Genomic DNA, 42,185 nt, shown 5'->3' on the forward strand with positions numbered 1-42,185 from the left:
CCGGGGCCACCTCGCGCGGCCCCGTTTCGATCCGCTGAGATGCGAACGGGGGCGGTGCGTCGCGCACCGCCCCCGACATCTCCTGATCAAGCGGGTCAGCTGTACGGGTAGACGACGACCTTCTCACAAGGGCAGGGGCGAACCGGCCGGGTGCAGCACGGTCAGGCGCTGGGTGGCGCGGGTCAGCGCGACGTACAGGTCACTGTGGCCGCGCGGGGACTCGGTGACGATCCGGGTCGGGTCGACCACCACCACCGAGTCGAACTCCAGGCCCTTGGCCTGCCGTACCGTCAGCACCACCACCTGGTTCTCCAGATCGGCCTGGGCGCCCAGGGCCGCCTGTGGCAGGGCGCGCAGGACCGCCGCGCCGACCTCGTCCAGCATCCCGGCCGGGACCAGCACCCCGAGCCGCCCGTCGGCCAGCGTCGCGGGATCCGCCTCGGCCAGCGCGGTCCTGGCTGCTGAAGCGGCCAGGTCACCGTCAGCGACCGCGATCATCTCCGGCTCGGTGCCGGTGCTGCGTACCGAGCGGGGCGCCAGCAGCGCCGGATCGATCTCGGTCAGCACCTTCCCGGCCAGCGTCATGATCTCGGCCGGGGTGCGGTAGTTGACGGTCAGCTCCTCGTGCCGCCACCGCTGCCCGACGTACGGCTCCAGCGCCTGGCCCCAGGCCGAGATCCCGGACAGGTCCCCGGTCTGCGCGACGTCGCCGACCACGGTCATCGACCGGCTCGGACTGCGGCGCATCAGCAGCCGCCACGCCATCGGCGACAACTCCTGCGCCTCGTCGACGATGATGTGCCCGAAGGCCCAGTTGCGGTCGGCGGCGGCCCGCTCGGCGGCGGTGAGCAGGGCCTTTTCCTCGTGCCGCTCGCCCAGGATCCCGGCGTCGAGCAGGTCGACGGCGGTCAGGATCTCCGGGTCGATCTCGTCCTCCAGGTCGATCGACCGGGAGCCGTGCAGGATCTCCAGCGCGCCCTCGGCGTACGCCGACTGCTGCCGCCGTCGCCACCGAGCCAGCAGTTCCGCGTCGCGGTCGTCCTCGCCCAGCAACTCGGCCGCCTCGTCCAGCAGCGGTGCGTCGGCCGGCGTCCAGCCCGAGCCGCGCGGCCGCGCCAGCAGCGCCCGCTCGCTCTCCGACAGCATCGGCGCCGCCGCGGCGAGCCGATCGGCGCCGCGGTACAGGTCGGACAGCAGCGTCTGCGGGGTCAGCACCGGCCACAGCCAGTCCAGCGCGGTCTGCACGCCCGGCTCCATGGCCAGCTCGCGCCGGATCTCGGCCAGGTCGGCCTCCTCCAGCAGCTGCGCCTCGCCGGGGGCGTCGTCGCCGCCGAGCGGGTCGTCGGCGTACGGGTCGACACCGATGGCGTCGGCGTACTTCAGCGACAGAGCGTGGATGACCTCGGTGTCGAACAGGGACCGGGCCAGGTTGTGCGGCTTGCCGGTGCGGCGGGCGTTGGCTCGGGCATCCTCACAGGTCGCCCGGTCCAGCACCAGGTGGTCGCCGTTCTCGAGCACGATCTCCAGGTAGTCCTCCGGCGCCCGCTGCCGGTCGCGGACCGCCTGGGCCAGCACGTCGGCCATCACCGCCCGCCCCTTGACCTCGGCGGCGGTGTCGGACTCCGTGGCGTGCGCGCTCACCCCCGGGAACAGGTCGCCGACGGTGCGCAGCAGCACGCCCGTCTCGGCCAGTGACGGCAGCACCTGCGAGATGTACTTCAGGAACGTCTCGTTCGGGCCCAGCACCAGCACCGCCCGCGTCGACAGCTCCTGCCGGAACGTGTAGAGCAGGTACGCCGCCCGGTGCAGCGCCACGGCGGTCTTGCCGGTGCCCGGCCCGCCCTGGACCACCAGCACCCCGCTGAGGTCGGCGCGGATGATGCGGTCCTGCTCGGCCTGGATCGTCTGCACGATGTCGCGCATCCGGCCGGTGCGGCCCGCGCCCAGCGCCGCGAACAGGGCTGCCTCACTGGTCAGCCCGTCGTGGTGCGGCGCGGCCGCGGCCGTCTCCAGGTCCAGCACCTCGTCGTCGAGCTCGGTGACCTTGCGGCCGGAGGTGCGGATCTGGCGGCGGCGCCGTACGTCCAGCGGGGACGCGGCGGTGGCCAGGTAGAACGGGCGGGCCGACGGGGCGCGCCAGTCCAGCAGCAGCGGCTCGTACTCACCCTCCTCGTCGAAGATGCCGATCCGCCCGATGTAGTGGTGGTGGCCGTCGAGGAAGTCCAGGCGGCCGAAGCACAGCCCGTTCTCCACCGCCCCGAAGGTGGCCACCTGGTCGGTGTACCGGCCAATCAGCGAGTCGCGCTGGGACCGCTCCTGCAGTGTGCCGCCGCTCTGCAGCAGCGTCTGCGCGAGTTGGGCGGAGGCGCGTTCGCGCAGGCCGTCGAGGCGGCCGTAGAGCATGGAGACGTACTCCTGCTCGGCGGTGAGCTCGGCATCCCGGTCGGCGGCGGGGGAGCTTGACAAGCCCGTCTCCTTCGTGCTCTACTAGGCGACAGAACGGACGCGATAGCGCCGTTCTTTTTTGTTGGCCGTAATCAGCCAACCGCCAAATCTAGCGCACGATCCCCGCATCGACCCCCTCACCCTCCGTGTCGATCATGAACTTATGGGCGCGTTCGACGGTGTGTCCCGCCCACAACTTCATGATCAACGCGGAGGGGTGGTGCGGCGGGGTGGCGGGGGTCAGCGACAGTTGTGGATGCCCGTGGTCGCCGAGGCGACCACGAGGTCGGCGCTGACGCCCAGCAGCGGCGGCACGATCAGGTGCACCGCGTTCACGGTCAGCCCGCCCGGCCCCGGGACCTGCTCATTGACCACCAGCTTCGCGCCAGGCAGACCCGGTAGCGGCACCGTCGTGTTCGGGGCCGTGGCAGCATCGACCACCACCCCGCCGACCAGCACCCGGCCCAGCGTCACCGATCCCGACGGCCCGCCGCAGGTAGCCGTGGAAACGGCGCGCAGGTCGCGCAGTGAGATCGCGGGAAGGCCAGGCAGGCCCAGGTCAACCCCGTCGACGGTCGCGGTCGCGGTGGCCGTCCCCGGCGCGGTCGTCGTCACGACTTTCGCGCACAGGGCCGAGGCCTGCAACGCCACCAGTGACAACGACGCGGTACACGGGGTGCCCGTGCCGAACGGGGTCGCCACCCGGACCGGACCCGTGTCCGGCGTCGCGGCCACCTGCGTGGTGCCGACCAGCAGCTTCAGCTTGCCGGACAGGCCGAAGGCGCGGCCGGTCAGATACTGCAGGCCCACGGTCGCGGCGGCCTGGCTCGGCTCGTAGAAGACGCTGCCCGCGTACGCGGCAGACACCGGCAACCGCCCCGAGGCGTCCAGCGGCTGTGCCACCTTCGCGATCACGCACGCCGCGACCCCGTCCGCACCGGTGTCGGCGGTGCAAGACTGCCTGGTCGCGCCACTGCCCAGCACCAGCACCACCGGGGCGCCCACCACCGGCGTCCCGTCACCGGGCACCGGTGGCACCGAACCCTCGGTGAGCCGGGCCGCGAGCCGCGCGGACTCGTCGTTGGCGACATTCACATCGCCCTGGTACGACAGCAGCGTCTGCTCCCGCGTCACCGTGAAGTCGGCGCTCGCCCCCGACGGCAGGTGCACCGCGTCCCCGGCGTACGACGCCGTCACCGGGTACCCGCCCGGCTGCTCCTGCGGCACCACCTCGCACGCGGCCACCCCATCCGCGCCGGTGGTGGCGGTGCACGTCTCGGCACCATTCAGCGCCAACGCCACCGGCATTCCCGGCAGGGGCGCGCCCGTGTCGGTGAGGGTCAGCTTCGCGGCCAGTCGGGCCGGGTCGTGGTAGTCCCCGGTGACCGCCCCGGTCCACTTCAATGTGGTCGGCTTGCGGCGCACCTCGAACGTGCCCGAGTACGACGACGGCTCCCGGGTGGTGTCCCCGGCGTAGGTGATCGCCAAAGCCCGTACCCCCGCCGGAGCCTGCGGCGTCACCACGCAGCTCGCCTCGCCCGAGCCGTTCGTGACCGCGCCGCAGTCGGCGACCCCGGCCAGCGCGAACACCAGCGGCGCGCCCGCGACCGGGGCACCCGAGCCGGTGTAGGTCAGCTTCGCCCGCAGCGTCGCCGCGGCGCCGATCGGGCCGGAGCCCGCGCCGAGGAAGGCCAGCGTCGTGCCGTACACCTGGAAGCTGATCGTCACCGACGCCTCGGCGTCGGTCTCCTCGACCACGACGGCGCTGGTACCGGCCCCGGCGTAGCTGGACCCCGCGCCGCCGTCGCCGCCGTCGAACCCGGCCAGCAGCGGCGCCGGGGGAGCGCCCCCGGAAGACCCGCCGCCGCCCCCGAACCAGCCGCCGCCGCCCCCGCCACCGCCGCCGCCGGTCGACGCCGGCACGGCGAACGCCCCCGCCCCGCCCTGGCCCTGGCCGCCCGCGCTGCCCAGCAGGCCGCCCACACCGAACGGGATACCGCCGCCGCCCGGTGCGTCCACCGACGCGTCACCGCCGCTGCCCGAGGCGCCGCAGCCGATCGCGAAACAGCGCCCCGCGCCGCCGCCCCCACCGGCCGCCACCAGCAGCCGCGACCCGAGCGAGTCGCAAGGGCTGCCCAGCGAGCAGGTGCGCAGGTCGGACGCGCCACCACCGGCGCCCCCGCGGTACGGCGACCCGGACCCACCGCTGCCCCCGCCACCGAAACCGGGCTGGGCGCCGTCACCCGGCTGCCCCACCTCGACCCACAGCCGGGTCACGCCGGACGGGATGGCGAGATCGGCCGAGACACGCCGGCCGGGCCGACCCCCGTTGCCGCCGCCGGCGCCGTCGCCGCCACGGGCGCCGACCAGCTCGACGTGCACGCCGCTCACCCCAGCGGGCACGGGCCACGACTGCTCGCCGCCGGTGGCGGTGAACGTGGTCGAGACGCTGTGGTCGGCGAAGGCCGGTGCCTGTGTCGTGACCAGACCGGCCAGCGTGGCCGCGACCCCGATCAGCACTGCCAGGCCTGCCCTGGCCACTGTGTTGCGCACCGGTCCTCCTCGACGTACTTCGGTCGACCGGTTCAACGACCGCCGCGGTCCCGGCGAGCTGTCACCATGGCGACAGGTCCGCGGGCGACGCCGCGCCGGGTTCGCCCCGCAGCGCACGGGCCAGGTGGAGTCCTGATCACATGGGCGGCAAAGGACTGGACGCGACAATGCTCGGGCTTGTAGCTTGCACCTGACCGTGACACCGCCCGAGGAGGTGAGACCCATGAACGCTGGATCGATGTGGGTGCTCCCCCTTGCCGTCACGGCCGGGCGACTGACGTAGGTGTCGCCGGGAGCGCCTCGCCAACAAGGCCCTCCCGAAAGGCAACACCCATGCACTCTGCGCAGTTCACCGCCGAGCCGTCGTCGACCGATCCGGTCGAGCGCGACTCCACCCTGGTCGACGTTCCCGGATCCCCGTCACCGGTCTCCGGCACCGATCGCACGCCCCCCACGTTCGACGTGATCATCGCGGGTTGCGGGCCGACCGGTGCGATGCTGGCCGCCGAACTGCGGCTGCACGATGTGCGGGTACTCGTCCTGGAGAAGGAGACCGAGCCCGCGTCGTTCGTCCGCATAGTCGGTCTGCACATGCGCAGTCTCGAGCTGATGGCAATGCGCGGGCTACTGGAGCGCATGCTCGAACGCGGAAGACAGCGTCCGGCCGGCGGCTTCTTCGCCGCCATCAACAAACCCGCGCCCAAGGGCCTGGACTCCGCGTACGCCTACCTGCTGGGCATCCCGCAGCCGGTCATCGTTCACCTGCTCGAAGCACATGCGATCGAACTCGGTGCGCAGGTCCGGCACGGTTGTGCGGTGGCCGATTTCCAGCAGGACGACGACGGTGTGACCGTCGCGCTGGCCGACGGGGAACAGCTGCGTACGCGCTATCTCGTCGGCTGTGACGGCGGACGCAGTACGGTGCGCAAACTGCTCGGCGTCGGCTTCCCCGGCGAGCCCTCGCGGACCCACACGCTCATGGGCGAGATGGAAGTGGGTGTGTCGCAGGAAGAGATCGCCGCCAAGGTGGCCGAGATCGCCGAGACCGACAGGCGATTCGACCTGAGGTTCTTCGGAGGGGTCTATCGCGTCGTGGTCCCCATCGCGGGAGTCGTCGATCGTGCGGCACCGCCCACGCTCGAGGATTTCAAACAACAGCTGCGCGCCATCGCCGGAACCGATTTCGGCGTGCATTCCCCGCGCTGGATGTCCCGCTTCGGGGATGCCACCCGGCTGGCCGAACGTTACCGGGTCGGGCGGGTGCTGCTGGCCGGAGATGCGGCACACATCCATCCACCCATCGGCGGCCAGGGTCTCAACCTGGGCGTTCAGGACGCGTTCAACCTCGGCTGGAAACTGGCCGCACAGATCCGCGGCTGGGCGCCGGAGACCCTGCTGGACACCTACCAGGCCGAACGTCATCCGGTCGCCGAGGACGTGCTGGACAACACCCGCGCCCAGATGGAACTGCTGTCCGCCGAACCGGGCCCGCGAGCCGTGCGCAGGCTGCTCACCGAACTGATGGACTTCGACGAGGTGAACCGCCGTCTGCTCGAGAAGATCACCGCGATCGGCATCCGCTACGACTTCGGCGCCGGCCCCGACCTGCTCGGTCGCCGCCTGCGCGACCTCGACGTGAAACAGGGCCGCCTCTACGGTCTGCTGCATCGCGGGCGCGGCCTGCTGCTGGACCGCACCGAACGGCTGACCGTCGGCGGCTGGTCCGACCGGGTCGACCACCTCGCCGACCCGACCGCGGCACTGGATGTTCCGTGCGTCCTGCTACGCCCCGACGGTCACGTCGCGTGGATCGGCGACGAGCAGCACGACCTGGACGACCACCTCTCCCGCTGGTTCGGCAAGCCCACCAACTGATTTCGCCCGAGCAGTCGAAATGAAGGCGAACACGTGTGGGCCTCCCAGGCCGGCCCGGGTCGGTATGGTGTTCCGCCGTGACCCCGTTCTCGGCCTGGCGTACCGAACTACTGCTCGGTCTCGCCGTGAACCCGGCGACGCCACCCCGGCTGCTGATCCGATTGCTGGCTCGCGAGGCCGACGATTGCTGGCAGGCACTGTGCCAGCAGCGCCGGTTGCCGGTCTGGATCGTGGCCGCGATCCGACTGCACCCCGACCCGAGACCCCGGACTTACCTCACTGACAGCACACATCTTCGCCCTCGGCCGACGCGATCCGTGCCGGAGTCCTGGCGGGACGGGCGGCTCGCGCTGGCCGGTGAGGTTGTTCGGCTGCCGAATTTCCCACTGGGCGACCTGCTGATCGACGCGCTGCTCGCCGACGACGATTTCGACGCGGTCGGCGAGCTGTACTCCGGACCGAACGTCCGGTACGTGGCCGCCCGAGCGGCCGTGCACCCGTCGGCGAGTGCCAGGGCGGGGGCCTGCTGGACGGTGTACCGTACCAACCCGCGGTTGTGGCAGCAGCTGCGAAGCGACCCACATCCGGTGGTGCGGACCGAGGTTGACAAGATCGAGGAGTTCGACGCCGCGGTGTTCGACGTGGCGCAGGTCCGCGACTCCGGTCGGCACCTGCTGACGGACCTGGCCGTCCGGCGGTTGTCGGCGGCGGTCGTGGCCGAGGTGCTCGCCGAGGACGACGGGGCGATGGTGCGCTGCCTGGCCGCCAACCGCCACACGCCTGCGGAGATCGTCGAGCGCTTGCTGCGTGACGATCGGCCGGAGGTGCGAGCCGGGGCGGCGCGACGTCACGACCTCGGCCCGGACCAGCTCGCGGCGCTGGCGTGCGATTCTGATCCGCTGGTACGCCATGAGGTTTCGCAGCGTGCCGATCTCACGCCACGGCAGCGCATCGACCTGGGACTTGGCCTACCCGAGGTGGACCGCCCTCGACCGGTCGCCGAATGGGAGCCCGCGCTGCGCGATCCAGGCACCGCCCGAGCGGCCGCGGCCGACCGTGCCCTGGCCGTGGCGCGGATGGCGGACATCCTCGCTCACCTCGGCGTGCCCTGACCGCCCGGCACACCCGCGAGCGGGCCACCGCCGTGTGCGGCCCGTAGCAGGTGGCGAGTTGGCCGGGAACCTGATCCGTCGTTCCGAAGCGGGACCAGGCGTCGGTGGTGACGGCGTCGGTCATGTCGGCGGCGGCACGCAAGTCGCCGACGGTGAAGGACTCGTCCGCACCGGCCCGGTGACGTGCGGCCCGATCGGCGGGTTCCCGCCACCGCGGGAAGCGCTCGCCCAGGTACGCCGCCGACGCGGACTTGGCGACGATGTCACCGCTCGTCAGGGCGTCGTGCAGCACCGGGGGTGGGCGGCGCGGTCATGCGCCGAATCTACGTGATCTTGCCGCGTACGACCGCAGCGCCCGCAGGAAGTCGACCTCCCGGAACCCGGGCCAGTACACGTCGCAGAAGTACAGCTCCGAGTACGCCGCCTGCCAGAGCAGGAACCCGGACATGCGCCGCTCCCCGCTGGTGCGGATGACCAGGTCCGGATCGGGCTGCCCGTCGGTGTAGAGGTGCGCCGCGATCGCCTCGGCGGTCAGCGACTGCGCCACCTCGGCCAGGGTCGCCCCGGCGGCGGCCCGCTCGTCCAGCAGCGAACGCACCGCGTCGACGATCTCCTCGCGGCCGTCGTAGCCGATCGCCACGGTCAGGTGGAACCGCGCGTCGCGCGCGCGGGTGTCCTCGGCGGCGAGCTTCAGCGCGTTGCGGGTCGAGTCGGGCAGCAGGTCCAGGCGCCCGGCCAGGTGCAGCCGCCAGCGGTTGTCGGGCCGGGTGAGCCGGTGGGCGATGACGTCCTCCATCATCGCCATCAGGTTGTCGACCTCGTCGCTGCCGCGTTTGCGCATGTTGTCGACCGAGGCGACGAACACGGTCACGTGCTCGATGCCGACCTCGGCGCACCAGCCGAGCACGTGGTCGATGTGCTCGGCGCCGTACCGGTGGCCGGTCTGCGGGGTCAGGCCGCGTTCGCGGGCCCAGCGGCGGTTGCCGTCCATGACCATGGCGACGTGCCGGGGCAGGGCCGTGGTGGACAGGTGACGGCGCAGGCGGTGGGCGTACAGCCGGTACGCGGCGGCGCGGAGCAGCGGAAGCATGCTCGGGATCGAACCACTGTCCAGGGCCCGGGATGTGGTGATCTGGTGAAGACGGCGTGATCGGACCGTGGGTACAGTGCATGATCGTGGAGTATGTGAAACTGGGCCCGACCGGCCTGGACGTGTCCCGGCTGTGCCTGGGCTGCATGAGCTACGGCGAGCCCGACCGGGGTGCGCACACCTGGACCCTGCCCGAGGCGGAGAGCCGCGAGTTCATCCGCCGCGCGATCGAGCTGGGCGTCAACTTCTTCGACACCGCCAACGTGTACTCCGACGGCAGCAGCGAGGAGATCGTGGGCCGGGCGCTGCGTGACTTTTCCCGCCGCGACGAGGTCGTCATCGCCACGAAGGTGCACGGCGTGATGCGGCCCGGCCCGAACGGTTCCGGGCTGAGCCGCAAGGCGATCATGACCGAGATCGACAACAGTCTGCGGCGCCTGGGCACCGACTACGTCGACCTGTACCAGATCCACCGCTGGGATCCGAGCACGCCGATCGAGGAGACCCTCGAGGCGCTGCACGACGTCGTCAAGGCGGGCAAGGCCCGCTACATCGGCGCGTCCTCGATGTACGCCTGGCAGTTCGCCAAGGCGCTGTACACCGCTGACCTGCACGGCTGGACCAGGTTCGCCACCATGCAGAACCACTACAACCTGATCCACCGGGAGGAGGAGCGGGAGATGCTGCCGCTCTGCCTCGACCAGCGGATCGGCGTGCTGCCGTGGAGTCCGCTGGCGCGCGGCCGCCTCACCCGCGAGCCCGGCGCCACCAGCGACCGCCAGTCCACCGACGCCTACGGCAGCTCGCTGTACGACGCGACCGAGGACGCCGACCGGCGCGTCATCGACGCCGTGGGCGCGGTCGCCGCCGAGCGCGGCGTGCCCCGGGCGCAGATCGCGCTGGCCTGGGTGGCCCGGCATCCGGCGGTGACCGCCCCGATCGTCGGCGCCACCAAGCCGTACCAGCTCGAAGAGGCGGTGGCGGCGTTGGAGCTGCGCCTGACCGACGACGAGGTCGCCCGGCTGGAGGAGCACTACGCGCCGCACCCGGTGGTGGGCTTCCAGTAGGCGCTCAGCGGCGCGCTGGGCCCTCGTCGCGGCCCAGCGCGCCGCGCCACATCGTCCGCGTGCTCTCCCGGTTGTCCCAGGCCCGGTAGACGGCGATCAGGCCGCACAACGCGGCGGTGTACCAACCCAGCCAGGTGGCCAACCCGAACGTGGTGACCACCAGCACCGCCATGGTCGCCCCGGCGAGCAGCATTTCCATGGCCGACTCGACCAGCCGCGTCATCCGCAGCGGCACGGGGACGAACGCGAGGACGGCCAGCCGCAGCACCACCCACGCGCCGAACACGATCAGACCCAGGTACACGTAGACGAGCAGCCGCGAGCCGGGTTTGTAGGTGACGATCCACCCGTCGGCGGCCCTGATGCCCAGCACCTCGCCCTGCCACCGGACGATCTCGATGGAGGCGCCCACGTGGACCAGGTCGCGGCCGAAGTCGGTGAAGGATGGCTCCTCCTCCCCGTCGAGGTAGTACGCGTAGTACGACGCCATCGTGTCGCCGGTCTCGGCGATGCGGGTCACCTCGGCCCGCTCGACCGGCAGGCAGCCGGGCGGCCCGCCGGGCTCCTGGCAGGCCAGCACCTGCTGATAGGCGCGACGTTCGGCCAGGGCCGGGCTGATCGCCAGCACCCCGCCGACCACCATCGCCAGTCCCAGCAGGATGCCCACGATCAGCGACGGCTCGGCTTGCGGAAACCTGCGCACCGATCGATTATGGACGATCTACCTCGCGGTGTCCGCCCTCGGCGGCGCTGCGGCGCAGGACGTCCGCGATGAAAGGTGCCTTGGCCGCCCGGTACCGGGGGCGGTCCCGGGCGTCCTCGGCGGCCAGTTGGGCCTTGAGTTCGCCGTACGCTGCGGCGTCGGCGGGGTGGGTGCGCAGGTGGTCGCGGAAGGCCAGCCAGCTCGACCAGCCTGCCGAATCCGCCTGGACCACATGCAGGTGGTGGCTGCGGTGCGCGATGTCGGGAAAGCAGAACGACATTTTGCGGTCGGTCTCGTCGCCGGGTTCCGGGGCGTGGAACCAGCCGATACCGGCCATCGCCGCCGCGATCCGGGCGGCGTGGTCGTACCCGTCGACCCTGGCCAGCATGTCGATGATCGATTTGGCGGCCAGGCCCGGCACCGAGGTGCTGCCGATGTGCTCGACCGGCCCGACCAGCACCCCGGCCAGCGCCGCTTCGATCCGCACCCGCTGCGCCTCGAACGACGTCGGCCAGGCGGGGTCGTACGGCACGATCGTGATCGGATCGAGGCGGATGCTCATCGCACCAGGCTGGGGCAGCGCGGGCTGGCTCACAGGCGACCCGCTGCCAGCACGCGGTCGAGGAACTGCCGGGTACGCGGCTGCACCGGGTCGGTGAGCACCTGCTCCGGCGGCCCCTGCTCGACTACGCGGCCCTGGTCCAGGAAGCACACCCGGTCGGCCACCTCGCGGGCGAAACCCATCTCGTGGGTGGCGATGACCATCGTCATCCCGTCGGCGCGCAGCTCGCGGACGAGGCTCAGCACCTCGCCGACCAGTTCCGGGTCCAGTGCCGAGGTGACCTCGTCGAGCAGCATCAGCCGGGGCGCGCAGGCCAGCGACCGTACGATCGCGACCCGCTGCTGCTGCCCGCCGGACAGCCGGTCGGGGAATTCGCGCGCCTTGTCGGCCAGCCCGACGCGGTCCAGCAGCCGCAGCGCGTCCGCCTCGGCCTCGGCGCGGCCCCGGCCGTGCACCCGGCGCGGCGCCAGGGTCACGTTGTCGAGCACGCTCAGGTGCGGGAACAGGTTGTACGACTGGAACACCATGCCGATGCGCCGCCGCACCCGGTCGGGATCGGTGCGCGGGTCGGTGATGTGCTCGCCGTCGAGGTGGATGCTGCCGTCGTCCAGCGGCTCCAGCAGGTTGACGCACCGCAGCAGGGTCGACTTGCCCGACCCGGAGGCGCCGATGAGCACCACGACCTCGTGCTCGGTCACGTCCAGGTCGAGTTCGCGCAGCACCACGCCGCCCCGGAACACCTTGCGCACCCCCCGACAGGACAGCACCGGCGGCACGGCGGGGGCGTTCACGCGGCGGCCTCGGCGGACTGGCGGCGCGCCGCGCGCAGCGTCACCGCGTCGGTGACCGCGATCAGCGGGATCGCCATCAGCACGAACAGTGCCCCGGCGACCAGGTACGGCGTGTAGTTGTAGGTCTGCGCGGTCTGGATCTGCGCCATCCGGATGGCGTCGATGGGTCCGGCCAGTGAGATCAACCCGACGTCCTTCTGCAGCGCCACCAGGTCGTTGAGCAGGGGCGGGGCGACCCGCCGCAGCGCTTGGGGCAGCACCACGTGCCGCATCGTCTGGCGGTAGGTCAGTCCCAGCGACCGGGCGGCGGCCCGCTGCGACGGGTGCACCGACTCGATCCCGGCCCGGAACACCTCGGCCAGGTACGCCGCGTACACGATGGTCAGCGCGATCCCGCCGAGCACCAGCAGCGACGGGGTGCCCTGCAGCCGTAGCCCCGGCACGCCGAAGGTGAGCAGGTACAGCACGATCAGCAGTGGCGTGCCGCGGAACAGGTACGTGTACGACGCGGCCAGCGCCCGCAGCGGGAAGAACACCGCCGGTCGCAGCGTCCGCAGCACCGCGATGATCAGGCCCAGCAGCAGTGCCCCGACCGCGCAGAAGGCCAGCAGGCGGACGTTGAGCCACAGCCCGTCCAGGATCAGCGGCAGCGACTCGCGGGCCACCGTCGGGTCCAGGAACGACTGTTTGACCCGGTCCCAGCCGGGGGCACCGGTGACCGCCACCACGGCCAGCACGCCGACCACGGCGGTGGAGGCGGCCGCGACGACGACGGAGACGACGGTCTGCCGCCGTCGGTGCGCCACCCGGGCCCGCTGCAGCGGGCTGGGGCGGTAGCCGTCGTCGACTTCGGAGATGGCGGTCACCGGCGCACGCTATCCCAGCGTCGGGGCCCCGGCGACCCCGGCCAGCCACTGCTTCTGCAGCGCGTCGAGGGTTCCGTCGGTGCGCAGCGCGTCGACGGCCTGGCTCACGCACGAGGTCAGCGCCGAGCCCTTGTCGAGCACCAGTCCGAACTGCTCGGGTGTGCCCGAGGGCTGGGGGAGCTGGCCGACGATGACGCCGCCGTCGAGTTCGGCCGCGGTCATGTAGAACGCGGTCGGCAGGTCCACCACGATGCCGTCGACAGTGCCGTTCTGCAGCTGCTTCTTGGCGTCGTCGTTGTTGTTGAACACGGCGGGCGCGGCGTCCGGCTTGACGATCTCGGTGATCGCCCGGTAGCTGGTCGTGCCGACCTGGGCGCCGAGCTTGGCGTTCTTGAGGTCGGCCAGCGACTTCGCCCCGGCGATCTTCGAGCCCTTGACCGTGATGACAGTCTGCGTGACGTCGTAGTACGGCGCGGAGAAGTCGACCGCCTGCCTGCGCTCCGGCGTGATCGAGAATTCGTTGATGTCGAGGTCGAACGTCTTCGCACCCGGGGCGATCGCCGCGTTGAAGGTGACCCGGGTCCAGACGACCTGGTCCTTGGTGTAGCCGAGCTTCGTGGCGACCGCGTACGCGACCGCGGACTCGAAGCCCTGGCCGCTGTCGGGCTTGTTGTCGGCGAACCACGGCGGGTACGCCGGGTCGTCGGTGGCGATGGTGAGTTTGCCTGCGGCGAGCGTCTTGAGGCTGCTCGGCGCGCAGGCGGCGGGTGCGGCCGAGGCCGACGGATTCGTGCCGGGCTCGTCCTGGGGCGCGCAGGCGGCCAGTGCCAGCACGGCGAGCGCGGCAGAACCGGCCAGAGTGGATCTGAGGGGGGAACTCATGGCCCCAGGATAATCTACTGTACTGGTAGGGATTTGCCCGCGGTGGCCGCCGGGGCGCCGAGGGTGAGGTAGGTGGCCGCGATGATGAGCAGGGCCGCGGCACCGTGCCAGAGAGTGGGGCGCTGGCCGTACACGGCGTAGGCGACGGCGGCGCCGAACAGCGGCTCGGCCAGCAGCACCGTGGACGCGGTGATGGGGGACAGGCGTCGCATGGCGACCCAGTACAGCCAGCACGCCGGGGCGAACAGGACCAGTCCGATCAGGGCGAGTCCGCCGACGGCCCGGCCGTCGCCGGCGGCGAGCAGCGACGGGCTGAGCAGCAGGCCGGAGGCGAGCATCTGCGCACCGGCGGCCGACATCGGCGCCACGTCGTGCGCGGAGACCCGGACCATGCTGACGAACAGCGCCAGGCAGCCCGCGCTGGCCAGGCTCAGCAGCAGACCCAGAACCATCCGGGGGTACGGCGCACCGCTGTCGCCGCCGAACCCGAGGAACAGCAGCGCCAGTGCCGTGAGCCCGATCGCGGCAAACGTCCGGCGCACAGCGGTGACGGTGCCGCGCAGCAGCCCCGCCCCGGCCAGCAGCACCGGCGCGAGCAGGTGCACGGCCATGGCCGGACCGACGGGCGCCCACTGCAGGGCCAGGTAGTAGCAGGCGACGTTGACGGCTTCGATCGCGCCGAGCGCGGCGATCCGCCGTACCCCCAGGGCCGTGAAGACGTGCGATGGCCGCCGGCCGGCGACGGCGCCCAGGCCCAGCAGTGCCAGGCCCGTGGTCGTCTCGACCACCGCGGCGGCCGCGACCCCGGCGACGCCCAGGCCGGACACCACTCCGCCGACCGCGCCCCACAGCGCCGCCGCCCCGAGCATCGGCAGGCACAGCAGGAACAGGGCTCGACCAGACGGCGGTGCGGACATGCCCGGACAGTAGGCGACGCTCGCGCGCCGCGACACCACCGTCCGGCTGGCCACACCACGGCGATGGGCTCACCCGGGTGGGGTTGTGCGCACAACCCCCCGGGTGAGCCGGAAAGCGGCAGGCGGGAGACCGGGCAGGCGGCGGTCGCCGCCCTGCCGCCGGGTCGCGGTCGGTCAGGCCCAGGGCGCTGTCGGGTACCAGGGGATGATGCCGCGCCGCTCCAGGGCCCGGACGTCCCAGTACAGGAACGTGAACGCGCCCGCGATCAGGAACGCGACCGCGACGACCACGGTCATGCGGGCGGGCTTGGCCGCCAGCCACCGCTGCAAGCCGCCGCCGAACAGCAGCGTGATCAGCCCGAGGAGCACGGCCATGATGACGATGTTGCCCAGCGACTGCAGCACGAACGCGGCCGCGCCGTAGAGCGGGTTGCCGCTGTCGGCGGCGTCGCGGAACAGCATCCGGAACAGCCCGAACGGCCGTCCGATGAGGAACCCGCCGATCAGTACGCCCATGAACACCATCGGCACGTTCGGGTGCCGCCCGGCGATGCCCGCGAACGGGTCGGGCACCAGGCGCAGCGCGGCCAGACCCAGGTAGACCATGATCAGGCCGATCAGGCCGAACACGACCAGCGACTGGATGCTGCGCGGGGACAGCACACCGGGGGTGCTGGGCGCGGTGGAGAACTGCGGCATGCTGGTGCCGATCAGGCCGACCAGGGCGCCGTACAGCGCGGACACGCCGATCATGCCGAGCGACAACCAGCCCAGCGGGCGCAGCAGCTGGCGCACCCGGCTGCTGCGGCTGTCGTCGCCCAGCATCGGGCTCATCGCACCGAACACGGCGATGTTGCAGGCGGTGAAGGTGCCGGCGATGCCGCTGACGAAGGCGAACGCGATCCCGGCGGCGATGCCGGCGATCGGGGTGCCCTTGGCGTCGTGACCGAGCAGGGTGTTGGCGACGTTGTCGCCGATGGTGGAGTCGACGAACTCCGCCGACCAGACGATGGTCAGCACGAACCCGAGCAGCAGGCCGATGGTGACGACGAGGCCGCGCCGCCGGGGCACGTACCCGTTGACGAACATCGAGGTAGCGCGCGGCGGCTCGACCAGTGGGGGCCGGGTGGTGGTTTCGGACAGGGCCATGGCGGTCTCCTTCGTGCGGGAAAGGACGACCGCCATAGCCTGAGCCACGAGTTTTGCGAGCAGCTTCTTCGAAACTGCTTACTTCGACATTGCTGAATATTCTGGGATTACGTGAGGCGGGATCATGTGAGGTTGGGGCGCAGCCACTTCTCGGCCTCGGCGACGTCGACGCCCCGGCGGGCGGCGTAGTCGGCGAGCTGGTCGGAGCCGATGCGGCCGACGGTGAAGTAGCGCGAGTCCGGGTGGGCCAGGATCAGGCCGCTGACCGCGGCGGCGGGCGTCATCGCGAACGACTCGGTCAGGCCCAGGCCCACACTCTCGGCGCCGAGCAGGTCGAACAGCTCGCGCTTGAGGGTGTGGTCGGGCGTGGCCGGGTAGCCGAACGCGGGCCGGATGCCCCGGAAACGCTCGGCGTGCAGGTCCTCGATGGCCGGTTTGGCGTCGGGCTCGAACCAGTCGCGGCGCGCCTGCAGGTGGAGGTACTCGGCGAACGCCTCGGCGAGCCGGTCGGCCAGCGCCTTCACCATGATCGCCTTGTAGTCGTCGTGGTCGCGCTCGTGCTTGGCGGCCAGGTCCTCGGCGCCGAGGATGGCCACGCCGAAGCCACCGACGTAGTCGCCCTCGGGGGCCAGGTAGTCGGCCAGGCCGCGGTTGGGGCGGCCCTCGGGCTTGGTGGTCTGCTGACGCAGCATCGGCATGCGCAGCGGGCCGTCGACGGTGTCGACGATGATGTCGTCGCCGTCGCTGTGCGCGGGCCAGAAGCCGTAGACGCCGTGGGCGCGCAGCGAACCGTCGGCGATGATCTGGTCGAGCATCGCGTTGGCGTCGTCGTACAGCTCGCGGGCCTGGGGCAGGTCCAGGATCGCCGGGAACTTGCCCTTGAGCTCCCAGGCCAGGAACAGGAACTGCCAGTCGATCAGCTCACGCAGCTCGGCCAGGCTCGGCGTCACCTGCCGTACGCCGGTGAACGCGGGCACCGGCAGTTCGCCGAAGTCGACCCGCTCCCGGTTGGCACGGGCCTGCGCCAGCGTCAGCAGCGGCTGCCGGGTGCGGTTGGCGTGCTCCTCGCGCAGCCGCGCCTGCTCGGCCCGGTTGCGGACGGCCAGGTCCTCGGCGCGCTCGGCGTCGAGCAGGTCCGACACCACGCCCACGACACGGGAGGCGTCCAGCACGTGCAGCGTCGGCGACTCGTACGCCGGGGCGATGCGCACCGCCGTGTGCTGCCGCGACGTGGTGGCCCCGCCGATCAGCAGCGGCAGCTTCAGGCCGCGCCGGTTCATCTCCTGCGCCACGTTGACCATCTCGTCCAGCGACGGGGTGATCAGGCCGGACAGGCCGATGATGTCGGCGCCCTCGGCCACCGCGGTGTCCAGGATGGTCGCCGCGGGCACCATCACGCCCAGGTCGATGACCTCGTAGTTGTTGCAGCCCAGCACCACGCCGACGATGTTCTTGCCGATGTCGTGCACGTCGCCCTTGACCGTGGCGAGCACGACCTTGCCGTTGCCGCGCGTGGCCTCGGCCCGCCCGGCCAGGCGTGCCTGCTCCTTCTCCGCCTCCATGTACGGCTCCAGGTAGGCCACCGCCCGCTTCATCACGCGGGCGCTCTTGACCACCTGCGGCAGGAACATCTTGCCGGACCCGAACAGGTCGCCGACGACCTTCATGCCGTCCATCAGCGGGCCCTCGATCACCTCGAGCGGGCGGTCGACCTGCTGCCGCGCCTCCTCGGTGTCGGCCTCGATGAAGTCGACGATGCCGTGCACCAGCGCGTGCGACAGCCGCTGCGCCACCGGCGCCTCGCGCCAGGACAGGTCCAGCTCGCGCTTGGTGCCGCTGCCGCTGACCGTCCCCGCGAACGTGACCAGCCGGTCGGTGGCGTCGGGGCGCCGGTCGAACAGCACGTCCTCGACCAGCTCCAGCAACTCGGCCGGGATGTCCTGGTAGACGGCGAGCTGACCGGCGTTGACGATGCCCATGTCCAGCCCGGCCCGCACCGCGTGGAACAGGAACGCCGAGTGCATGGCCTCGCGCACCACGTCGTTGCCGCGGAACGCGAACGACAGGTTGGAGATGCCGCCGCTGGTACGCGCCCCGGGGCAGCGCTGCTTGATCAGCGGCAGCGCGTCGATGAATGCCTTGGCGTAGCCGTTGTGCTCGGCGATGCCGGTGGCCACCGCGAGCACGTTCGGGTCGAAGATGATGTCCTCGGGGGCGAACCCGATCCGCTGCGTCAGCAGGTCGTACGCCCGGCCGCAGATCTCGACCTTGCGCTCGGTCGTGTCGGCCTGGCCCTTCTCGTCGAAGGCCATCACCACCACGCCCGCGCCGTAGCTCTGGACGCGACGGGCCTGGTCGAGGAAGACCTCCTCGCCCTCCTTGAGGCTGATCGAGTTGACCACGCCCTTGCCCTGCACGCACTTGAGCCCGGCCTCCAGGACGCTCCACTTGGAGCTGTCCACCATGATCGGCACCCGGGCCACCTCGGGCTCGGTCGCGATCAGGTTGAGGAACGTGGTCATCGCCTGCTCGCTGTCGAGCAGGTCGGCGTCCATGTTGACGTCGAGCAGGTTCGCCCCGCCGCGCACCTGCTCCACCGCCACGGCGACGGCGCCCTGGTGGTCGTCGGCCTCGATCAGGCGGCGGAACTTCGCCGAACCGGTCACGTTGGTGCGCTCGCCGATCATCACGAACCCGGTGTCCGGGCCGATCGCGAACTGCTCCAGGCCGCTGAACCGGGTCGCGGGCGCCGGCGTCGGCACCTGGCGGGGGGCCATGCCCCGGACCGCCTCGGCCAGCTTGGCGATGTGCGGGGGAGTGGTGCCGCAGCAGCCGCCGATGATGTTGACCAGCCCGGACGCGGCGAACTCGCCGTGCAGGTCGGCGGTGTCCTGCGGCTGCTGGTCGTAGCCGCCGAAGGCGTTGGGCAGGCCCGCGTTGGGGTGGCTGGCCGTGTGGGTGCCCGCGATGCGCGACAGCTCCTCGACGTACGGCCGCATCTCGGTCGCGCCCAGCGAGCAGTTCACCCCGACCACCAGTGGGTGGGCGTGCTCGACCGAGCGCCAGAACGCCTCGACGGTCTGCCCGGACAGGGTGCGGCCGCTGAGGTCGACGATGGTCACCGAGATCCACAGCGGCAGGTGCGGAGCGACCTCCTGCGCGGCGGCGATCGCGGCCTTGCAGTTGAGCGTGTCGAAGATGGTCTCGATGAGCAGCAGGTCGACCCCGCCCTCGTCGAGCGCGGCGATCTGCTCGGCGTACGCGGCCTTGACCTGGTCGTAGCTCACGGCCCGATAGGAGGGGTCGTCGACCTTCGGTGACAGCGACAGGGTGACGTTGAGGGGGCCGACCGAACCGGCGACCCAGCGCCGGCCGAACTCGTCGGCGGCCTGGCGGGCCAGCTGCGCGCCGCGCACGTTCATCTCCCGCACGTACCCCTCCAGCCCGTAGTCGGCCTGGCCGACGCTGGTGGCGGTGAACGTGTTGGTCGAGGTGATGTCCGCTCCGGCGGCCAGGTACTGGCGGTGCACGTCCAAGATGACGTCGGGCCGGGTGAGGTTCAGCAGGTCGGGGTCGCCGTTGACCTCGCGCGGGAAGTCCTTCAGCAGCTCGCCGCGGTAGTCGGCGTCGGTCAGCCCGACCCGCTGCAGCATGGTGCCCCAGGCGCCGTCGAGAACCACGACCCGCTGGCCCAGCTGCTCGCGCAGGGCCTCGATCCGGGCGGACTGCTGCTCGCGAATGCTCAAGACGACACCTCCGTGTGATCGGAGGCGCCCTTGATCTGGTCTATCCGGTCGAGCGTGGCGGGCACGGGCCCGTCGCAGCGCCTCTCGACCTGAGTGGAAAGTGTACCCGCACGTGCCGCGTGCCGGTTCATCCCCGGCCGTACGTGTTCACTTCGTGGGATGCGGCGCCCGCCAGGTGGCGGCGCAGATCAGCGAGCACCGCCTGCGCGGCGCGACGGCCCGAGACCAGCGCGCCCTGGATCGAGCTGGTGTCGCGGTGGTCGCCGCAGACGTACCGGCGCTCGTCGAACCGGATCAGGCGGCGCAGCGGGTGCGGGGCGGGCATCGCGGGCAGCGCGTGCGGGATCCGGTACGCCGCCAGCAGCCGCCACGAGCCGGTGACCGTGTCGTACAGCATCGAGATCCGGTCGCGTACCCGCTGCTCCAGCTCGGGCAGCGGGGTGTCGGTGTCCAGCACCGAGGTCGCCACCAGGCTGTGCCCGGACGGGGCGTACCCGGCCGCGGCCGCCGACAGCACCACCGTGTTGCGGACCAGCCGCTCCTCGGCGTCCACCAGCAGCAGCGCCTCGTCCAGCGGCGCCGGGCCGGGGTCGTGGTAGAAGGTGGTCACCCCGTGCCAGCCGGGCCGCCGCAGGCCGGGCAGCAGGTCGGCAGCGGTCCTCGCGTCGGTCGCCACCACGACGGCGGCCGCCCGCACCGCACCGACCCCGGCCACGACCAGCCCGTCCGAGGTGATCCGAGTCACCATCGCCCCGACGCGTACCTCAGGCAGTCGGGCCGCCAGTTGGCGGGGCAGCGCCCGCATGCCCTGGGCGGGCACGGTGGCGCCGCCGCGCAGGAAGGTGCGCCACATCAGGTGGAAGAACCGCCCCGACGTGTCCAGACGGTCCTCCAGGAACACCCCGGACAGGAACGGGCGCACCAGCCGGTCGACCCCGGCCGGGGTCATCCCCGCCTCGATCAGCTCGTCCAGGGTCGTACGGTCGGCGCGCCGCTTGAGCTGGCGGTCGGAGCCGAGCGCGTCGCGCACGGCCATCCCGGCCAGCGCGATCGCGTCGCCGAGCGGCAGCAGGCCGCTGGGGACCGCCCCGGGCGCGGAAAGGTCGGGCCGCAGCCGGTGCAGCTTCTCGCCGCGATAGACCCCGAGTCCGCGCGCGAACGGGCGCAGATGCAGCGCGGGCACGTCGAACTCGGCCGCCAGCGCCGGGTAGGCGGGGCACAGCACCTGGAAGCCCCGGTCCAGCAGGAACCCGTCGACCTCGTCGGTGCGGACCCGGCCGCCGACGTCGTCGGCCGCCTCGTACACCACCACGTGCAGGCCCGCCTCGTGCAGCCGCCGGGCCGCCACCAGCCCGGCCAGACCCGCGCCGACCACCGCGACATCGACCGTCTCCGCCACCCGTCCAGGCTATCGGCGTCGGTGCCTCGACCCGGGGTGTTCGCGCTGTTCACGGTGCCCGTGAACCGCGCCGGGCCTCAGCGGTGGAACCAGTCGGCCAGTTCGTGCGGGCGCCAGCCGCGCTGCAGCCCGCAGTTACCCAGCACCATCAGCCGGGGGATGTGGTGCACCCAGCCCCGGTCGCGCACCCCGGCCAGCACGTCGGACAGGCAGCGGGCGGCGACCGCGTCGGCGTCGAGGTCGGCGAACCAGCGCGGCAGCGTGCGGCGGGCGTGCAGCCGGTTGAGGTGGGGGTAGCGCTCGCCCAGATACCAGTACAGATGCCAGATGTAGTCGCGCCAGCCGATCAGCTGCCGGATGAAGCCCTCCGCGCTGGCCAGCGGCACTCTGCCCGCACGGAAGGCGTGCTCGGCGTCGCGGGCCGCCTCCAGCGGGTCCGGCAGCCCCAGGTTGAGCGGTGCCGACAGCATGCTGTGCGCCAGCCACGGGTCGCCGGCCGGCATCGCGTCCTCGTACGGCCCGAACGCCGCCAACCGGTGCGCGACGAAGTGCCGCAACCGGGCCCACCGCCTCCGCCCGCGTGGCCGGGAACAGCCGTGGTCCGTCCCGTCCCACGAACTCGACTCCGTCCCGCTCCCACCGGTCCAGGTCGGCGCGCACCTGCGCGTCGATGTCGTCCTCGACCGGCAGCGGCGGGGGCGGCACGTCGAGGTGCCCGGTCTTCGGCGGCGGCTGGCGGTTGTCGGCGTCGAGGTTCCAGCGGCCGCCGACGGGCTCGCCACCGTCCATGAGCAGGCCGAACCGTTTCCGGGCGGCGTGGCCCGCCCGCGCGATCTCCATTGCTCAACGAGCCGTAACCTCGCTCGGGTGGCGCGGGCAACGCCGATGTCCGATGCTGGCCGGGTGTACGACGTCGCGATCGTGGGCGCCGGCCCGGCCGGATCGGCGGCCGCCGTCGCCGCCGCCACCGCCGGGGCGCGGGTGCTGCTGCTGGACCGCGAGGACTTCCCCCGGGACAAGACCTGTGGCGACGGCATCGCCAAGCAGGGTCTGGACGTCCTGGCCGGGCTCGGCGTCCGCGGGGTGGCCGAGGGCTACGCGCCGATCCGCTCGCTGCGGCTGACCGCGCCCGGTGGCGCCGAGGCGGCCCGGCCGCTGCCGGAACCCGCGTACACCATCCCGCGCGAGGTGTTCGACGCCCGGCTCGTGCGCGCGGCGGTCGAGGCGGGTGCCGAGCTGACCCGGCACGCGGTGCGCACGGTCGTGGCGCGACCCGACGGGGTCGAGCTCGGCGACGGGATCGCCGCCCGCGTCGTGATCGGCGCCGATGGCGCCAACTCGGTGGTGCGCCGGGCGCTCGGCGTGCCCCGCAACCCGCACGGGCACCTCGCTGTCGCGCTGCGCGGCTATGCCCCGGCCGCCGGGCACGCCGCCGAGCAGCGCATCGTGATGACCGGGCGGCGCTGGCCCGCGTACGCGTGGTCATTCCCGATCGGCGACGGCCGCCGCAACGTCGGCTACGGCGAGCTGACCGGCGCCGCCCCGCTGTCGCGCGAACACCTGATCGGTCGGATGCACGAACTGCTCGGCGACACCTACCCCGCCACGGTGACCGCGCTGCGCGCCCACCACCTGCCCCTGTCGACGTGGCGCCCGGTGCCCGGCCACGGTCGGGTCCTGCTGGCCGGGGACGCGCTGTCGCTGGTCAACCCGTTCACCGGGGAGGGGATCTTCTACGCGGTGCTGTCCGGGGCGCTCGCCGGGGCCGCGGCCCGGCACGGCGAGCACGCGGCGGCGGCGTACACGCGGGCGCTGCGCGGGCGGATGGGGCGGCACCTGCGGCACACCGGGCTGATCGCGCGGGCCACCGCGTCCCCGCGCGTGGTCGACGCGGGTATCCGGGCGGCAGCCCGTGACCAGCGCGTGTTCGACGGCTTCGTCGGCCTGGGCCTTGGCGACGGCCTGCTCACCGCCCGGCTGCTCGGCTCGGTCGCGGCCGCCGCCCTGCGCCGCTGACCCGGGCAACCGCCGCTCCGCGCGCCGCTCGGCGCGTGCATTCGTGCACTTTCGGGGAAGGTGCACGAATGCGGGCCCAGATTCCTGCAGTTCCCCCGAAAGCGCACGAGCAGGCCGTCGACGTTGCTGAGACCTACCTGTGAAAACGTACGTTATTTCCGTTTTACGAAATACGCCCAGGCAGTAGCGTAGTTATGGAGATATCTATGCCCTGGCCTGGCCATGGACCGGGGTGTTCGCTACGCCCGGGAGGTGCCGCCGTGCAGGAGTCCGATACCGCCAGCCCAGCCCGGCGTTGGATGGGCGTGGGACGCAGCACCCTGACCGACTCGCGGGCGGCCGCCACGGCCGCCGCCCACGCCGCGCAGACCGGCGCCGACACCAAGCTGCTGATCGTGTTCGCGGCCATCAACCACGAGGCCCCGGCGGTGCTGGCGGGGCTGGCCGAGGCCGCACCCGGCGTCACCGTGATCGGCTGCACCACCCACGGCGAGATCGGCCCGGGTGGCCCTGCCGACGGCACCATCACCGTCGCGGCCCTCGGCGGCCCCGGCTTCCAGGTGGAGACCTGCGTCGCGACCGGCGTGGCCGGCCGGCAGGGTGACGCCGGGTACGAGGTCGCCGACTGCGTCGGCCGGGTGGACCTGCCGCACAAGGTGCTGATGCTGCTCACCGACGGGCTGGTCCGCGACCAGGAGAGCATCGTGCGCGGCTGCTACCGGGCGCTCGGGGCGGGGGTGCCGCTGTTCGGCGGAGCGGCCGCCGACGGCTGGCGCATGAGCGGCGCCTACCTGTTCCATGACGGCGAGGTGCTCACCGACGCCGTGGTCGGCGCGGCCATCGCCTCCGAGGCACCGCTCGCCGTCGGCGTCCGGCACGGCTACCAGACCGTCGGGCAGCCGATGATGGTCACGCGGACCGAGAACGGCCGCGTGCTCAGCCTCGACGACCGACCCGCCCTCGACGTGTACCTGGAGCGCCTCGGCGCACCGCCGGAGGTGTACACCGACCCGGCCGCGTTCACCGCGTTCGCGCTGCCCCGGCCGCTGGGCGTGCAGCGGCGCAGCGGCGTCGAGGCCCGCAACCTGTCCACCGAGGTCGACCTCGAGGGCAGGTCCATCGGCGGCGGCGGCGCCATCGACCCCGGCGGCCTCACCTGGGTGATGACCGGCGACGAGCAGTCCATCCTGGAGGCGACCGACGCCGCCTGCGTCGACGCGCTGGGCCGCCTGGGCGGGCACGAGCCGATCGGCATGCTCACCCTCAGCTGCGCGGCCCTGCGCGCGGCGCTCGGCGACGAGGGCATCCGGCGGGAGGGCGAGCGGCTGCAGAAATGGGCCGGTTCGCTGCCGTACGCGGGCTTCTACACGTACGGCGAGATCGCCCGCAACCACGGCATCGACGGCTTCCACAACCAGACGCTCGTCGTGCTGGCCCTGAGCTGACATGCCCCTGGCGGAGTCGCTCTACATCCAGCAGCTCGTGGAGCTGCTGGCGGTGGTGTCGTCCTCGCCCGACGAGCCGACCGCGGTGCAGCACGGCGTCGAGCGGTCCGCGCAGGCGCTGGAGGCGGAGGTCGCCGCCATCGTCTTCGACGGCAAGGTGGCCGCCTCGATCGGGTTCCCGCCGGACGCCGTACCGCATGAGGACATCGTCGCGGTCGGCGCCCAGCAACGCGCCGACCTGGACGTGCCCGGTCTCGGGCGCTGCCCGGCCGTGTCGGCCTCGTGGGCGGGCAGCCGCCCGGGACAGCTGGTGCTGGCGCGCTGGGGTGAGGGGTTCGCCATCGAGGAGCGCAACCTGGTCCGCGGCATGGCCCGCGTGCTCGAACTGACCCTGACCATGCTGCGTACGCTCGCCGCCGAGCACTCGATCCGCGAGTCACTGGAGGAGCAGCAGCGGTTGCTGACGCACCTGTTCGCCATCCAGCGGGCCATCTCGCGCCGCGACGAGCTGCAGCGCATCCTCGACCGGGTCACGGCGGCCGCCAGCGACCTGCTCGGCGACGAGGTCGGGCTGCTGTGGCTGCGCGACGAGGCGGACTCCGGCCGTGCCCGGCTGGTGTCGGCCGTGGGGACACTCATCGACCTCGACGAGCAGCCGACCGTCGGCCTGGACGAGGCGGGCACCGGCGGTGAGGCCATCAAGGCCGATCAGGTCGTGGTCAGCCATGGTGTGGCCGAGGCCGATCCGGCGCTGGGCCGCCTCGGGCTCGACCCCGTCTACGCGTCACTGGCCGCCCCCGTGCACGACAGCGGCACGGTCACCGGTGCGCTGCTGGTGGCCTCGTGCGACCCGGACCGCGCGTACAGCCCCGCCGACGAGCAGACCCTGGGCGCGTTCGCCGAGAACGTCAGTCTGGCGCTCACCGACGCCAACATGGTCGTACGCATGCAGCAGGCCCATCTCGACCCGCTGACCGGCCTGGCCAGCCGTCGCCTGTTCATGGAGCAACTGAGCCGGCGCATGGCCGACCAGGAGCCGCTGGCCGTGCTGTTCCTGGACCTGGACCGGTTCAAGGAGATCAACGACACGCTGGGGCACGCCGCGGGCGACCAGCTGCTGACGGTGACCGCCGACCGGATCGCCGCGCAGCTGCGCAGCGGCGACACCGCGTCGAGGTTCGGCGGTGACGAGTTCGCGGTGCTGCTGCACCAGGTCGACGGACTGACCGACGCGATGGTGGTGGCCGGTCGGATCATCGCCGCGATGGCCACGCCGGTCCGGGTGGCGCGGCAGCGGCTGCGGGTGGCGGTGAGCATCGGCATCGCGCTGAGCGAGACCGACCCGATGGAGCCCGAGGAACTCGTCAGCCGTGCCGACCTGGCCATGTACGAGGCCAAACGCGCGGGCACCGGCGGCTGGGCCGTCTACCGCCCGGACATGTCCCCGGCCGCGACCGCCTGATCTGACGACGGCCGCCGCACCGAAAAGGTGCGGCGGCCGTCATCGGGTGATGCCCTGCTCAGACCTCGACGCTCGCCGGGGTGTCCGTCGGCTGCGCCTGGCCCGGCACCGCGACGGTCTGCCGACGACGCTTCACCAGCAGCACCGACAGCGTGGCGACCGTGAGCACGACCAGCGGAAGCAGCATGGTCGACTTCATCGCTGGGACGTACGCCTCGTGGAACGTCTTCGTCACCAGCTCGGTGACCTCGGGCGGAGTGCCCGGGGGCGTGGAGGCGCCACCCCCGCCCAGCTCCAGCCCGCGCGAGGCCATCTCGGCGAACTTGGCCACGAACCGGGCCCGGAACGCCTCCGGCAGCGCGCCCGCGTTCGCCGTCGCCCTGTCGATCAGCAGATCGGACAGACGGCTCTGCAGCAGCGCCCCGACGGCGGCCGAACCGATGACCGCACCGAGCTGGCGGGTGGTGTTGATGAAGCCGGATGCGGCACCGGCGACCTGCGGGGCGATGTTGCGCATCGCGATGGTCTGCAGTGGCGCGAACGTGCAGCCCAGGCCGACACCGGCGATGAGCAGACCCGGAATGAGGTCGGCCCGGCTAGAGTCGATCTGCGCCGAGGCGACGACCAGCGTGAGGCCGCCGACCCACAGTGTGAGGCCGCCGAACAGGATGAACTTGCCGCCCATCTTGTCGGCCAGGCGCCCGGCGACCGGCGCGACGAACATCGACACCAGCGACATCGGCGCCGTGGTCAGACCCGCCTGGAAGGCGCTCAGGTCCAGCACGTTCTGCAGGTAGATGACCAGTGGGAAGAACAGGCCGAGCATGCCGAACGAGATCGCGGCGACGACCCAGTTCATGAGGGAGAAGTTGCGGTCGGCGAAGATGCTGAACGGGATCAGGGGCTCACCGTCGCGCTGCTTGTACTGCTGGAACATGAACAGTCCCAGCACGACCGCGGCCCCGATGAGGATCTGCGGGATGGTGACCGGGCCCCACGCCTTGCCCCAGTTGTGCGGCTGGCCCTCGATGAGGCCGTAGCACAGCAGGAACAGGCCGATGGTGACCAGCACGGTGCCGAGGATGTCGAGCTGGTGGCGGCGGTTGAGCCGCAGGTCGGGCATGACGATCCAGGCCAGTACCAGCGCGATGATGCCCACCGGCAGGTTCACCAGGAAGATCCAGGTCCAGCCGTAGTCGGTCACCAGCCAGCCGCCGAGGGTCGGACCCGCGACGGTGGCGACACCGGCGACCGCGCCCCAGATGCCGAAGGCGGCACCGCGCTTGTCGGCCGGGAAGATCGTGGTGATCACCGACAGGGTCTGCGGAGTCAGTAGCGCACCGCCCAGACCCTGCACGATCCGGAAGACGATCAGCTGGGTCGGGTCCTGCGCGAACGCGCACGCCACCGAGGCGAGGGTGAAGATGACCAGACCGACCAGGAACAGCTTCTTGGGTCCGAACAGGTCGCCCAGGCGTCCCGCGGTGATCAGCAGCACGGCGTAGACCAGGATGTACGCGTTCAGGATCCAGAGGATCTGGTCCAGCGAGGCGCCGAGCTTGTCGATGATGTCGGGGATCGCGATGTTCACGATCGTGGTGTCGAGCAGGATCATGAAGAAGCCCAGGCACAGTGCGAGCAGCACCAGCCAGGGGCTGTGTTTGAGTACCGGGGGCGGTGGGGGTCCACCGGCCGCGTTCGTGCCGCCGCCGTTGGTGGTTTCAGTGGCCATGCCGACTCCTTCGGGGGTGTGGCCGAACCGGTGCAGCATACGGTCTGTAGGTGGTTGCGATGCCGTTGCCAACTAGTACATATGTCCTGAGTTTTTGAGAGGCCGAGATGGGTTTCGGTTACAAGACGCAGTGGATCGCCGTACGTGACGGCGAAGTCGACGCCGTGTCGCGAGCGCTCGGACTGGTGGACCCGGTGCCCATGGGCTGGGACGAGGGCGCGGACGCGGCGTACGCGCAGGGCGTCTATGTGACCCCGCCGGTCCACGGCTGGGTGCTGGCCCACGGTCGGCACCTCACCGTGCCCGACCCCGGGGATCAGGGCTTCGCCGCTCGGCTGGAGGAGCTGAGCGAGCAGTTCGGTGAGGTGCAGTTCTTCGGCACCCACCGCGTCGTCGAATACCACGCCTGGGTGCTGGCGCGCGGGGGTGCGCTCGAACGCGGCTACTGCTACGTGGGCGACCGCGGTGAGGTGCCGCTGTTCGTGGGTGAGCCGACCCCGGTCGAGTGCGAGTTGGGCAAGGGTCTGCTTCCTCTGTCCGAGGACTGTGCCGACTGGGGCGACTCCGAGTGGGAGCGGTGGCATGCGACCACGCCGAGCGAGGACGACGTGATGGCGGTGGCCGCCCGCTGGAGCGTCGACCCGTCGGAGCTGACTGGTGTCCCGGGCCCCGGACTGTATGCGGCGACGGTCCGCTGATCCGTTTTCCCTGCTCGCGAGGTCTGTCCGTGGGACGGTGGCAGCGGAGGTGGGTCACATGGTCAAGTACGGATTCTACGTCCGCATGGAGGCCAAGCCGGAGAAGGCCGAGGAGGTGGCGCAGTTTCTGCGCGACGCCCAGGCGCTGGTGGAGGCCGAGCCGCGCACCATCACCTGGTTCGCCAACCGCGTCGGTCCGACCAGCTTCTTCATCTACGACACCTTCCACGACGAGGAGGGTCGCGACATCCACTTCCACGGCAAGGTCCGCGACGGCTTGCTCGCCCGCGCGGAGGAGCTGTTCGCCGAGCCGCCCACGATCACGCCCGTGGACATCCTCGCCGCCAAGCTCCACCTGGACTGATCGGCCGCCGTGCCCTGCGCGGTGACGCCTTTTCGTCCACTTTTGTCGTAACTGCACCAAGAAGCGGCGCAATGGCAGCACTTTCCCCGAAACTGCGCCAACCCGTGGCGAGGTCGCGCGGAGATGTATAAGTAACTTCTATAAGTACGTGATATAACTGGGGTGTGGAGGTAGCTTCCCTGGTGGTGGATGCTGGGCATGCTGATCTTGCGACGACGGTGCAGCGGTTGTTCACGGCGCTGCGGCGGCTCAGTCCGCCAGGTCTCAGCCTCACCGCCGCCTCGACACTGGCGCGGCTGGATCGCGAGGGCCCGCACCGGCTCACCGAGCTGGCGGCCAAGGAGGGCGTGACCCAGCCCGCGATGACGCAGCTGGTGTCCCGCCTCGAGCGCGACGGCCTGGCCGCCCGCGCGGCCGACCCGGAGGACGGCCGGGTGGTGCTCGTCGAGATCACCGCGGCCGGACGTGAGCTGATGTCACGGCGCCGCCAGATCCGGGCCGACCACATCAACGAGATCCTCGGCACCCTTTCCGAAGCGGACCGGCGCGCCGTCGACGCCGCGCTGCCCGTGCTCAACCGCCTCGCGGACCTGATTCCGCAGTGACATCACCCGGCGGGTCCGGCCCCGCCGCAGCACCCCTCGAAAGAGAGAACCCCGCATGAGCACCGCCGCAGACCGCTACAAGTGGGTCGCGCTGTCCAACACCACGCTCGGCATGCTGCTCGCCACGATCAACTCCTCGATCGTGCTGATCTCCCTACCGGCGATCTTCAACGGCATCGGCCTCAACCCGCTGCAGCCCGGCAACGTCGGCTACCTGCTGTGGATGCTGATGGGCTACATGCTGGTCACGGCCGTGCTGGTGGTGACCCTGGGCCGCCTGGGCGACATCTTCGGCCGAGTCCGCATCTACAACCTCGGCTTCGCCATCTTCGCCGTGACCTCGGTGATCCTGGCGCTCGACCCGTTCACCGGCGGTGCGGGCGCGATGTGGCTGATCGGCTGGCGAGTGGTGCAGGCGATCGGTGGCTCGATGCTGATGGCCAACTCCGCCGCGATCATCACCGACGCGTTCCCGGCCCGCCAGCGCGGCACCGCGCTGGGCATCAACATCGTCGCGGGCATCGCGGGCTCGTTCATCGGCCTGGTCCTCGGCGGCGTGCTGGCCGAGTGGAACTGGCGCTCGATCTTCTGGGTGAACGTGCCGATCGCGGTGCTGGGCACGGTGTGGGCGTACCGGTCGCTGCGGGACAACGGCGTGCGTCGCCCCGGAAAGATCGACTGGTGGGGCAACATCACCTTCGCGGCGGGGCTGACCGCGCTGCTGGCCGCCATCTCGTACGGCATCCAGCCCTACGGCGGGCACAGTATGGGTTGGACCAACCCGTGGATCGTCGCCGGTCTGGTCGGCGGCGTGCTGCTGCTGATCATGTTCTGCGTGGTGGAGTCGCGCCTCGCCGAGCCGATGTTCCCGCTGCACCTGTTCCGCAACCCGGCCTTCGCCGGCGGCAACGCGGCCAGCCTGCTCGGTGCGATCGCCCGGGGCGGCCTGCAGTTCATGCTGATCATCTGGCTGCAGGGCATCTGGCTGCCGCTGCACGGGTACGACTACGAGGCCACGCCGCTGTGGGCGGGCATCTACCTGCTCCCGCTGACGGTCGGCTTCCTCGCGGCCGGACCGCTGTCGGGCTGGCTGTCGGACCGGTTCGGCGCGCGCATCTTCGCGGCGGGCGGCCTGCTGGTGATGGCGGCGTCCTTCGCCGGGCTGCTGCTCGTACCCACCAATTTCCACTACGGCGTCTTCGCCGCACTGGTCTTCCTCAACGGCCTCGGCGGCGGCCTGTTCTCCGCCCCGAACACCGCCCAGGTGATGTCGGCGGTGCCCGCGCACCTGCGCGGCGTCGCCTCCGGCATGCGTGCCACGTTCATGAACGCGGGCATGGTGCTGTCCATCGGCGTGTTCTTCTCGCTGATGGTCGCGGGTCTGTCCAGCTCGCTGCCGGACACGCTGCGGGCTGGGCTGACCGCCCAGGGCGTGCCCGACGCCTCGGCGACCGCGATCGCGAAGCTGCCGCCGGTCGGCACCCTGTTCGCCGCGTTCCTCGGCTACAACCCGATCGAGGAGCTGCTCGGCCCGAAGCTGCTGAGCGAACTGCCCGCGGGCAACGCCGCGACCCTCACCGACCGGCAGTTCTTCCCCGACCTGATCGCCGGACCCTTCCATGACGGGCTCGTGGTGGTGTTCTGGCTGGCCATCGCCATGGGTGTGATCGGCGCGGCGGTGAGCCTGATCGGCCCGCGCAAGGTGAGCACCCCCGACGACCCGGCCAGTCAGGAGACCGAACTGGCCGATGAGCTCTACGGCGCCCAGCCGCTCACCCAGCACCCGGTGCCCGCCGAGCCGTCGCCGGTCGGGTCGGTCGGCGACGCGCGGCCGGTGGCCCGGCCCGTCTGAGACCCGCCAGGCGCCCGGCCGCGATCTCGCACCCGTGCGCGGCCGGGCGGCGGGCCCGGGCCGGGGCCTCCGGGGGCTAGGCTCTGCAGCGTGGCGAAGTACTTCGACGTGCACCCGGACAACCCGCAGCCCCGCGCGATCAAGCAGGCGGTCGACATCGTCCGCGGCGGCGGGCTCATCGTGTATCCGACCGACTCGTGCTTCGCGTTCGGCTGCCGGCTGGGCAACAGGGACGGACTCGACCGCATCCGCGAGATCCGCCACCTTGACGACCGGCACCACTTCACCCTGGTCTGCGCCGAGTTCGCGCAGCTGGGACAGTTCGTGAAGATCGACAACTCGGTGTTCCGGCTGCTCAAGGCGAACACGCCCGGCAGCTACACGTTCATCCTCCCGGCGACGCGGGAGGTGCCCAAGCGACTGCAGCACCCGAAGAAGCAGACCATTGGTGTGCGTATCCCCGACCATCCGGTGGCCCAGGCCCTGCTGGCCGAGCTCGGCGAGCCGCTGGTCTCCAGCACGCTGCTGCTGCCGGGTGAGGAGGAGCCGATGACGCAGGGCTGGGAGATCAAGGAGAGGCTCGACCACCAGGTCGACGCGGTCCTGGACTCCGGTGACTGCACCACCGGCCCGACGACCGTGGTCGACCTGTCCGGCGACGAGCCGGAGATCCTGCGCCGCGGCGCCGGGGACCCGACCCCGTTCGAGTAGCCGCCGTCACGGCCAGGTGATCGTCAGCGAGCGCATCACCTGGTCGCACTCGCGGTCCAGGCCCTCTCCCTCGCACATCACGAACACCCTGGTCCCAGCCTTGTCGAGCAGCACCATCAGCATGGTCGAGCCCGGGACGGGCCCGCCGTCGGGCACCACCGCGCGGACCGCCTGGTAGCCGTCGACGGTCCGCCGCTCGACCCCGTCGTCCCCGTGATCGGGCAGCTCGGGCAGGACGAACAGCATCATGCTCGGATCGCCCTCGGGGGCGTCCGGGTCGACGGGCATCAGCGTCACGGTCACCCCGTACTCGGGGTTGGTGCTGCCCTCGGGGGAGAGGTGAGCACAGGTCCGGTCGTCCATGCACGTGGTGGACTGCCAGCCGGGCGGAACCTGGAATGCCACCTTTCCGTCGATGATGCTCGCGGTGGTCGTCTCGGCCGGGTCCGTGGCGCCGGCCAATGCGCCGCCACCCGCGGCCAGCAGCACGATGGCGGCGAATCCGGACAGGACCAGCGTCCGCGTGCGCGCGGAGCCCAGCGATGTCAGCATGGCCGCACGCTAGATCATCGGTGCAACGTCAGCCCGCGATCCAGCGCGGGCAGTACTGGACGTGTACCTGGGTCGGGAAGCGGCGCCTGCGTTTGAACCACGGGTGGGTGTCGTGATCGCCCAGTTCGACGCAGTAGTGGTGGCGGCCGTCGATGCTCTTGAGGTATCCGCCCGCCTCACGCGTCAGCTCCAGCAGGCTGGTGCCGGGGTCGCGGAACGCGGTGGCGCTGCCGGTCAGGTACACGGTGTGCGCGGCGATGTCGACGCGCAGCGGATCGCGGTAGGTGTGGGTGGCCGCACCGTCGTCGCGAGAGTGCAGGGCGTACGGGGGAACGGTCGCGCGGTGGGCGGTCCCGGCGTCGAGGCGGGCCCGGATCTCCTTCCAGCGTGACACCGGCAACTGCAGGCTGTGGTGCATCAGCACCAGGTCCAGCGGAACGGGGCCGGGGGGTATGTCGGCCGGTGGCGTGGCGTGGCGCATCGGTATGTACACGATGGAGCGCGGCGAGCAGACGGCCAGGCCCCACAGCGCGGTGAGCACGACCGCCTCGGTCCGGCCGACGAACATGGCCAGGTTGTGCGGCTCGGTGGGGATGCCGTGCGGTTCGGTGTACAGCACCGCGCGGTTCAGTGGCCGTAGCGGACGGACCACCCGGTATTCGGTGCCGCCGAGCCGTACCGTGCTGATCCGTGTGCGTACCCGCAACCCGACCGTCCTCCTTCGCGTTCGACCAGGTGGAACGGTAGCGGCCGACCGGGCGGCTGTCGAAGCATTTGCCGGGTCACGGCGTACGGCGCAGCGTCCCGGCCTGGATGGCGGCGACCACGGCGGCGGCGACCTGGTCGGGCAGGTCGTCGGTGATCGGCTCGCCGCTGATGTACATCCGGTAGTAGAAAGGCGCGGCGACCATGCGGATGACCTCCTCGGCGTCCGTGTCGGCGGGCACCTCGCCCCGCTCGGCGGCGCGCGCCACGATCGGGGCGGTCCCCTCGATGCGGCGTGTGATGGTGCGAGTCAGCACCTGGCGCGCGGCCGGATCATGCACCGCCGCGGTGACGACCGCGTCCATCCAGGGCCGGTGCACCGGGTGCCGGTTGAGGATGAGGATCACGCGGGCGAGTTGCGCCAGGTCGGCGGTGAGCGGACCTGAGTCGGTCAGCGGCACGTCGACGGTGGTCTCGTCGACGAGGTCCTGCAGCAGGCCGGTCAGGCTGCCCCAGCGCCGGTACACGGTGGAGGTGGCCACCCCGGCACGGGCGGCGATCTTCTCCATGCCGGTGCCCGCGAAGCCCTTCTCCGCCAGCTCGGCCATGGCCGCGTCGAAGACGGCGGCCCGGGTGCGCGAAGTGCGGCCGCCGGGCCGGACCATGCCCGCTAAACGGGAACCGTCTTGCATTAAGAGTTCGGGCTCTGTCACGATGCCCAGGCTAACGCAAACCGCTTCTCGTTAAGAGGTGCTCATCGTGTCTGGGGTCCCGCGCGTGTATCACCGGTTCGCGCAGGTGGGCGACGCCCGTGTCTTCTACCGGGAAACCGGGCCGCCGGACGCACCGGTGCTCGTACTGCTGCACGGCTTTCCGTCGGGCTCACACCAGTTCCGCCGCCTGCTCGACGCGCTCGGCGCGCGCTACCGGCTGATCGCCCCGGACTATCCGGGCTTCGGGCACACCGAGGTGCCGCACGACTTCAGCTACAGCTTCGAGAGCCTGACCGACGTGGTCGAGGGCTTCCTGGATGCGGTCGGCGTCGACCGCTTCGTCCTGTACGCATTCGACTTCGGCGGCCCGGTCGGCCTGCGCCTGGCGGGCCGCCGCCCGGACGCGATCGCGGGCCTCATCGTCCAGAACGCCAACGCCTACGACGAGGGCCTGTCCGACCTGGCCCGCGCCATGATCGCGAACCAGCCCGGCGTCGACGGCGCCGAGGACCGGGTGCGCGAGATCCTCGTCCTGCCGGTGACCCGCGACCAGTACGAGGGCGGCACCGCCGACCCCGCGCTCGTCGCCCCCGACGGCTGGACCCTCGACCAGCACTTCCTCGACCAGCCCGGCCGCAAGGACGCGCAGGTCGCGCTGGCGCTGGACTACCACAGCAACGTCGCGCGCTATCCGGTCTGGCAGCGCTGGCTGGCCGAGCACCACCCACCAACCCTCATCCTGTGGGGCCGCAACGACGCGTTCTTCCCCGAGCCCGGGGCGCACGCCTACCGGCGCGACCTTCCCGACGCCGAGATCCACATCTTCGACACCGGCCATTTCGCGCTCGAGGAGCGCCTGCCCGAGATCGCACCGCTGATCGCCGACTTCGTCGGTCGTACCTGGAAGAAGGAAGCGGCATGAGGGTCGCCGTCATCGGCGCCACGGGCCACCTCGGCAGCGTCGTGGCCAGTGCGGCCGGCGAACACTGGGGCACACCGAGGCGCGGCAGGCGGCCCACGTGAGGTGTAGACCGCGTGGGGTAAGGACGGTGCGGCCCTACCGCGGCCGGCGGACCGGTCAAGCACCGGCAGGCTGACCGTCCGATCCAGAATCCGAACACCGGATACAGCGCACGTTGGTCGATTTCAGCTGCGGCTCGGAATAGCTTCAAGTCAGCAGATAGCCGACTTGAAAGGAGAGTCGCACAATGCTTCGCAAAAGGAGACTGATCCGGCGGGCGCTGCTCGGGGTCGTCGCCGCGGCCGCGGCCACGATGCTGGTGGCCAGTCCGGCCGCGGCGGCCATCGACGACAGCTTCCAGATCGGTACGCCGGACGGCTGCGCCGTGCTCAACTTCGTCGACTCCGGGTACTACCCGCCGACGGGCTCGAACAACGACGACTTCTTCGTCATCCACGACTACTGCGCCGATGGTCGGGGCGTGACGGGCTTCGCACAGCTCAACTACGGCACCCAGAAGACCGCCCACAACGGCAGCGGCCTCAACGGTGCGCCGGTCTACTGGGATCCGTTCGGCAACGTCGTCGGCAACGACATCATCAGCATGTACGTGTGCGAGACCGTGAACAACAACTGCGTGGAGTACAGCGCGCTGGCGGTGCAGCAGAGCCGCGACGGCTGACCGGGGGTTCGCGCAGGCGCTTCATCGGCCGGCCGTGCCGCGCTGTTCCGTCGCGACACGGCCGGCTTGCCGAGGCGGTCGACGAAAGCGACATACCGTGCCGATATGAGGCGCATCTGGCCGGTCGTCGCGCTGACGGCCCTGCTGACTGTCCTGCCCGGCTGCGGCGGTGGCCCGGCGGCCCCCGAGGCCGTGCCGCAGGTGCGGTCGAGTGGCCCGCCTGGCCTGACGGCGGCGCCGGCCGAGGGTCGGTGGCCGAGTCCGGCGGACTGCGTCTCGTACGATCCGGCCCGCCTCCAGCTCCGCTATGAGGACGGCGCGTACGTGGTGGCCGACGGGCAGACGCAGGTCCTGCGCCTGCACGGCGACCCCGGCGAGCCGACCGGTCGCCAGGGATCGTCGCTGGCCCAGCGCTACCGCAGGCACTGCTACATCGGGCGGGGCAACAGCCGGGAGGACCGGGACACGTTCGTGTTCGACTACTGGCGCGACCCGTCCGGCCAGCGCCCGGCGATCGAGGGCGAGCAGGACAACTGCTCGGAGTACGAGCCGGGCCATCTGGTCGCCGAGGACATGGGTCACGGTGACGGCTGGCGGGTCAAGGACCACGACCACATCCTGCAGGTGTTCGACACCGAGGCCGACGCCCGTGCGGGCAGCCTGGTGCTGGCGCACTACCGGCGGATCTGTTTCCTCGGCGGCTATGACAGCCAGGCGCAGGAGGTCGTCACCTACTTTCCGTGATCTAACAATTACAACGTGTTGCAATGGCGTCGGTGTGGCTGAGCGCTCGCGGCCCCGCCGTGCGAGATCATGCAGGCATGGATGCCGAGGTGCGGCTGCGTACGCGCGGGTCGGTCGGGTACGACGTGGACCCGGGGCCCGATTGCGAGCTCGACTACTACCTGGTCTTCGCCGAACCTGACGACGTGTGGCGCGGGGTGGCGCCGTGCGGGGTGGCGGTCGAGGAGTTCGTCCTGCACGAGGACTTCGCCGCCGCCGGGGTGGACAGTGCGGTGTGGTCGACGGGTGAGGGCTGGTGGAGCTCGGCGGGCTTCAGTCGGTCGCTGCGCGCCGACGCCCGGGTGCGCACCGTGGTGCGCCCGGCCTCACGTTCCGGGGCCGAGGAGGCGTTCCGGCGGCTGACCGACGCCGAACTGCCGCTCGCATCCGGACTGCGCGAGCGGTTCACCGACCGCGACCCACGGCCCGGCTCGGCTCCGCTGCGGCTGGGTCCGGCGCAGGTGCCGACCGGTTTCTTCGACCGCCGCGTGTACCGGATCCTGTTCGCGGGCGACCTCGGCGAGCACGGGATGGCCGATCTCTGGTGCCGGGAATGGCTGCAGCCGGTCGACGATCCGGCCGAGCCCCGAGTGCTGGGGCGGGGTGCGCTGGCGGTGGAGGCGCACGAGTTCAGCTGGGAGCTGCGCCGGATCGGGTTCGGCATGGCCTGGAGCATCGACCTGACGGCGCTGCTCGGCCCCGACCCGGAGCCGGACCCGACGGCGCTGGGTGCGCTGCTGCACCGGCTGCGTCGGCTGCTGCGTGACCGGGGCCTGATCCCGGTCACCATCGAACGCTTCTCCTGACCTCGGCGGCCCCTGGTCATTCTTGTTCGCGTGCGTATACTCGGCGACGAGTATCGGAGGTGGGCAGTGGCCAAGCGGCGCAAGGTCGGCAACCTGATGGCGCTCGCCCTGCTCGCGCTACTGCGGCCGGGCGTGCCGATGCACCCGTACCAGATGGCGAACGTGCTGCGGCGCACCGGCAAAGAGCGCGACATGAAGATCAAGTGGGGTTCGCTCTACACGGTCATCCAGAACCTGGAGCGTCACGGCCTGATCGAGGCGACCGGCAGCGACCGCGCCGGTCGCCGACCCGAACGCACCCTGTACGCCATCACCGAACCGGGCCGGGCCGAGCTGACCGACTGGATGCGCGAACTCGTCGCCGCACCCGAGCCCGAGTTCCCGCGGCTGGAGGCGGCCCTGTCGGTGATCGGTGTGCTGCCGCCCGACGAGGTCGCCGAGCTGCTGGCCCAGCGCCTGCGGCGCCTTGACGCCGAGATCGACACCGAGGCGCGTGCCCTGGACGGCATGCGGGCCGAGGTGCCCCGCGTCTTCCTGATCGAGGCCGAGTACGCCCTGGCCATGCGACGGGCCGAGGCCGAGTGGGTGCGCTCGCTGCAACGCGAGATCGCCGAGGGCACCCTGCCGGGCGTGGCCGAGTGGCGCGCCTACCACGAGACGGGCGGATACCCGCCGGAATGGACCCAGCTGCTGGAAGAGACCCGCTGACAGCGAACCCCGGCCGAGGTGCGGGAACACCGCGGCCGGGGTCGTAACCCTCGCAACCGATCCCGAGCAGGGAAACCCGGCCACGAAGTGGCATTCGCAAGAATAGCCGGGCCTTCCTGCCTCGGGTCTGACCCGACCCCGTACGCAGAAAGGTCTGCCATGACCACCACCCCCGAGCGGCGCCGCCGCAAGCTCATCCCCGAGATGGAAGGGCGCCAGGCCCGCTGGTACGCGCGACTGCGCGGCACCGACAGCCAGCTGGCCGAATACCGCCGCCAGGCGGCCGTTCTCACCGAGGCTCTGCCCGAGCACGTCGACGTGCTCGAAGTGGCGCCCGGCCCCGGCTACCTGTCGTTGGAGCTGGCCCGGCGCGGCCACCGCGTCACCGGCCTGGACATCAGCCACACCTTCGTGGAACTCGCCACCGACCGGGCCCGTGGGCAGGGCCTCGACGTGCGGTTCCAGCAGGGCGACGCGAGCGCCATGCCGCTGCCCGACGCGTCGTTCGACCTGATCGTGTGCCAGGCGGCGTTCAAGAACTTCGCCCTGCCGGTACGGGCCCTCGACGAGATGCACCGCGTGCTGCGCCCCGGTGGCAGCGCGGTCATCGAGGACATGTGGGGCGAGGCGACCGCTGCCGACATCCGGGCCGAGGTCGAGCGGATGAACCTGTCCCGCTTCGACGGGTTCATGACCCGGCGCACGCTGACCTGGCTGCGGCGGCGGGCGTACACGCGGGAGAAGTTCGCGCAGCTCGCGGCCGCCAGCGCGTTCGGCCAGGCACGGATCACCACCGAAGGCATCGGCATCACGGTCCGCCTGACCAGGTCCTGACGCGACCGGCCGGAGCCCTCCCGCGGCACGGGGAGGGCTCCGGAACCGGGGCACCAATCAAGATCCAACCATGCGGTACCGTCACCGCCCACGATCAAGGGTGAGCTGCCCACGGGTCTCGGTGACACCACGACCGCTTTCGCGACCAAGGTCCTCACCGCCCTCGAATCGTGAACCGGCGCTCAACCGTCCAGCTCCCGTTTGCGGCGTAGCAGGGCGTCGCGGGCGGTTTGCGCGCGACGCAGGTTCACCAGCGCCAGCACCAGCAGCGTCAGCGACAGGATCAGCAGCGGCCAGCCGCGCTGCCGCAGCACGCCGACCGCCGTTGCGAGCACGGTGAGCAGCGCGGTCGCGCCGACGGCGAGCCAGCCCGCGACGACCCGGTCGCGGGCGAACAGGGGCGTACGCCGGGTCAGCGCCCACACCCCGTAGCCGGCCCAGGCCAGCCCGACCGCGATCAGACCGGCGAACGCCACCTGGGTCCGGGCGGGCAGGTCCGGCTCGGTGGCCCACAACACCCCGATCACGGCCGCCCCGGTGCACCCGCCGATCGCGGCGACCGCGGTGGCCAGGCGCCGCCACGGCGACAGGGGACGGGACAGGCGCGCCAGCATCTCGTCCGCGTTCATCGAACATCTCCTTCCGCTTCGATCGCCGCGCGCACCATCCGGCGGGCCCGCGACAGGCGTGACTTCACCGTGCCGACCGGTGCGCCGCAGATCTCGGCGCAGGTCTCCAGCGGCAGGTCCGCCAGGTGGAACAGGATCAGCACCTCACGTTCGCGCGCCGGCAGCGCCCCGAGGTGGCGCGCCACCTCGTCCCGGTCGGCGACCAGGTCGCCGTGGTCGGGCACGGCCCGATCGGCGGCCTCGCCGGGGACCTCGGGCCGGGCGTACTCCGCCCGCAGCCGGTTGACGACCACCCGGCGCGCGATCGTGAACAGCCACGGGGTGAACCGTTCAGGCTGGCGCAGTCTCGGCAGTCCACGCAGCACGGCCAGCCACACCTCCTGGGCCACGTCCTCGGCGTGCGCCGGGCCGAGCATGCGGCGCACGTAGGCCAGCACGGGTTCGTGCCACTGCCGCACCAACTGCGCCAGCGCGTCACGTTCGCCAAGCCGGCAGCGGATCACCAGCAGTTCGTCTGTCATCGCCACCTCCTCGGCAGTTTCAGTCGCGTTGATCACAGCAAAGGTTCACGGGGCGGTTTGTCGAGGTTCTCTTGAGGGAAGTCGGGTCTGGTTGAAGGCACGCCGCCCGTGACTGACCGGAGTGAACACCCACCTCATGTCGATCATCGAACGTACGGCACCGGTCGCTGCCCCGGTGGCGACGGCCCGTGCCCGCAGCCCGTACGTGGACACGCTGCGTGCCGCCGCGATAGTCCGGGTCTTCCTCAACCACGCCATCCCGATCGGGGCGTTGACCGCGCTGTTCCCGTCCATGTGGCTCATGTTCGGCCTGGCCGGCTTCCTCACCGCCGCCTCGCTGGAGCGCGGCGGCGGCGGGCGCACGGTCCGCTCGCGGCTGCGTCGGCTGCTGCCGCCGCTGTGGGCGCTGGGCGCGGTGGCGCTGCCGCTGATGCTGCTGAACGGGTGGCTGCACGACCCGCAGCAGCCGATGCGCTGGTTCGATCCGCTGCTGTGGGTGCTGCCGCTGGCCAATCCGCCCGCCTCCACCTGGGGCGGGATCTTCGTGGTCACGCTGTGGTATCTGCGCGCCTACCTTTGGTTCGTGCTGATGGCACCCGCGCTGTGGTGGCTGATGCGCCGCTGGCCCGTGCCGACGCTGCTCGCCCCGCTGGCGCTGGCGGTGGCCTGCTCGAGCGCGTTCACCGTGCCATCCAACCCAGTCGGCGACGTGATCTGGACCACTGCCGCCTACGGCACTGCCTGGCTGCTCGGATACGCCCGGCACCGGCGCGTGCTCGACCGGGTGCCGCTGGCGGCGGTGTTCACGATCGGGGCGGCCCTGGGCGTGATGGCGCTGCGCTCGAACGGCTCGCCGCTGTCGCAGGTGCTGTGGGGCACGGCGGTGGTCCTAGTCGTCCTGCGCCTGCGTCCCTCCATGACCTGGTACGACCGCCTGCCGGACCTGCTGCGCCGAGCTGTCGCACTGCTCAACGCCCGCGCGGTCACCCTCTACGTCTGGCAGTTCCCGATGATCTTTGTCGGGCACTGGCTGATCAACCGAACCGGGATTCCCGCGCTCACCGACTCCGCCTGGGTCACGCTGCTGGTCACCATCCCGCTGACGGCCCTGGCCGTGCTCTGCTTCGGCTGGGTCGAGGACGTCGCCGCCAACCGTGCGCCCCGCCTGCTCCCCGCGATCGCCATCATGCGGCCGCAGCCTCAGCCGGCCGCCGGGTAGCTCCGCTCGATCTGCGTACAGACGAAGTCGATCGCCGGTCCGACCTCGCCGATCCACCCGGACCTGCCGCCTTCCACGAGCGCGGAGTTGCCGCCTTCCACGAGCGCGGAGTTGCCGCCTTCCACGAGCGCGGAGTTGCCGCCTTCCACGAGCGCGGAGTTGCCGCCTTCCACGAGGAAGGGCGCGTTCCCGCCGGGGTGGGTGTCGACCTGGACCCGGTCGAAGTGCTCCGCGTCGCCGAGGAAGTACACGTTGTCGTCGTCACCGGCGTGGGCCAGCACGAGCCGTTCGACGACCAGCCGGGGAAAGCGGGCCCGCACTCCGTCCAGTAGGTCGTCGACCGGCCCGCCGGTGCGGTTCTCGGGCGACCAGGGGCGGGTGTTCAGGCGGCGTCCACTCATGCCCAAACAGCATCCGGCACGCCCGCCACCTCGCCGCAGTGGGTGCGGCTTCGCGGGAACGGCCCCTCATCCCAGTCGCAAGATCGGTTTCGGGCTCGCGGTCATGCGGCGCGCCCTCCGGAGTGCATGCTGCGGTCGCACTGGAGGGTGATCACGATCGTGAGTCAGGAGGAGTGCTCGGTCAGGTTTGGTGCGTAGTGATGTGACCGTAGGTCGTGATCTTCGGTGCCCGTGCTTGCGAGTGATCGTCGATGGCGGTCAGAAGATGGGTTTCGGCCTCTACGCCGCGCCGTGTTGTGACCGGAGGGGGTGATCTTGGTCGTCTGTTGTCGGGAGTGATCGGCGTCTGCGGTCGGAAAGTGGGTTTCGGCCCTCGGGCAGTGCAGTGTTTTGACCGGTAGTCGCGATCTTCGGGGCTGTTCCGGTCGATGATTGCTGTCGTCGGTCAAAAGGGCGTCCTACAGCCGAGATAGTGACCGAAGACGGCGATCATCGTTGGCCGCCAGCCGCCAGCCGCCAGCCGCCAGCCGCCAGCCGCCAGCCGCCAGCCGCCAGCCGCCAGCCGCCAGCCGCCAGCCGCCAGCCGCCAGCCGCCAGCCGCCAGCCGCCAGCCGCCAGCCGCCAGCCGC

39 protein-coding genes, 1 pseudogene and 1 riboswitch are annotated in these 42,185 nt (G+C 71.5%); of the genes and pseudogenes, 18 read left to right on the plus strand and 22 right to left on the minus strand.

Features of this window, described 5'->3' with window-relative positions; translation table 11 throughout:
- Window positions 1-123 precede the first annotated feature (123 nt).
- Together KUA19_RS41310 and KUA19_RS41315 are read right to left on the minus strand one after the other, a co-directional pair.
- Window positions 124-2,466 carry a HelD family protein gene (locus tag KUA19_RS41310; RefSeq protein WP_504739746.1) on the minus strand — a complete coding sequence of 781 codons (2,343 nt, stop codon included), beginning with the start codon at window positions 2,464-2,466 and terminating at the stop codon, window positions 124-126.
- 219 nt (window positions 2,467-2,685) lie between these two features.
- On the minus strand, window positions 2,686-4,998 hold the full coding sequence (locus KUA19_RS41315) for a choice-of-anchor P family protein (protein WP_217405377.1): 2,313 nt from the start codon (window positions 4,996-4,998) through the stop codon (window positions 2,686-2,688).
- Window positions 4,999-5,331: 333 nt separating this feature from the next.
- Here KUA19_RS41315 and rox point away from each other — a divergent pair, with 333 nt between their 5' ends.
- Together rox and KUA19_RS41325 are read left to right on the plus strand one after the other, a co-directional pair.
- A complete protein-coding gene (gene rox, locus KUA19_RS41320) occupies window positions 5,332-6,873 on the plus strand; it encodes a rifampin monooxygenase (RefSeq protein ID WP_217405379.1) in 1,542 nt (513 codons plus the stop codon).
- A 77-nt stretch (window positions 6,874-6,950) separates the two neighbouring features.
- Window positions 6,951-7,985 carry a hypothetical protein gene (locus KUA19_RS41325; protein ID WP_217405381.1) on the plus strand — a complete coding sequence of 345 codons (1,035 nt, stop codon included), beginning with the start codon at window positions 6,951-6,953 and terminating at the stop codon, window positions 7,983-7,985.
- Window positions 7,986-8,295: 310 nt separating this feature from the next.
- On the opposite strand, the gene uppS is transcribed toward KUA19_RS41325, so the two are convergent.
- On the minus strand, window positions 8,296-9,075 hold the full coding sequence (gene uppS, locus KUA19_RS41330; protein WP_217405382.1) for a polyprenyl diphosphate synthase: 780 nt from the start codon (window positions 9,073-9,075) through the stop codon (window positions 8,296-8,298).
- Window positions 9,076-9,161: 86 nt separating this feature from the next.
- Here uppS and KUA19_RS41335 point away from each other — a divergent pair, with 86 nt between their 5' ends.
- The gene (locus KUA19_RS41335; RefSeq protein ID WP_217405384.1) at window positions 9,162-10,142 is read left to right on the plus strand and encodes an aldo/keto reductase; all 981 of its coding nucleotides are present in this window, start codon (window positions 9,162-9,164) and stop codon (window positions 10,140-10,142) included.
- 4 nt (window positions 10,143-10,146) lie between these two features.
- On the opposite strand, the gene KUA19_RS41340 is transcribed toward KUA19_RS41335, so the two are convergent.
- The 11 genes and pseudogenes from KUA19_RS41340 to KUA19_RS44870 form a co-directional block, all read right to left on the minus strand.
- On the minus strand, window positions 10,147-10,845 hold the full coding sequence (locus KUA19_RS41340) for a hypothetical protein (RefSeq protein WP_217405386.1): 699 nt from the start codon (window positions 10,843-10,845) through the stop codon (window positions 10,147-10,149).
- 7 nt (window positions 10,846-10,852) lie between these two features.
- Window positions 10,853-11,407: a GrpB family protein gene (locus KUA19_RS41345; protein WP_254550924.1), complete on the minus strand. Its 555-nt coding sequence runs from the start codon at window positions 11,405-11,407 to the stop codon at window positions 10,853-10,855.
- A gap of 29 nt (window positions 11,408-11,436) precedes the next feature.
- Window positions 11,437-12,198, minus strand: a complete 762-nt coding sequence (locus KUA19_RS41350) for an amino acid ABC transporter ATP-binding protein (RefSeq protein WP_308167943.1) — start codon at window positions 12,196-12,198, stop codon at window positions 11,437-11,439.
- On the minus strand, window positions 12,195-13,064 hold the full coding sequence (locus KUA19_RS41355; RefSeq protein WP_308167944.1) for an amino acid ABC transporter permease: 870 nt from the start codon (window positions 13,062-13,064) through the stop codon (window positions 12,195-12,197). Before KUA19_RS41355 ends, KUA19_RS41350 begins: the two co-directional genes overlap by 4 nt.
- A 9-nt stretch (window positions 13,065-13,073) precedes the next feature.
- Window positions 13,074-13,946, minus strand: a complete 873-nt coding sequence (locus KUA19_RS41360) for an ABC transporter substrate-binding protein (protein WP_217405387.1) — start codon at window positions 13,944-13,946, stop codon at window positions 13,074-13,076.
- A 14-nt stretch (window positions 13,947-13,960) separates the two neighbouring features.
- Window positions 13,961-14,863 carry an EamA family transporter gene (locus tag KUA19_RS41365; RefSeq protein ID WP_217405389.1) on the minus strand — a complete coding sequence of 301 codons (903 nt, stop codon included), beginning with the start codon at window positions 14,861-14,863 and terminating at the stop codon, window positions 13,961-13,963.
- A gap of 174 nt (window positions 14,864-15,037) precedes the next feature.
- Window positions 15,038-16,012, minus strand: a complete 975-nt coding sequence (locus tag KUA19_RS41370; protein WP_217405391.1) for a hypothetical protein — start codon at window positions 16,010-16,012, stop codon at window positions 15,038-15,040.
- A gap of 122 nt (window positions 16,013-16,134) precedes the next feature.
- Complete coding sequence (gene metH / locus KUA19_RS41375) at window positions 16,135-19,752, minus strand: methionine synthase (RefSeq protein ID WP_308167948.1); 3,618 nt, start codon at window positions 19,750-19,752, stop codon at window positions 16,135-16,137.
- A 21-nt stretch (window positions 19,753-19,773) separates the two neighbouring features.
- Window positions 19,774-19,850, minus strand: a riboswitch (S-adenosyl-L-homocysteine riboswitch).
- Window positions 19,851-19,885: 35 nt separating this feature from the next.
- On the minus strand, window positions 19,886-21,157 hold the full coding sequence (locus tag KUA19_RS41380) for an NAD(P)/FAD-dependent oxidoreductase (protein ID WP_217405393.1): 1,272 nt from the start codon (window positions 21,155-21,157) through the stop codon (window positions 19,886-19,888).
- Between the two features lie 77 nt (window positions 21,158-21,234).
- Entirely contained in the window at window positions 21,235-21,714 is a 480-nt protein-coding gene (locus tag KUA19_RS43650) for a cryptochrome/photolyase family protein (protein ID WP_254550925.1), read from the minus strand.
- Between the two features lie 142 nt (window positions 21,715-21,856).
- Window positions 21,857-21,997: pseudogene (locus tag KUA19_RS44870) on the minus strand (cryptochrome/photolyase family protein); the annotation flags it as partial.
- 45 nt (window positions 21,998-22,042) lie between these two features.
- Here KUA19_RS44870 and KUA19_RS41390 point away from each other — a divergent pair.
- The 3 genes from KUA19_RS41390 to KUA19_RS41400 all read left to right on the plus strand — a co-directional run bounded on the left by KUA19_RS41390 (window position 22,043) and on the right by KUA19_RS41400 (window position 26,080).
- Window positions 22,043-23,173: an NAD(P)/FAD-dependent oxidoreductase gene (locus KUA19_RS41390; protein WP_217405395.1), complete on the plus strand. Its 1,131-nt coding sequence runs from the start codon at window positions 22,043-22,045 to the stop codon at window positions 23,171-23,173.
- A gap of 260 nt (window positions 23,174-23,433) precedes the next feature.
- On the plus strand, window positions 23,434-24,618 hold the full coding sequence (locus KUA19_RS41395; RefSeq protein WP_217405397.1) for an FIST signal transduction protein: 1,185 nt from the start codon (window positions 23,434-23,436) through the stop codon (window positions 24,616-24,618).
- A gap of 1 nt (window position 24,619) precedes the next feature.
- Window positions 24,620-26,080 carry a sensor domain-containing diguanylate cyclase gene (locus KUA19_RS41400; protein ID WP_217405399.1) on the plus strand — a complete coding sequence of 487 codons (1,461 nt, stop codon included), beginning with the start codon at window positions 24,620-24,622 and terminating at the stop codon, window positions 26,078-26,080.
- Window positions 26,081-26,138: 58 nt separating this feature from the next.
- Here KUA19_RS41400 and KUA19_RS41405 read toward each other — a convergent pair whose 3' ends face one another.
- Window positions 26,139-27,812, minus strand: coding sequence for a DHA2 family efflux MFS transporter permease subunit (locus KUA19_RS41405; RefSeq protein ID WP_217405401.1), 1,674 nt, complete (start codon window positions 27,810-27,812; stop codon window positions 26,139-26,141).
- 107 nt (window positions 27,813-27,919) lie between these two features.
- On the opposite strand from KUA19_RS41405, the gene KUA19_RS41410 reads away from it, so the two are divergent.
- From KUA19_RS41410 to KUA19_RS41430, 5 genes are all read left to right on the plus strand, one after another.
- Window positions 27,920-28,510 (plus strand): hypothetical protein, encoded by a 591-nt coding sequence (locus tag KUA19_RS41410; protein ID WP_217405403.1) that lies wholly within the window; start codon window positions 27,920-27,922, stop codon window positions 28,508-28,510.
- 58 nt (window positions 28,511-28,568) lie between these two features.
- Window positions 28,569-28,874, plus strand: coding sequence for a putative quinol monooxygenase (locus KUA19_RS41415; protein WP_217405404.1), 306 nt, complete (start codon window positions 28,569-28,571; stop codon window positions 28,872-28,874).
- Between the two features lie 164 nt (window positions 28,875-29,038).
- Window positions 29,039-29,479 carry a MarR family winged helix-turn-helix transcriptional regulator gene (locus KUA19_RS41420; protein WP_308167945.1) on the plus strand — a complete coding sequence of 147 codons (441 nt, stop codon included), beginning with the start codon at window positions 29,039-29,041 and terminating at the stop codon, window positions 29,477-29,479.
- Between the two features lie 55 nt (window positions 29,480-29,534).
- A complete protein-coding gene (locus tag KUA19_RS41425; RefSeq protein WP_217405406.1) occupies window positions 29,535-31,331 on the plus strand; it encodes an MFS transporter in 1,797 nt (598 codons plus the stop codon).
- A 90-nt stretch (window positions 31,332-31,421) separates the two neighbouring features.
- Window positions 31,422-32,042, plus strand: a complete 621-nt coding sequence (locus KUA19_RS41430) for an L-threonylcarbamoyladenylate synthase (RefSeq protein WP_217405408.1) — start codon at window positions 31,422-31,424, stop codon at window positions 32,040-32,042.
- Between the two features lie 6 nt (window positions 32,043-32,048).
- On the opposite strand, the gene KUA19_RS41435 is transcribed toward KUA19_RS41430, so the two are convergent.
- From KUA19_RS41435 to KUA19_RS41445, 3 genes are all read right to left on the minus strand, one after another.
- Window positions 32,049-32,594, minus strand: a complete 546-nt coding sequence (locus KUA19_RS41435) for a hypothetical protein (protein ID WP_217405410.1) — start codon at window positions 32,592-32,594, stop codon at window positions 32,049-32,051.
- 28 nt (window positions 32,595-32,622) lie between these two features.
- Window positions 32,623-33,300, minus strand: a complete 678-nt coding sequence (locus tag KUA19_RS41440; RefSeq protein ID WP_217405412.1) for a hypothetical protein — start codon at window positions 33,298-33,300, stop codon at window positions 32,623-32,625.
- A 76-nt stretch (window positions 33,301-33,376) separates the two neighbouring features.
- Complete coding sequence (locus KUA19_RS41445) at window positions 33,377-33,964, minus strand: TetR/AcrR family transcriptional regulator (protein WP_217405414.1); 588 nt, start codon at window positions 33,962-33,964, stop codon at window positions 33,377-33,379.
- A gap of 94 nt (window positions 33,965-34,058) precedes the next feature.
- Here KUA19_RS41445 and KUA19_RS41450 point away from each other — a divergent pair, with 94 nt between their 5' ends.
- The 6 genes from KUA19_RS41450 (at window position 34,059) to KUA19_RS41475 (ending at window position 38,786) form a co-directional block, all read left to right on the plus strand.
- Window positions 34,059-34,934: an alpha/beta fold hydrolase gene (locus KUA19_RS41450; RefSeq protein ID WP_308167946.1), complete on the plus strand. Its 876-nt coding sequence runs from the start codon at window positions 34,059-34,061 to the stop codon at window positions 34,932-34,934.
- A 286-nt stretch (window positions 34,935-35,220) separates the two neighbouring features.
- Window positions 35,221-35,655, plus strand: coding sequence for a hypothetical protein (locus KUA19_RS41455; protein ID WP_217405415.1), 435 nt, complete (start codon window positions 35,221-35,223; stop codon window positions 35,653-35,655).
- A gap of 105 nt (window positions 35,656-35,760) precedes the next feature.
- On the plus strand, window positions 35,761-36,399 hold the full coding sequence (locus tag KUA19_RS41460; protein WP_217405417.1) for a hypothetical protein: 639 nt from the start codon (window positions 35,761-35,763) through the stop codon (window positions 36,397-36,399).
- A 77-nt stretch (window positions 36,400-36,476) separates the two neighbouring features.
- A complete protein-coding gene (locus tag KUA19_RS41465) occupies window positions 36,477-37,244 on the plus strand; it encodes a hypothetical protein (protein WP_217405419.1) in 768 nt (255 codons plus the stop codon).
- A 30-nt stretch (window positions 37,245-37,274) separates the two neighbouring features.
- On the plus strand, window positions 37,275-37,952 hold the full coding sequence (locus tag KUA19_RS41470) for a PadR family transcriptional regulator (protein ID WP_308167947.1): 678 nt from the start codon (window positions 37,275-37,277) through the stop codon (window positions 37,950-37,952).
- 159 nt (window positions 37,953-38,111) lie between these two features.
- Window positions 38,112-38,786: a class I SAM-dependent methyltransferase gene (locus KUA19_RS41475; protein WP_217405421.1), complete on the plus strand. Its 675-nt coding sequence runs from the start codon at window positions 38,112-38,114 to the stop codon at window positions 38,784-38,786.
- A gap of 182 nt (window positions 38,787-38,968) precedes the next feature.
- Here KUA19_RS41475 and KUA19_RS41480 read toward each other — a convergent pair whose 3' ends face one another.
- Both KUA19_RS41480 and KUA19_RS41485 read right to left on the minus strand, forming a co-directional pair.
- Window positions 38,969-39,415, minus strand: coding sequence for a hypothetical protein (locus tag KUA19_RS41480; protein WP_217405423.1), 447 nt, complete (start codon window positions 39,413-39,415; stop codon window positions 38,969-38,971).
- Window positions 39,412-39,936: an RNA polymerase sigma factor gene (locus KUA19_RS41485; protein ID WP_217405425.1), complete on the minus strand. Its 525-nt coding sequence runs from the start codon at window positions 39,934-39,936 to the stop codon at window positions 39,412-39,414. The genes KUA19_RS41480 and KUA19_RS41485 overlap by 4 nt, the downstream gene beginning before the upstream one ends.
- 136 nt (window positions 39,937-40,072) lie before the next feature.
- On the opposite strand from KUA19_RS41485, the gene KUA19_RS41490 reads away from it, so the two are divergent.
- Window positions 40,073-41,155 (plus strand): acyltransferase family protein, encoded by a 1,083-nt coding sequence (locus KUA19_RS41490; protein WP_217405427.1) that lies wholly within the window; start codon window positions 40,073-40,075, stop codon window positions 41,153-41,155.
- On the opposite strand, the gene KUA19_RS41495 is transcribed toward KUA19_RS41490, so the two are convergent.
- Both KUA19_RS41495 and KUA19_RS41500 read right to left on the minus strand, forming a co-directional pair.
- The gene (locus KUA19_RS41495; RefSeq protein WP_217405428.1) at window positions 41,137-41,556 is read right to left on the minus strand and encodes a hypothetical protein; all 420 of its coding nucleotides are present in this window, start codon (window positions 41,554-41,556) and stop codon (window positions 41,137-41,139) included. The two genes, KUA19_RS41490 and KUA19_RS41495, sit on opposite strands and share 19 nt — an antisense overlap.
- Before the next feature lie 445 nt (window positions 41,557-42,001).
- On the minus strand, window positions 42,002-42,185 hold a 184-nt coding region (locus tag KUA19_RS41500), incomplete at its 5' end, for a hypothetical protein (RefSeq protein ID WP_217405430.1).

The sequence above is a fragment of the Catellatospora tritici genome, from assembly GCF_019083965.1.
GTDB classification, from domain to species: domain Bacteria; phylum Actinomycetota; class Actinomycetes; order Mycobacteriales; family Micromonosporaceae; genus Catellatospora; species Catellatospora tritici.

Excerpts from the sequence above, each read along its gene's own strand:
- KUA19_RS41485 (WP_217405425.1), bottom strand. The coding sequence starts at position 39,936 with ATGACAGACGAACTGCTGGTGATCCGCTGCCGGCTTGGCGAACGTGAC.
- KUA19_RS41445 (WP_217405414.1), bottom strand. The coding sequence starts at position 33,964 with ATGGTCCGGCCCGGCGGCCGCACTTCGCGCACCCGGGCCGCCGTCTTC.
- KUA19_RS41435 (WP_217405410.1), bottom strand. The coding sequence starts at position 32,594 with ATGCTGACATCGCTGGGCTCCGCGCGCACGCGGACGCTGGTCCTGTCC.
- uppS (WP_217405382.1), bottom strand. The coding sequence starts at position 9,075 with ATGCTTCCGCTGCTCCGCGCCGCCGCGTACCGGCTGTACGCCCACCGC.
- KUA19_RS41480 (WP_217405423.1), bottom strand. The coding sequence starts at position 39,415 with ATGAACGCGGACGAGATGCTGGCGCGCCTGTCCCGTCCCCTGTCGCCG.
- KUA19_RS41345 (WP_254550924.1), bottom strand. The coding sequence starts at position 11,407 with ATGAGCATCCGCCTCGATCCGATCACGATCGTGCCGTACGACCCCGCC.
- KUA19_RS41400 (WP_217405399.1), top strand. The coding sequence starts at position 24,620 with ATGCCCCTGGCGGAGTCGCTCTACATCCAGCAGCTCGTGGAGCTGCTG.
- KUA19_RS41370 (WP_217405391.1), bottom strand. The coding sequence starts at position 16,012 with ATGGCCCTGTCCGAAACCACCACCCGGCCCCCACTGGTCGAGCCGCCG.
- KUA19_RS41490 (WP_217405427.1), top strand. The coding sequence starts at position 40,073 with ATGTCGATCATCGAACGTACGGCACCGGTCGCTGCCCCGGTGGCGACG.
- KUA19_RS41460 (WP_217405417.1), top strand. The coding sequence starts at position 35,761 with ATGAGGCGCATCTGGCCGGTCGTCGCGCTGACGGCCCTGCTGACTGTC.
- KUA19_RS41365 (WP_217405389.1), bottom strand. The coding sequence starts at position 14,863 with ATGTCCGCACCGCCGTCTGGTCGAGCCCTGTTCCTGCTGTGCCTGCCG.
- KUA19_RS41405 (WP_217405401.1), bottom strand. The coding sequence starts at position 27,812 with ATGGCCACTGAAACCACCAACGGCGGCGGCACGAACGCGGCCGGTGGA.
- KUA19_RS41390 (WP_217405395.1), top strand. The coding sequence starts at position 22,043 with ATGTCCGATGCTGGCCGGGTGTACGACGTCGCGATCGTGGGCGCCGGC.
- KUA19_RS41475 (WP_217405421.1), top strand. The coding sequence starts at position 38,112 with ATGACCACCACCCCCGAGCGGCGCCGCCGCAAGCTCATCCCCGAGATG.
- KUA19_RS41495 (WP_217405428.1), bottom strand. The coding sequence starts at position 41,556 with ATGAGTGGACGCCGCCTGAACACCCGCCCCTGGTCGCCCGAGAACCGC.
- KUA19_RS41360 (WP_217405387.1), bottom strand. The coding sequence starts at position 13,946 with ATGAGTTCCCCCCTCAGATCCACTCTGGCCGGTTCTGCCGCGCTCGCC.
- KUA19_RS41465 (WP_217405419.1), top strand. The coding sequence starts at position 36,477 with ATGGATGCCGAGGTGCGGCTGCGTACGCGCGGGTCGGTCGGGTACGAC.
- KUA19_RS41410 (WP_217405403.1), top strand. The coding sequence starts at position 27,920 with ATGGGTTTCGGTTACAAGACGCAGTGGATCGCCGTACGTGACGGCGAA.
- KUA19_RS41425 (WP_217405406.1), top strand. The coding sequence starts at position 29,535 with ATGAGCACCGCCGCAGACCGCTACAAGTGGGTCGCGCTGTCCAACACC.
- rox (WP_217405379.1), top strand. The coding sequence starts at position 5,332 with ATGCACTCTGCGCAGTTCACCGCCGAGCCGTCGTCGACCGATCCGGTC.
- KUA19_RS41415 (WP_217405404.1), top strand. The coding sequence starts at position 28,569 with ATGGTCAAGTACGGATTCTACGTCCGCATGGAGGCCAAGCCGGAGAAG.
- KUA19_RS41455 (WP_217405415.1), top strand. The coding sequence starts at position 35,221 with ATGCTTCGCAAAAGGAGACTGATCCGGCGGGCGCTGCTCGGGGTCGTC.